The sequence below is a fragment of the Streptomyces sp. AMJ-169 genome (assembly GCF_055597585.1).
The window spans coordinates 335,681-391,202 of sequence record NZ_JBVLTJ010000009.1; the positions used below are offsets into that span (position 1 = coordinate 335,681).

At 72.5% G+C, this 55,522-nt stretch carries 54 protein-coding genes and 1 pseudogene (2 of these 55 cut by a window edge); 25 read left to right on the forward strand and 30 right to left on the reverse strand.

The genetic code is table 11. From position 1 onward, the window contains the following. From ACYUD3_RS23815 to ACYUD3_RS23860, 10 genes are all read right to left on the reverse strand, one after another. A protein-coding gene (locus tag ACYUD3_RS23815) for a thiolase family protein (RefSeq protein WP_470973089.1) crosses the window boundary here: on the reverse strand, window positions 1–1,012 show its 5' portion. Its footprint begins 122 nt before the window's first position; the window shows 1,012 of its 1,134 coding nt (coding positions 1–1,012); it begins with the start codon at window positions 1,010–1,012; the stop codon falls past the left edge of the window. Beyond that, window positions 1,009–1,809 carry an enoyl-CoA hydratase/isomerase family protein gene (locus tag ACYUD3_RS23820; protein WP_470973091.1) on the reverse strand — a complete coding sequence of 267 codons (801 nt, stop codon included), beginning with the start codon at window positions 1,807–1,809 and terminating at the stop codon, window positions 1,009–1,011. The genes ACYUD3_RS23815 and ACYUD3_RS23820 overlap by 4 nt, the downstream gene beginning before the upstream one ends. Next, window positions 1,806–2,978: a CaiB/BaiF CoA transferase family protein gene (locus tag ACYUD3_RS23825; RefSeq protein ID WP_470973093.1), complete on the reverse strand. Its 1,173-nt coding sequence runs from the start codon at window positions 2,976–2,978 to the stop codon at window positions 1,806–1,808. The genes ACYUD3_RS23820 and ACYUD3_RS23825 overlap by 4 nt, the downstream gene beginning before the upstream one ends. Window position 2,979: 1 nt before the next feature. Further along, the gene (locus tag ACYUD3_RS23830; RefSeq protein WP_470973095.1) at window positions 2,980–4,485 is read right to left on the reverse strand and encodes an AMP-binding protein; all 1,506 of its coding nucleotides are present in this window, start codon (window positions 4,483–4,485) and stop codon (window positions 2,980–2,982) included. A gap of 3 nt (window positions 4,486–4,488) precedes the next feature. Further along, entirely contained in the window at window positions 4,489–5,634 is a 1,146-nt protein-coding gene (locus tag ACYUD3_RS23835) for an acyl-CoA dehydrogenase family protein (protein ID WP_470973097.1), read from the reverse strand. After that, entirely contained in the window at window positions 5,631–6,545 is a 915-nt protein-coding gene (locus tag ACYUD3_RS23840; protein WP_470973099.1) for an acyl-CoA dehydrogenase family protein, read from the reverse strand. The genes ACYUD3_RS23835 and ACYUD3_RS23840 overlap by 4 nt, the downstream gene beginning before the upstream one ends. A gap of 2 nt (window positions 6,546–6,547) precedes the next feature. Further along, window positions 6,548–7,321 (reverse strand): enoyl-CoA hydratase/isomerase family protein, encoded by a 774-nt coding sequence (locus tag ACYUD3_RS23845; RefSeq protein ID WP_470973101.1) that lies wholly within the window; start codon window positions 7,319–7,321, stop codon window positions 6,548–6,550. A gap of 157 nt (window positions 7,322–7,478) precedes the next feature. After that, the gene (locus ACYUD3_RS23850; protein WP_470973103.1) at window positions 7,479–8,276 is read right to left on the reverse strand and encodes a FadR/GntR family transcriptional regulator; all 798 of its coding nucleotides are present in this window, start codon (window positions 8,274–8,276) and stop codon (window positions 7,479–7,481) included. Window positions 8,277–8,300: 24 nt separating this feature from the next. After that, complete coding sequence (locus ACYUD3_RS23855; RefSeq protein ID WP_470973104.1) at window positions 8,301–9,056, reverse strand: SDR family NAD(P)-dependent oxidoreductase; 756 nt, start codon at window positions 9,054–9,056, stop codon at window positions 8,301–8,303. Window positions 9,057–9,084: 28 nt separating this feature from the next. Then, the gene (locus ACYUD3_RS23860; RefSeq protein ID WP_470973106.1) at window positions 9,085–10,251 is read right to left on the reverse strand and encodes an acyl-CoA dehydrogenase family protein; all 1,167 of its coding nucleotides are present in this window, start codon (window positions 10,249–10,251) and stop codon (window positions 9,085–9,087) included. 141 nt (window positions 10,252–10,392) lie between these two features. Here ACYUD3_RS23860 and ACYUD3_RS23865 point away from each other — a divergent pair, with 141 nt between their 5' ends. The 6 genes from ACYUD3_RS23865 (at window position 10,393) to ACYUD3_RS23890 (ending at window position 16,207) form a co-directional block, all read left to right on the forward strand. After that, complete coding sequence (locus ACYUD3_RS23865; RefSeq protein WP_470973108.1) at window positions 10,393–11,247, forward strand: acyl-CoA dehydrogenase family protein; 855 nt, start codon at window positions 10,393–10,395, stop codon at window positions 11,245–11,247. An 18-nt stretch (window positions 11,248–11,265) separates the two neighbouring features. Further along, complete coding sequence (locus ACYUD3_RS23870) at window positions 11,266–12,432, forward strand: acyl-CoA dehydrogenase family protein (RefSeq protein ID WP_470973109.1); 1,167 nt, start codon at window positions 11,266–11,268, stop codon at window positions 12,430–12,432. 5 nt (window positions 12,433–12,437) lie between these two features. Continuing rightward, a complete protein-coding gene (locus ACYUD3_RS23875) occupies window positions 12,438–13,232 on the forward strand; it encodes an enoyl-CoA hydratase (RefSeq protein ID WP_470973111.1) in 795 nt (264 codons plus the stop codon). A gap of 52 nt (window positions 13,233–13,284) precedes the next feature. Beyond that, entirely contained in the window at window positions 13,285–13,728 is a 444-nt protein-coding gene (locus tag ACYUD3_RS23880) for an RrF2 family transcriptional regulator (protein ID WP_470973113.1), read from the forward strand. Between the two features lie 70 nt (window positions 13,729–13,798). Further along, complete coding sequence (locus ACYUD3_RS23885) at window positions 13,799–14,989, forward strand: globin domain-containing protein (protein WP_470973114.1); 1,191 nt, start codon at window positions 13,799–13,801, stop codon at window positions 14,987–14,989. A gap of 297 nt (window positions 14,990–15,286) precedes the next feature. Further along, the gene (locus tag ACYUD3_RS23890) at window positions 15,287–16,207 is read left to right on the forward strand and encodes a phosphotransferase (RefSeq protein ID WP_470973116.1); all 921 of its coding nucleotides are present in this window, start codon (window positions 15,287–15,289) and stop codon (window positions 16,205–16,207) included. A gap of 145 nt (window positions 16,208–16,352) precedes the next feature. Here the strand turns inward: ACYUD3_RS23890 and ACYUD3_RS23895 are convergent, their stop codons facing one another. The 3 genes from ACYUD3_RS23895 to ACYUD3_RS23905 are packed head-to-tail and all read right to left on the reverse strand — an operon-like array spanning window position 16,353 to window position 18,926. Then, window positions 16,353–17,516, reverse strand: a complete 1,164-nt coding sequence (locus ACYUD3_RS23895) for an NAD(P)/FAD-dependent oxidoreductase (RefSeq protein WP_470973118.1) — start codon at window positions 17,514–17,516, stop codon at window positions 16,353–16,355. Then, window positions 17,513–17,710, reverse strand: coding sequence for a ferredoxin (locus ACYUD3_RS23900; RefSeq protein ID WP_470973120.1), 198 nt, complete (start codon window positions 17,708–17,710; stop codon window positions 17,513–17,515). The genes ACYUD3_RS23895 and ACYUD3_RS23900 overlap by 4 nt, the downstream gene beginning before the upstream one ends. Window positions 17,711–17,738: 28 nt before the next feature. Further along, window positions 17,739–18,926: a cytochrome P450 gene (locus ACYUD3_RS23905; protein ID WP_470973122.1), complete on the reverse strand. Its 1,188-nt coding sequence runs from the start codon at window positions 18,924–18,926 to the stop codon at window positions 17,739–17,741. Window positions 18,927–19,130: 204 nt separating this feature from the next. On the opposite strand from ACYUD3_RS23905, the gene ACYUD3_RS23910 reads away from it, so the two are divergent. The 5 genes from ACYUD3_RS23910 (at window position 19,131) to lysA (ending at window position 26,312) form a co-directional block, all read left to right on the forward strand. Next, a complete protein-coding gene (locus tag ACYUD3_RS23910) occupies window positions 19,131–19,997 on the forward strand; it encodes a TetR/AcrR family transcriptional regulator (protein ID WP_470973124.1) in 867 nt (288 codons plus the stop codon). 58 nt (window positions 19,998–20,055) lie between these two features. After that, the gene (locus ACYUD3_RS23915) at window positions 20,056–21,900 is read left to right on the forward strand and encodes an APC family permease (RefSeq protein ID WP_470973126.1); all 1,845 of its coding nucleotides are present in this window, start codon (window positions 20,056–20,058) and stop codon (window positions 21,898–21,900) included. Between the two features lie 27 nt (window positions 21,901–21,927). Then, window positions 21,928–24,453 (forward strand): ATP-binding protein, encoded by a 2,526-nt coding sequence (locus ACYUD3_RS23920; RefSeq protein WP_470973128.1) that lies wholly within the window; start codon window positions 21,928–21,930, stop codon window positions 24,451–24,453. A gap of 214 nt (window positions 24,454–24,667) precedes the next feature. Then, complete coding sequence (locus ACYUD3_RS23925) at window positions 24,668–24,973, forward strand: SAV_915 family protein (RefSeq protein WP_470973130.1); 306 nt, start codon at window positions 24,668–24,670, stop codon at window positions 24,971–24,973. A 13-nt stretch (window positions 24,974–24,986) separates the two neighbouring features. Continuing rightward, complete coding sequence (gene lysA / locus ACYUD3_RS23930) at window positions 24,987–26,312, forward strand: diaminopimelate decarboxylase (protein WP_470973132.1); 1,326 nt, start codon at window positions 24,987–24,989, stop codon at window positions 26,310–26,312. Window positions 26,313–26,422: 110 nt separating this feature from the next. Here lysA and ACYUD3_RS23935 read toward each other — a convergent pair whose 3' ends face one another. The 6 genes from ACYUD3_RS23935 to ACYUD3_RS23960 all read right to left on the reverse strand — a co-directional run bounded on the left by ACYUD3_RS23935 (window position 26,423) and on the right by ACYUD3_RS23960 (window position 32,164). Beyond that, window positions 26,423–27,124, reverse strand: a complete 702-nt coding sequence (locus ACYUD3_RS23935) for a GntR family transcriptional regulator (protein ID WP_470973135.1) — start codon at window positions 27,122–27,124, stop codon at window positions 26,423–26,425. A gap of 54 nt (window positions 27,125–27,178) precedes the next feature. Next, entirely contained in the window at window positions 27,179–28,180 is a 1,002-nt protein-coding gene (locus tag ACYUD3_RS23940) for a proline racemase family protein (protein WP_470973137.1), read from the reverse strand. A 2-nt stretch (window positions 28,181–28,182) separates the two neighbouring features. After that, window positions 28,183–29,091, reverse strand: coding sequence for a dihydrodipicolinate synthase family protein (locus tag ACYUD3_RS23945; protein WP_470973140.1), 909 nt, complete (start codon window positions 29,089–29,091; stop codon window positions 28,183–28,185). A gap of 124 nt (window positions 29,092–29,215) precedes the next feature. Then, a complete protein-coding gene (locus ACYUD3_RS23950) occupies window positions 29,216–30,631 on the reverse strand; it encodes an FAD-dependent oxidoreductase (protein WP_470973143.1) in 1,416 nt (471 codons plus the stop codon). After that, a complete protein-coding gene (locus ACYUD3_RS23955; RefSeq protein ID WP_470973272.1) occupies window positions 30,612–30,965 on the reverse strand; it encodes a (2Fe-2S)-binding protein in 354 nt (117 codons plus the stop codon). Before ACYUD3_RS23955 ends, ACYUD3_RS23950 begins: the two co-directional genes overlap by 20 nt. A 41-nt stretch (window positions 30,966–31,006) precedes the next feature. Next, on the reverse strand, window positions 31,007–32,164 hold the full coding sequence (locus ACYUD3_RS23960; protein ID WP_470973145.1) for an NAD(P)/FAD-dependent oxidoreductase: 1,158 nt from the start codon (window positions 32,162–32,164) through the stop codon (window positions 31,007–31,009). Window positions 32,165–32,626: 462 nt separating this feature from the next. On the opposite strand from ACYUD3_RS23960, the gene ACYUD3_RS23965 reads away from it, so the two are divergent. From ACYUD3_RS23965 to ACYUD3_RS23980, 4 genes and pseudogenes are all read left to right on the forward strand, one after another. After that, window positions 32,627–33,289, forward strand: a complete 663-nt coding sequence (locus ACYUD3_RS23965; RefSeq protein WP_470973148.1) for a S1 family peptidase — start codon at window positions 32,627–32,629, stop codon at window positions 33,287–33,289. A gap of 108 nt (window positions 33,290–33,397) precedes the next feature. After that, window positions 33,398–33,592 (forward strand): annotated as a pseudogene (locus ACYUD3_RS23970) (TetR family transcriptional regulator); the annotation flags it as partial. Window positions 33,593–33,824: 232 nt separating this feature from the next. Beyond that, complete coding sequence (locus tag ACYUD3_RS23975; RefSeq protein WP_470973278.1) at window positions 33,825–34,280, forward strand: hypothetical protein; 456 nt, start codon at window positions 33,825–33,827, stop codon at window positions 34,278–34,280. Further along, on the forward strand, window positions 34,277–34,399 hold the full coding sequence (locus ACYUD3_RS23980) for a hypothetical protein (protein WP_470973281.1): 123 nt from the start codon (window positions 34,277–34,279) through the stop codon (window positions 34,397–34,399). Before ACYUD3_RS23975 ends, ACYUD3_RS23980 begins: the two co-directional genes overlap by 4 nt. A gap of 430 nt (window positions 34,400–34,829) precedes the next feature. On the opposite strand, the gene ACYUD3_RS23985 is transcribed toward ACYUD3_RS23980, so the two are convergent. Then, window positions 34,830–35,582, reverse strand: coding sequence for an SDR family NAD(P)-dependent oxidoreductase (locus ACYUD3_RS23985; protein WP_470973151.1), 753 nt, complete (start codon window positions 35,580–35,582; stop codon window positions 34,830–34,832). A 249-nt stretch (window positions 35,583–35,831) separates the two neighbouring features. Between ACYUD3_RS23985 and ACYUD3_RS23990 the strand changes: the two genes are divergently transcribed. After that, entirely contained in the window at window positions 35,832–36,551 is a 720-nt protein-coding gene (locus tag ACYUD3_RS23990; RefSeq protein WP_470973154.1) for a helix-turn-helix transcriptional regulator, read from the forward strand. Between the two features lie 53 nt (window positions 36,552–36,604). Here ACYUD3_RS23990 and ACYUD3_RS23995 read toward each other — a convergent pair whose 3' ends face one another. Then, window positions 36,605–37,213, reverse strand: coding sequence for a helix-turn-helix transcriptional regulator (locus tag ACYUD3_RS23995; RefSeq protein ID WP_470973156.1), 609 nt, complete (start codon window positions 37,211–37,213; stop codon window positions 36,605–36,607). Window positions 37,214–37,315: 102 nt separating this feature from the next. Between ACYUD3_RS23995 and ACYUD3_RS24000 the strand changes: the two genes are divergently transcribed. Together ACYUD3_RS24000 and ACYUD3_RS24005 are read left to right on the forward strand one after the other, a co-directional pair. Then, window positions 37,316–37,678 (forward strand): hypothetical protein, encoded by a 363-nt coding sequence (locus ACYUD3_RS24000; RefSeq protein WP_470973159.1) that lies wholly within the window; start codon window positions 37,316–37,318, stop codon window positions 37,676–37,678. Between the two features lie 235 nt (window positions 37,679–37,913). After that, entirely contained in the window at window positions 37,914–38,597 is a 684-nt protein-coding gene (locus tag ACYUD3_RS24005; RefSeq protein WP_470973162.1) for a response regulator transcription factor, read from the forward strand. Between the two features lie 170 nt (window positions 38,598–38,767). On the opposite strand, the gene ACYUD3_RS24010 is transcribed toward ACYUD3_RS24005, so the two are convergent. From ACYUD3_RS24010 to ACYUD3_RS24040, 7 genes are all read right to left on the reverse strand, one after another. Further along, window positions 38,768–39,130 carry a hypothetical protein gene (locus tag ACYUD3_RS24010; RefSeq protein ID WP_470973165.1) on the reverse strand — a complete coding sequence of 121 codons (363 nt, stop codon included), beginning with the start codon at window positions 39,128–39,130 and terminating at the stop codon, window positions 38,768–38,770. 53 nt (window positions 39,131–39,183) lie between these two features. Continuing rightward, a complete protein-coding gene (locus tag ACYUD3_RS24015) occupies window positions 39,184–40,047 on the reverse strand; it encodes a glycine betaine ABC transporter substrate-binding protein (RefSeq protein WP_470973167.1) in 864 nt (287 codons plus the stop codon). A 21-nt stretch (window positions 40,048–40,068) separates the two neighbouring features. Beyond that, window positions 40,069–40,716 (reverse strand): hypothetical protein, encoded by a 648-nt coding sequence (locus ACYUD3_RS24020; RefSeq protein ID WP_470973170.1) that lies wholly within the window; start codon window positions 40,714–40,716, stop codon window positions 40,069–40,071. Between the two features lie 188 nt (window positions 40,717–40,904). Next, the gene (locus ACYUD3_RS24025; RefSeq protein WP_470973173.1) at window positions 40,905–44,606 is read right to left on the reverse strand and encodes an nSTAND1 domain-containing NTPase; all 3,702 of its coding nucleotides are present in this window, start codon (window positions 44,604–44,606) and stop codon (window positions 40,905–40,907) included. A 194-nt stretch (window positions 44,607–44,800) separates the two neighbouring features. Next, window positions 44,801–45,172: a BlaI/MecI/CopY family transcriptional regulator gene (locus tag ACYUD3_RS24030; RefSeq protein WP_470973175.1), complete on the reverse strand. Its 372-nt coding sequence runs from the start codon at window positions 45,170–45,172 to the stop codon at window positions 44,801–44,803. A 9-nt stretch (window positions 45,173–45,181) separates the two neighbouring features. Continuing rightward, window positions 45,182–46,339, reverse strand: coding sequence for an AbrB family transcriptional regulator (locus tag ACYUD3_RS24035; protein WP_470973178.1), 1,158 nt, complete (start codon window positions 46,337–46,339; stop codon window positions 45,182–45,184). Window positions 46,340–46,403: 64 nt separating this feature from the next. Continuing rightward, window positions 46,404–47,795, reverse strand: coding sequence for a cryptochrome/photolyase family protein (locus ACYUD3_RS24040; RefSeq protein ID WP_470973181.1), 1,392 nt, complete (start codon window positions 47,793–47,795; stop codon window positions 46,404–46,406). Window positions 47,796–47,919: 124 nt separating this feature from the next. On the opposite strand from ACYUD3_RS24040, the gene ACYUD3_RS24045 reads away from it, so the two are divergent. The 3 genes from ACYUD3_RS24045 (at window position 47,920) to ACYUD3_RS24055 (ending at window position 51,054) form a co-directional block, all read left to right on the forward strand. Continuing rightward, entirely contained in the window at window positions 47,920–49,404 is a 1,485-nt protein-coding gene (locus tag ACYUD3_RS24045; RefSeq protein WP_470973183.1) for an MFS transporter, read from the forward strand. Window positions 49,405–49,540: 136 nt separating this feature from the next. Next, entirely contained in the window at window positions 49,541–49,702 is a 162-nt protein-coding gene (locus ACYUD3_RS24050; RefSeq protein WP_470973185.1) for a hypothetical protein, read from the forward strand. Between the two features lie 95 nt (window positions 49,703–49,797). Beyond that, window positions 49,798–51,054 carry a cation:proton antiporter domain-containing protein gene (locus tag ACYUD3_RS24055; protein WP_470973187.1) on the forward strand — a complete coding sequence of 419 codons (1,257 nt, stop codon included), beginning with the start codon at window positions 49,798–49,800 and terminating at the stop codon, window positions 51,052–51,054. Between the two features lie 16 nt (window positions 51,055–51,070). Here the strand turns inward: ACYUD3_RS24055 and ACYUD3_RS24060 are convergent, their stop codons facing one another. Further along, window positions 51,071–51,202 (reverse strand): hypothetical protein, encoded by a 132-nt coding sequence (locus tag ACYUD3_RS24060; protein WP_470973190.1) that lies wholly within the window; start codon window positions 51,200–51,202, stop codon window positions 51,071–51,073. Between the two features lie 268 nt (window positions 51,203–51,470). Between ACYUD3_RS24060 and ACYUD3_RS24065 the strand changes: the two genes are divergently transcribed. From ACYUD3_RS24065 to ACYUD3_RS24075, 3 genes are read left to right on the forward strand one after another with little or no spacing between them, the layout of a single operon-like run. Beyond that, window positions 51,471–52,637 carry an NAD(P)/FAD-dependent oxidoreductase gene (locus ACYUD3_RS24065; RefSeq protein ID WP_470973193.1) on the forward strand — a complete coding sequence of 389 codons (1,167 nt, stop codon included), beginning with the start codon at window positions 51,471–51,473 and terminating at the stop codon, window positions 52,635–52,637. A gap of 49 nt (window positions 52,638–52,686) precedes the next feature. Next, a complete protein-coding gene (locus tag ACYUD3_RS24070; protein WP_470973196.1) occupies window positions 52,687–53,901 on the forward strand; it encodes a cytochrome P450 in 1,215 nt (404 codons plus the stop codon). 55 nt (window positions 53,902–53,956) lie between these two features. Then, window positions 53,957–54,151, forward strand: coding sequence for a ferredoxin (locus ACYUD3_RS24075; RefSeq protein WP_470973198.1), 195 nt, complete (start codon window positions 53,957–53,959; stop codon window positions 54,149–54,151). 53 nt (window positions 54,152–54,204) lie between these two features. On the opposite strand, the gene ACYUD3_RS24080 is transcribed toward ACYUD3_RS24075, so the two are convergent. Then, window positions 54,205–55,110 carry a LysR family transcriptional regulator gene (locus ACYUD3_RS24080; RefSeq protein WP_470973201.1) on the reverse strand — a complete coding sequence of 302 codons (906 nt, stop codon included), beginning with the start codon at window positions 55,108–55,110 and terminating at the stop codon, window positions 54,205–54,207. Window positions 55,111–55,206: 96 nt separating this feature from the next. On the opposite strand from ACYUD3_RS24080, the gene ACYUD3_RS24085 reads away from it, so the two are divergent. Further along, window positions 55,207–55,522 carry the start of a YeiH family protein gene (locus ACYUD3_RS24085; protein WP_470973204.1) on the forward strand. It continues 686 nt past the right edge of the window, so the window shows 316 of its 1,002 coding nt (coding positions 1–316); it begins with the start codon at window positions 55,207–55,209; its stop codon lies off the right edge, out of view.

A 55,522-nucleotide genomic window follows, 5' to 3' on the forward strand; every position in this document is an offset into this window, starting at 1 on the left:
CCGAGGCGCCCAGCGGATGGCCGAGGGCGATGGCGCCGCCCAGCGGATTGACCAGCGCCGGGTCGGCTCCGGTCTCCGCCAGCCACGCCAACGGCACTGGTGCGAAAGCCTCGTTGACCTCGAAGACCCCTACGTCGGACAGGGCGACGCCCGCCTTCCGCAGCACCTTCTCCGTCGCCGGGATCGGTCCCGTCAGCATCAGCACCGGATCGGAGCCGGTGACCGCGCCCGCCCGGTGCCGCACCAGCGGCGCGAGCCCCAACTCCCTTGCTTTCTCAGGGGTGGTGACCAGCAGCGCCGACGCCCCGTCCGAGATCTGCGAGGAGTTGCCCGCGTGGATCACCCCGCCCTCCTGGAACGCCGGCCTGAGCCGCGCGAGCGTCGCGGTATCGGTGCCGCGCCGTGCGCCCTCGTCGGCGGTGACCCCGGCCACCGGCACGAGCTGCCCGCCGAAGGCCCCCGCGTCCTGCGCGGCCGCCGCCCGCTCGTGGGAGAGGGCGGCGAAAGCATCCAACTCGCCCCTGCCGAAACCCCACTTGCGCGCGATCAGCTCGGCGGAGAGCCCCTGGTTGAAGGAGAACTCCCCGTACCGCGCCAGGACTTGCGGCCCGTACGGCGCCCCGCCCGCCTTGGCCGCGCCCAGCGGGACCCGGCTCATCGTCTCCACCCCGCCCGCGACGACCAGGTCGTACTGCCCCGAACGGACCGACTGGACGGCGAACTCCAGCGCCTGCTGGCCCGATCCGCAGGCCCGGCCGACCGTCGTGCCGGGCACGCTCTCCGGCCAGCCCGCCGCGAGCACCGCGTACCGGCCGATGTTGCCCGACTGGTCGCCGACCTGGGCGACACAGCCCCAGATGACGTCGTCCACGGCGGCCGGGTCGATGCCGGTGCGCTCCACGAGGGCGGTGAGGACGGCGGCGGAGAGGTCGACGGGGTGGACGGCGGCGAGCCCGCCGCCCCGTTTGCCGACGGGGGTGCGCAGGGCGGCGACGACGGCTTCGCGGGTCATGGGTTCTCCTTCTCGCTGGACGTCGGGCCCGCCCACCGCCCCGTGAAGTGCGCCGGACGCCCCTCCAAGAACGCGGCGAACGCCTCCGGAGCGTCTGTGGAGGCGAAGTTGACGGCCTGGGCGCGCGCCTCGTGCGCGAGCGATTCACGCAGGGTGCCGCCGGACTCGTGGAGCAGCGCCTTCGTCTGGGCCAGCGCGACGGGCGGCCCGGCGGCCAGCCGCGCGGTGACGTCGGCCGTGAAGGCGTCCACCTTCTCCGCGTCCACCACCCACGTCACCAGCCCCAGCTCCCGCGCCTGCGCCGCGTCGACCGTCTCCGCCAACAGGGCCAGCCGCTTGGCCTGTTGGAGCCCGACGAGCCGCGGCAGCAGCCAGGACCCGCCGAGGTCGAGGGAGAGCCCGCGGCGCGCGAAGATCTGCGCGAACGTCGCCTCAGGGGTCGCGACGACCAAGTCGCAGCCCAGCGCGAGGTTCCAGCCCGCGCCGACGGCAACTCCCGTGACCTTGGCGACCGTTGGCACGGGCAGCTCATGCAGCAGCAGGGCCACGTCGGTCAACGTCCGCATCCGGTACAGGGGATGCTCCGCACTCACGCCCCGCGAGAGGTCGGCGCCGGAGCAGAACGCGCCGCCCGCACCCGTGAGGACCAGCGCCCGCACCGACCGGTCACCGCCCGCGTCGGCCAGCGCCCGCCGCAACTCCCCCCACAACTGCGGGTCGAGGGCGTTGCGGCGGTGCGGCCGGTTGAGCGTGAGGGTGCGCACGCCGTCCGCGTCGTCGATCAGCAACGAGGTCACCGGACGACTCCCCGGTCCCGGAGATCCGCGATCTCCCGTTCCCCGTAACCGAGTTCGGCGAGCACGGCGTCCGTGTGCGCGCCGAGCGCGGGCACCGGGCCCATCGGCGGGTCGTAGCCGGCGAGCACCGGGGGCGGCAGCAGCGCGGGCACCGGTCCGGCCGGGGTGCCGACCTCGCGCCAGCGGTCGCGGGCGGCGAGGTGCGGGTGACCGAGGACGTCCCGGGCCGTGTTGTAACAGGAGTTGCCGATGCCGGCCGCGTCGGCGCGGGCCTGGACGTCCGCCAGCTCGTGCCGGGCGCACCAGCCGGCGATCGCCGCGTCCAGCGGCTCGCGGTGCGCGACACGGCCCGCGTTGGTACGGAAGCGCGCGTCGTCCGCGAGGTCCGGCCGGTCGATCAACTCCCTTGCCAGGCGCTGCCATTCACGGTCGTTGGTGGTGCCGAGGACGACGGTCCGCCCGTCGGCGGTGCGGTAGGCGCCGTACGGCGCGACGGCCGGGGAACTCATGCCGAGCGGCTGCTGTTCGACCCCGGAGTGGCGGGTGTACGTCAGCGGGTAGCCCATCAGTTCGGTCATCGCGTCGAAGAGGCTGACCTGGACGGGCGCGCGGGTGCCGGCGTACAGCTGGGCCAGGATCGACAGGGCCGCGTACAGGCCGCTGGTCAAGTCCGCTACGGGCGGGCCGGGTTTGGCGGGGGAGCCCGGGGTGCCGGTCACCGAGCAGACGCCGGACTCGGCCTGGACGAGGAGGTCGTAGGCGCGCTTGTGGGAGAGGGGCCCGCCGGGACCGTAGCCGTCGATCTCGGCGGCGATCAGATGCGGGTGCCTCTTCGCCAACTCAGCCGGAGAGAAGCCCAGTTGAGTGGTGGCGCCGGGGGTGAGATTCGAGACCAGGGCGTCCGACTTCGCCAGGAGGCGGTGCAACACCTCTTTGCCCTCGGGGGACTTGAGGTCCAGGGCCACCGACTCCTTGCCCCGGTTGGCCCAGACGAAGTGGGCGGCGAGGCCGTTGACGACGTCGTCGTAGTGGCGGGCGAAGTCGCCGCCGCGCGGGTGCTCCACCTTGATCACGCGGGCGCCGAAGTCGCCGAGCGTACGGGTGCACATGGGGGCGGAGACGGCCTGTTCGAGGGCGACGACCGTGACGCCGGTCAGCGGGCCGTCCATGTCAGGCCGTCCCGAAGCGGGCGCGCAGTTCGTGCTTGAGCACCTTCTGGCTCGCGTTGCGCGGGAGTTGGGCAACCACGCGGACATGGCGGGGCACCTTGTAGTTGGCCATGTGCGCGCGGGCCCACGCGACGACCTCCCGCTCGGTGACGCGGGCGCCGGGTCTCGGTACGACGTAGGCGCAGCCGACCTCGCCGAGCCGGGTGTCGGGGACGCCGATGACCGCGACCTGGGCCAAGTCACCGTGTTCCAGCAGCAGTTGCTCGATCTCGGCGGGGTAGGCGTTGAAGCCGCCGACGATGTACATCTCCTTCGCGCGGTCCACGACCGACAGGTTGCCCGCCGTGTCGAAGCGCCCGATGTCGCCGGTGCGCAGCCAGCCGTCGGCGGTGACGGCCTGCGCGGTCGCCTCGGGGTCGTTCCAGTAGCCGCGGGTGACGGTGTAGCCGCGGACCAGTATCTCCCCGCTGTCCGGGGCCAGTTGGACCTCGACGCCGGGGATCGGGCGGCCGGTGGTGCGGGCGGCGGTGTCCTCGCTGTCACCGGGACGGGTGGAGGTGACCAGGGCGCTCGCCTCGGTGAGACCGTAGGCGCTCAGGACGGTGTCGAAGGAGAGGTCCTTCTTCATCGCGTGGATCAGCGACTCGGGGATCATGGTCCCGCCCGTCATCGACACCCGCAGCGACGACAGGTCGCGGCGGGCCCGGTCCGGGTGGTTCAGGAGGTCGTGGAAGACGGTCGGCGGACCCAGCAGGATGCTCACCCGCTCCTGCTCGATGGCCTCCAACGCCCTTGCCGCGTCGAAGACTTGCACGGGGAGCACGGTCACCCCGCGCAGGAAGGACGCCAGCCAGCCCGCCTTGTAGCCGAAGCAGTGGAAGAACGGCGGGACGACCAGAAAGCGGTCGCCGGCGGTGAAGCCGTACTCCGCGCCCATCCAGCCGTAGGCCCGTAGCGACTGCCCGTGGGTGAGGATCACCCCCTTGGGCCGGCCGGTGGTGCCGGAGGTGAACATCAGGTCGGCGATGTCATCAGGGGTGAGCCGGCCGATCGCGGCGTGGGCCTCCGCAGCACTCAAGTCACCGCCCCCGCCCAGGAATTCGGCGACCGGAACGCGCGCACAGCCGTCGAGTGCGCCCAGCTCGGCGAGGTAGTCCCGGCCCAGGAACGGCGCCGCCAGCACGACCTTCGCCCCCGAAGCCTTCAGCACATACGCCAACTCGCCCGCCTTGAAACGGGTGTTGAGCGGTACGACAATCCCTCCCGCGCCCTGGACGCCGAGCGCGGCGAGGATCCACTCCGCCGAGTTCGGCGCGCACAGCCCGACCCGGTCACCGGGCCCGACACCCAGCGCCAGCGCCGCCCGCACGGCACCGAGCATCCGGTCAGCCAACTCCCGGTAGCTCAGCCGGAGTTCACCGTCGACGAGGGCGATCGCGGAACCGTACCTAGCCCCGGCGGCTCGGACCGCGTCGGGGATGCTGCGGGGTTCGACGTCGCGATGCACGCTTCAGGCCCCCTTCGGGCTCGGCAGCCGCAGCAGCCGCTTGGCGATGATGTCGCGCTGGATCTGGGACGTCCCGCCGTACACGGACGCCGCCCGCGCGTAGAGATAGTCGGCGAACAACTCCCCTACAGGGCCGCGCACTTCCTCCGGGAACACCTTCAACGCCGTCGTGTACAGCCGCTGTTCGGCCCGGGTCATCAGCAGCTTGTCGACCGACGACTCAGGACCCACCGGACGTCCGGCGAGCCGTTCGGCGGTCCGCCGCCGGGCGTGCGCGACGAGCACCCCGTAGTCCACGACACACCGCCCGACCTCCGACAACAGCCCCTCGGGGAGCGGCCGTTCACGGATCTCGGCCCGGATACGCTCGATCAGCAGCCGGTACCTGGACAGATGCCCGGTGTCGAGGGCGTTGCGCTCGTACGACACCGTCGTCATCGCCAGCGGCCAGCCGTCGCCCTCCGCGCCCACCCGGTCCGCGTCGGTCAACTCGACGTCGTCCAGGAAGAGTTCGCAGAACTCGTCGTCGCCGTTGGCCGCGCGCAGCGGGCGTACGGTGACGCCCGGGCGGTCCAGGGGCAGGGCGAAGGCCGTGATCGAGGTGTGCCGGGGTGCGGGCGGGCCGGTGCGGGCGAGGAGGAGGCAGTAGGCCGAGTACTGGGCGTAACTCGTCCAGAGTTTCTGGCCGTTGACCGTGTAGCGGCCGTCGGTCCCGCGTTCGGCGCGGGTGGTGAGGCCGGCCAGGTCGGAGCCGGCGCCGGGTTCGCTGAAACCCTGGCACCAGACGTCGGCGCCGGACAGCATACGGGGGAGCAGCCGGCGGCGCTGGTCCTCGGTGCCGAACTCCAGCAGGGCGTGGGCGAGATAGCCGATCCGGGGGACACCCGGGGCGCCGCTCGCCCCCAACTCGTCGCTGATCGACACTTGGTGAAGAGGTGTCAGGCCACGTCCGCCGTACTCCTCGGGGACGTCCAGGCCGACCCAGCCGCCCGAGTGGAGCTGCCGGTGCCAGCGGTGCAGGAAGGCCGGGAGGGGTTCGCCCGGGGTGCGTTCGGGGAGGGGGTGGGCGGCCAGCCAGGTACGGAAGTCCGCGCGGAGCCGTTCCAGGTCGGCCGGGTCGCCGTAGTGCAGGGGCGTGTCGTCGGTCATCGGGGCGGCTCCGGGGCGGCCAGGGCGGTCAGGAGGCCGGGGCCCGAGAAGAGGCCCGCGTCGACGAGGACCCGGCGCAGGTGCAGGTGGGCGGGGTGTTCCCAGGTCTGCGCGATACCGCCGAACACCTGCGCCGCCGCCTGCACCGCTTCCACCGCCGACGAGTCGGCCTCGGCCTTGGCCACTCGGGCGGCGGTCAGGGCAGCGGCCGGGGGTTCGTGGTCCAGGCACCAGGCGGCGTAACGGGTGGCGCTGACGCAGGCCTCGGTGAGGACCGTCGCGTCGGCGAGGAGGTGCTGGACGGCCTGGAACGAGCCGATGGGGCGGCCGTATTGGTGGCGGTCGCGGGCGTAGGCGGTGGCCTGCTCGACCAAGGCGCGGGCCGTGGCGGTGAGTTCGCTCGCCATGATGACCAAGGTGTATGCCTGCCAACGCTGTTGGGCTTCGGGTGAGAGCTTGCCGATGGGGTCTCCGGGGCCGCTGATCTCGTGCGCCGTGCGCAGGAGGTCGGCCGTCCGGGTCGCCGGGCCCAACTCGTGCCGGGTGACCGTCCCTTGGGGGTCGACGTACAGGGCGCTGTCGGCGCCGTCGCAGTCCCAGGCCAGGGACTCCGTGACGGCCACGGTCGGGCGGCCCTCGCCCAAATGGCCGGTCAGGCTCAGGAGTTGGGGAGCGAGGAGAGTCGTCCCGAGGAAGGACGTCGTCAGCAGGGCGCGGGCGTGTTCCTCGGCGAGGAGGGCGCGTTCCTGGACGGTGGCCGCCTGGTGCAGCTCGGCCAAGCCCAGGGAATCCAGGGACAGTTGGGCCTTCTCCCGGGACTCGGGGGTGATCTCGTCGGGCGAGGTCACCGCGTGGCGGGCGGCGAAGGTCCGGAGCAGCTCGCGGACCAGCGTGAACTCCTCGGGCCGCACGCTCAGTTCTCCTTGCGGGCGAGCCGGTCGAGGGCGCGGACGTGGTCGGGGCTGGTCATCGTGGCGCGTTCGGCGTGCAGCGCCGCCTCCATCGCGCCCCGGGAGACCTGCTCGACCAGCACCGCGAGCGCCGCCTTCGTGGCGCGCAGGGCCTCGGGCGGCTGGGCGGCGAGCCGGCGGGCCAGCGCGAGGGCTTCGGGGAGCAGCTCCGGCGCGAGCAATACCCGGTTCGCCAGGCCGAGTTGAACCGCCGTCGCGGCCGGGACGCGGTCGCCGGTGAAGAGGTACTCCTTGACCCGCAGCAGACTCGTCAGCAGCGGCCAGAGGGTGACCCCGCCGTCGCCCGCGACCAGCCCGACCGAGATGTGCGGGTCCGCCAGGTAGGCGTGCTCGGCCATGAGGACCAGGTCGCAGCCCAGGGCCAGGCTGCAACCCAGGCCCACGGCAGGGCCGTTGACGGCCGCGATCACCGGCAGCGGGAAGCGGATCAGCTCCGTCTGGATCGTCCGGTCGAGCCGGATCGACCGCTCCCGCAGCTCCGGGTCGGCGGGGTGGCGGCGCAGATGGTCCAGGTCGCCGCCCGCGCTGAACGCCCGCCCCGCCCCGGTCAGGACGACGGCCCGCGCCCCGCCGTCCGCCGCCAGCTCGCGCCACACCTCCGACAGACGCTGATGCAGCTCCGCCGAGACGCTGTTGAGCCGGTCGGGGCGGTTCAGGGTGACGATGCGTACGTCGCCGTCGGCGTCCACGGTCAGGACGGGGCTCACGTCGGTCATGGGGCGATGATAGGAAAGGTCAGACCGGATGTGTCAATGGCGTTGCGCGGATTAGAGAATGGAATTCTCGCACCGGCGCTGGGCAGCCGGCAACCGGCAACGGCGAGCGGTGTCCGGCAACGGCAAGCGGTGTCCGGCAACAGCGAGCAGCCACCCCCTACAGCGAATGCCGCCCGTCCACCCCCGCCACCGCCCGCGCGAACCCGCACACATGCCGCCTCATCCGCCGCCGCGCCGCCTCCTCGTCCCCCTCCCGGATCGCCTCCGTGATCCGAGAGTGCGCGCGAACCGTCACCGCACGGACATCGGCGTCCAGGAACGACTCAAGATCGGTCGCCGCATGGATCGCCTCCGACAGCGCGCTCATGAACCCGATGAGCAGTTCGTTCCCGCCGGCCCGCGCGACGGCGTTGTGCCAGCGGACGTTGGCCCGCAAAAACCGCTGGATGCCCGCCCCGTCCGCCCCGGCATCGACCAACTCCCGCCCCGCCGCGTCCAGTTCGGCGAGGTCGGCGTCCGTCCGGTGGACGGCGGCCAGCGCCGCGCACGCCGGTTCGATCGCCTCGCGCGTCTCGTGGAGCGCGTCGAGCCGGATGCGCTGCCCCCGGATGACGAGCTGGACGGTGCCCGCGACCGCCTCCCGCCCGGGCCGCCGTACGAAGGCGCCGCCGCCGCGGCCGGGCCGGATCTCCACCAGCCGCTCGACCTCCAGGATGCGCAGCGCCTCGCGCACGGTCGCCCGGCTCAGCCTTGTCTGCTCGACCAGTTGGCGTTCCGGCGGCAGCGCGGTGCCCTCTTCGAACTCCCCGGAGAGGATGCGCTCACGGACCTCCGCCGCGAGGACGTCGGACGCCTTGGGGACGGTGAGCGTCCCGAACGTCGGGACGGACACGGGGGGTTCGGCGCTCGGCACAGGCTCGGCCCTCTCGTCGTACGGCTGGTTCGGCCGGGCCATTGAACACAGCGGGGCGGGGTGCTGTCACATGACCAACCCGCCGTCCACCGGCAGGACTTGGCCGGTCACGAACGATGCCGCGTCCGAGGCGAGGAACACGAACGCCCCTGCTATTTCCTCCGGTTGGGCCCAGCGGCCGAGCGGGATGCGGGCCAGCATGCGGTCGGCGAAGCGCGGGTCGGTGCGGATGGTCTCGGTCATCGGGGTCGCGGCGAGCGGGGCGAGGGCGTTGACGAGGATGCGGCGGCCGGCCAGTTCGCGGGCCAGGGACTTGGTGAGGCCGACGATCCCGGCTTTCGCGATCGAGTAGTTGACCTGCCCGAGCGTGCCGGTCAGCCCCGCCGAGGAGGTGACATTGACGATCCGGCCCGTGCCGTCCGTCGGCAGGAACGGCAGCGCGGCCCGGGCACAGCGGAACGCGCCGAGGACATGGACGTCGACCAGGCGGCGTACGGAGTCCTCGGAGAGTTTCTCGAACATCGCCGGGTCGGTGACCCCGGCGTTGTTGACCAGGATGTGCAGCCGGCCACCGGACAGGGCCGCCGCGCGGGCCACCGCCGCCTCCGCCGCCGCGCGGTCCTGGACGTCGAGTGCTGCCCAACCGGCCTTGTGGCCCGCCGAGTTGAGACGGTCGGCGACGGCGGCGGCCCGTTCGGGGTCGACGTCGGTGACGAGGACCGCCGCCCCGGCGTGCGCGAGCGCCTCGGCGACGGCCGCGCCGATGCCGCCCCCGGCGCCGGTCACGAGGGCGGCGCGGCCGGTGAGTTCGAACAGGGACATCAGCAACTCCTTTGTCTGCAAGGGGAGTTCAGTAACTCCTCGGCAGCCCCAGCACATGCTCGCCGAGGAAGCTGAGGACCATCTCCTGGCTGACCGGCGCGATCCGCGTCAGCCGGGCCTCGCGGAAGTAGCGGGCGACGTCGTACTCCTCGGCGTAGCCCATGCCGCCGTGGGTCTGGAGCGCGCGGTCGGCCGCGGTCCACCCGGCGTCCGCGCACAGGTACTTGGCGGTGTTGGCCTCGCGCGCGCAGGGCCGGCCGTGGTCGTACAGCCACGTCGCCTTGCGCAGGACGAGTTCGGCGGCGTCGAGGCGGGCGAGGGAGTCGGCGAGCGGGAACTGGAGGCCCTGGTTCATGCCGATCGGGCGGCCGAAGACCTCGCGTTCACGGCCGTAGCGCACCGCCTTGGCGAGGGCGATCCGGCCGATGCCGAGCGCTTCGGCGGCGATCAGCATGCGCTCGGGGTTGAGGCCGTCGAGGAGGTGGCGGAAGCCCTGGCCCTCCTCGCCGACGCGGTCCTCGACGGGGACGCGGAGGTCGTCGATGAACAGTTCGTTCGACGTCACGGCGTTGCGGCCCATCTTCGCGATCGGACGGATCTCGATCCGACTCCGGTCGAGATCGGTCAGAAACAGCGTCATTCCGTCCGTCCGCTTCTCGACCTCGTCGCGCCGCGCGGTGCGGGTGAGCAGAAGGATCTTCTCCGACTCGACGGCCTTGGAGATCCACACCTTCCGCCCGCTGACGACGTAATGGCCGCCCTCGCGCCGCGCGTACGTCGTGATCCGCGTCGTGTCGAGCCCCGCGCCCGGCTCGGTCACCCCGAAGCAGACGTGCAGATCACCGCTCGCGATCCGGGGCAGCGTACGGCGTTTCAGCTGGTCGGAGCCGTGTACGACGACCGGGTGCATCCCGAAGACCGACATGTGGACCGAGCTTGCCGCGTTCATGCCGCCGCCCGAGCGGGCCACCTCCTCGAGCAGGAGGGTCGCCTCGGTGATGCCGAGGCCGTGGCCGCCGTACTCGGCCGGGACGGTGATCCCGAGCCAGCCGCCGGCCGCGAGGGCGGCGTAGAACTCGGTCGGGAACGTGTGCTCGCGGTCGTGCACGCGCCAATAGCTGTCGTCGAAAGGGCGCAGCAGACCGGCGACCGCCTTGCGGATCGTCTGCTGGTCCTCGGTGAGTTCGAAGTCCACGGCGGGCCTCTCTGCCGGTGGCCGACGGGGTGAGCACCACTAAAGGTCGGACCGAAAGCGGCGGTCAAGGTGTCGGAGACTCTTACTTGCCAAGAATGAGAATGCTATTCTCGCCTGTCATCGGCAGAGCGGAGGCCTGACGTGGAGTTCGAACTCGACGACGAGCAACGGCTGTTGCGCCGCACCGCCCGCGAGACGGTCGCCAAGCTGCGGGACCGCCCGGCGGGCGACCAGTGGGCGACGTACCGGAGACTCGGCTGGCTCGACGTACCCCCGCTCGAACTCGCCCTCATCCTGGAGGAGTTGGCCTACGCCGCCGACCCCACCCCCTTCCTCGCCACCACCACCTGGTTCGCCCCGCTCACCGGCCGCCTCCCCCATGGCAGCGGTACGGCAGTCTTCGACGGCACCGGGCGCCACGTCCTCGACGCCGACCGGGCCGACGAGATCGCGCTGCTGACCTCGGACGGCGTACGCGTCGTCCCCGGGGCGCGGCTCGCCGCCGAACGCGTCCCCGTCATCGACCCCCGCCTGCACGTGGCCCACGTCGAGGCACCCCAACTCGTGTCAGGCGTACCCGACTTGGCGCTCACCGGACTCGCCGCCACCATCGTCGGCGCCTGCCGGAAAGTCCTCGATCTGGTTCTGGAGCATGTGAAGAACCGCCGCCAGTTCGGCCGGCCCCTCGGCTCCTTCCAGGCCGTCCAGCACAAGGCCGCCGACATGTACGTCGCCCTCGAACGCGCCCGCGCCCTCACCCACTTCGCCGCCCTCACGATCGCCGAGGACGACGAACGCCGCACCGGCGCCGCGCACATGGCGAAGGCGGCGGCCGGCGAGTGCCAGCAGGTGTGCTTCCGCGGCGGCCTCCAGCTCTTCGGCGCGATGGGCTTCACCTGGGAGAACGAACTCCAACTCCACCTGAAACGCGCCCAGTCGTGCGATCTGCTGCTCGGCACCGCGGCCGTGCACCGCAGGGCACTGCTGGCCTCATGAGAGAAGGGCGCTGGCTTCATGAAACTCGCCGACGACCCCCAAGTCACCGAATTCCGCGTCCGCTTCACGGCTTTCCTCGACGCCCGCCTCCCCGCCGAGGCCGAGGCGCGGACCCGCTCCCGCTCCAGTGCCGACGTCCCCGCGTGGTCCCGCCGCTGGCAGCGCACCCTCTTCGACCACGGCTGGCTGCTCCCGGGCCAGCCGCCGCAGTACGGCGGACAGCACGCGACCCTGCCCCAACAGCTCGCGCACCTTGAGGAGTTGGCGCACCGAGGGATCTACCTCAGCTTCAACCCCCAGGGCCTCGGCATCGTCGCCGCCAGCCTCCTCACCCACGGCACCGAGGAACAGAGACGCCGCTGGGCGATCCCCCTCCTGCGCGCCGAGATCACCGCCGCGCTCGGCATGAGCGAACCGGAAGCGGGCTCCGACCTCGCCTCCCTGCGCACCCGCGCCGCCCTCAGGGACGGCCACTTCGTGGTGAACGGCCAGAAGATCTGGACCTCCGGCGCCCATGACGCCGACGTCCTGCTCGCCTTCGTCCGCACCGACCCCGACGCCCCCAAACACCGGGGCATCAGCGCCCTGTTGATCCCGACGGCCACCGAGGGCGTCGTCCGCAGGCCCTTCGGGTCGATCGTGGGCGAGGGGGATCTGGACTTCAACGAGGTGTTCTTCACGGACGTCCGGGTGCCCCGGGAGAATCTGGTCGGGCCGCTCCACGAGGGGTGGAAGGTCGCCAACAACTCCCTTGGCCACGAACGGACGTTGCTCTGGCTGTCGTACGCCGAGCGGCTCGAGGAACTGGTGCGGGACGCGGCCGGGGTGGGGGCGGGGCAGGAGTGGTACGCGACGCTGCTCATGGACCGCACCGCGCTCAGACTGCTCGGGTACCGCCAACTAGGGCCCGACCGGAGCCCGTTCGAGGTCTCCGTGCTCAAACTCCTCGGCTCCGAGGCCGTCCAGAGCGCCTCGCTGCACGCGCTGGAGGCGCACGGCGCCGAGGCACTGCCGCACCCGGCCCGGACCGGGCCGTACCAGCACATGAACAACGAGGCGTTCAGCGCGAGTTGGTTCGAGCGGTACGCCCGCAGCTTCGCCGGGACCATCGCCGGCGGGACCAGTGAGATCCAGCGCACCATCATCGCCGAACGCATTCTCGGCCTGCCGCGACAGGGGACGTGAGCCGCATGGACCAGATCCTGTACGAATCCGGCGCCGACGGGGTCGCCGTCGTCACCCTCAACCGCCCCGAGGCCGCCAACGCGCAGACGATGGCCCTCCTCGACGACCTCGACGCCGCCCTCACCCGCGCGGCCCGCGACGAGCGGGCCAAAGTGGTGGTGCTGCGCGCCAACGGGCGGCATTTCTCGGCCGGTCACGACCTCAAGGACCGCTGGCCGGGGCCCGGTGAGATCACTCTGGAGTGGATCTACGACGCCGAGACGCGCCGCTATCTGGAGTACGCGCTGAAGTGGCGCAACCTGCCGAAGCCGACGATCGCCGCCGTGCAGGGCAAGTGCATCGCCGCCGGGCTGATGCTGTGCTGGCCGTGCGATCTGATCGTCGCCGCCGACAACGCCGAATTCTCCGACCCCGTCGTGCACATGGGCATCGGCGGGGTCGAATACCACGGCCACACCTGGGAGTTGGGGGCGCGCAAGGCGAAGGAGATCCTGTTCACCGGCCGGCCGCTGACCGCCGCCGAGGCGGAGCGGGCGGGGATGGTCAACAAAGTCGTGCCGCTCGCCGAACTCGACTGCGAGGCAAGGAAGTTGGCGGCCCGGATCACGCGTATGCCGGCGTTCGGGCTGCGGCAGGCCAAGCGGGCCGTGAACCAGACGCAGGACGTGCAGGGGTTCTACGCCGCACTCCAGGCCGTGTTCGACATCCACCAGACCGGGCACGGGAACGCGCTGAGTGTGGACGGGTACCCCGTGCTGACCCGGCTGGAGGGGATGAAGGAACGGCTCAAAGAGGGCTGATGGGCGAGCCTTGAAATAGGTATATGGCATGCGTGTTTGGTAACGTCGTGGCGTGCGGTTGACGAAGTTCACTGACCTGGCCCTGCGCGCCGTCATGCGACTGGCGGTCGAGGAGGACGGCTCCTCCCTGACCTCCCGCGAGGTGGCGGACACCATGGGCGTGCCCTACAGCCACATGGCGAAGGCGATCACCCGGCTCCAGCACCTCGGCGTGGTCGAGGCCCGGCGGGGGCGCAGCGGGGGGCTCGCGCTCACCGGCCTCGGCCGGCGGGCCTCCGTGGGATGGCTGGTGCGCGAGCTGGAAGGCGGCGCCGAGGTCGTGACCTGCGACGGCGATCAGCCGTGTCCGCTGCGGGCGGCCTGCCGGCTGCGGCGGGCGCTGCGGGACGCGCAGGAGGCGTTCTTCGCGACGCTCGATCCGCTGGTCGTCGAGGATCTGGTGGGGTCGCCGACGGGGCCAGTGTTGATCGGATTGTCGGTCCAGCGGCCTGCCTGAACCATGGCTGCCTCGTACGGGTTCTGCATGCCCGATAATTGGAATCTAGAAAGAGAATTTGGAGCCCCCTGTGCTCTCTGAACACTCCGCCCCGGTCGTCCGCCGGACGCTCCCCGCCGTCGGCGCGGCGCTCGACAAGATCGCCGGACTCTTCTACGACAAGCTCTTCGCCGCCCAACCCGCCCTGTTACGTGACCTGTTCAACCGGGGCAACCAGGCCAACGGCGAACAGAAGACGGCTCTCGCCGGTTCGATCGTCGCGTTCGCCGCCATGCTCGTCGATCCCCCCGACGCCGGCGCCGATTCCGGCGGAGCCGCTATCCGCACCGACGCGATGCTCTCCCGCATCGCCCACAAACACGCCTCCCTCGGCATCACCGCCGACCAGTACGACGTCGTCCACCAGCACCTTTTCGCCGCGATAGCCGAAGTCCTGGGCGACGCGGTCACCCCCGAGGTCGCCGCCGCGTGGGACGAGGTGTACTGGCTCATGGCCGACACGCTCATCACGGCCGAGGCCCGGCTGACCCGGGAATCCGGCGGCCCGCGCGCGATGACGATCACGGAACGCCGCGAGGAGACCCCGGACACCGTCTCCCTCACCCTCCGCCCCGCCGACGGCACTCCCGCACCGGCGCCCCGCCCCGGGCAGTACGTCAGTGTCCAGGTCCAACTCCCGGACGGCGCACGGCAGATACGCCAGTACAGCCTCTCCTCGACGGGCCCCGACTGGCGTATCACCGTCAAGCGTGTCCATGACGTCGTACGACCGGACGGCGAGGTCTCCACCTGGCTGCACCGCAACGCGAAGGCCGGCGACACCCTCATGGTCTCCGCGCCCTTCGGCGACCTGACGCTCCCGGCCGGGGACGGCCCGCTGCTGCTGGCGTCGGCGGGGATCGGTACGACGCCGATGCTGGCGATGCTCGGGGAGCTGGCGGCGGAGGGGGCACGGCGCCGGGTGATCGTCGCGCACGCGGACCGGAGTCCGGCCGCGCATGCTCATCGGGACGAACTCCTGCGACTGGTGGGGGAGTTGGAGAACGCCGAACTCCACCTCTGGTACCGGGAGTTGGGCGGCGCCGATGCGCGGGCCGGGCGGATGGATCTGACCGGCGTCGCGCTGCCGACGGACGTCACGGCGTGCCTCTGCGGTCCGCCGCCGTTCATGAGGGCCGTGCGGGAAGGGTTGTTGAGGCGGGGGGTGGCGGCGGGGGCGGTGCGGTATGAGGTGTTCAGCCCGGATCACTGGCTGGCGTGAGGCGGGTGCCCCTCAGGAGCGGCCCGCCCTCGGAGTCGTCGGCCTCGGTGTGGCCGTCCCTCGTATGGTCGGCCTCCGTGTGGTCGGCGCCCCCCTCCTCGACCCGCTATAGTTGATCACACGCCGCACACCGAACTTCGGTGATACGGCGACGCGTTGGTGGTCCAAGGAAAGATGCCCCGCTTCCTGCGGGGAGATGCAGGTGCAAGGCCTGCCCGGCGCTCCGATCGAAGGACGGCCCCCCTCGGCAAGAGGGGGGCCGTCCTTTTCGTTCCCCTCCGGCTAGCCTCGCTCCCTATGACGCACACCGAGATCGAAGTCACCGCCGAGCTGGTCAGGGAGCTGGTGCGGGAACAGCACCCTGAATACGCGCATCTGGACGTGGAGTTCGGGGCCAAGGGGTGGGACAACCAACTGTGGCGGCTGGGCGGTGAGTTCGCCGTGCGGCTGCCCTGGGTCGCGCAGGGCGGCGACGGGCAACTGCTCGCCGAACACACCTGGGTGCCCGCGCTGGCGCCGCTGCTGCCGCTGCCCGTTCCCGTGCCGCAGTGTCTCGGTGAGCCTTCGGAACGCTTTCCCCGGCCCTGGACCGTCACCACGTGGGTCGAGGGAACCCCCTGCGACCTCGCGCCCGTCACCGGGTCCGGCTCCGGCGAGTTGCTGGGCGCTTTCCTCAAGGCGCTGCACCATGCCGCCCCCGCCACCGCGCCCGCAGGGCTTTTCGGGCGCGGCGGGCCTTTGGCGGCCTGTGACCCCGGGGTTCGGCAACAGATCGCCTCCGCCGCCGAGTTGGGGCTGATCGACGACCTTGACGCAGTGCTCGCGGTCTGGGCGGACGCCGTCGCCGCACCCTCCTGGGACGGTCCCGCCGTGTGGCTGCACGCCGACCTCCACCCCGCCAACGTCCTTACGGAGAACGGGACTTTGTGCGGGGTGGTCGACTTCGGGGCACTCTGCTCGGGGGACCCGGCGTGCGATCTGGCCGCCGTGTGGCTGCTGTTGCCGGACGAGGGTGAGGTGGCGCGGTGCTATGACGCGTACGGCGGCGTCCCGGACCCCGCCACCCTGCGTCGGGCGCGGGGGTGGGCGGTGATCCGGGCCGTCGTCGGGATGCTCATCGGGGACGCGGGGGACCATGGCCGGCCCGGCGGCAAATCCACTTGGGGGCCGCCTGCCCGGGCCTCGTTGGAGCGGCTGCTGGCGACCGCCCGCTGCTGAAGCGACACGGGCGGGCCGCCGCGCCCGTGCGAGCGCGGCGGCCCGCGAAGGCCAACCAGGCGAGATTCGAGGCCAACTGGCGCCGGACCGAGGTCACTTGGACCTGCCCCGCGCCCTCACGCCCCGTACCTTCACACCCGCACCCTCACACCCCCACCCCCACCGCCTCCCCCCAAGGCGTCCGCGTAGCGATCGCCCGCTGCCAAGGCCGGACACTCTTCGGCGGCATCCCCACCGACACCACCCCCACCAGCCGGTCCCCCTTCCGGTACAGCGCGGTGAACTTCCGTTCCTCCAGGCTCCCTTCGACCACCCGCACCTCCTCGTGCCCGCGCAGATACCCGTACGCCCGGATCTTCATGTCGTACTGGTCGGACCAGAAGTACGGGACGGGGGCGAACATCCGGGCGGCGCCGAGGAGGTTGCGGGCGGCGGCCATGCCCTGTTCGGCGGCGTTGGTGCGGTGTTCGATCCGCATCGTGGTGCCGAAGAGGGGGTTGTGCCAGCGGGCGACGTCGCCGGCGGCGTACACGCCGGGTGCGGCGGCGCAGAACTCGTCGCAGACCACGCCGTCTTCGATGCGCAGCCCGCTGTTCTCCAGCCACCGGGTGTTGGGCTGCGAGCCGACGGCGACCAGGACCGCGTCGGCCTTCACCGGGGTGCCGCCGGCCAGGAGGACGCCGGCGGGGGTGATCGCGCCGACCGTCGTGCCGGTGCGCAGGTCGACGCCGTGGTCGCGGTGGGCCTGGGCCAGGACGTTGCCGACCTCCTCGCCCACCGCGTGGGCGAGCGGCACCGGGGCCGGTTCCAGCAGGATGACTTCGGTGCCCTGGGCCACGGCGACGGCGGCTGCCTCCGCGCCGAGGAAACCGGCGCCGACGACGATCAGCTTTTTGCCGGGGCCGAGTTGGGACTTGAGAGCGAGCGCGTCGTCGAGGGTGCGCAGAGTGTGGCCCTTGATGCCCCGGAGGTGGCGCGGGCGGACGCCGGTGGCGATGATCAGGCCGTCGTAGGGGAGGGACAGGTCGTCGTCCAGGTGGAGCATCCGGCCCGCGAGGTCGAGACCCACCGCCGTTCTGCCGTAGTACGTCTCCAGGCCGAGGGCGTCGAGGTCGGCGGCCGGGCGCAGGGGGAGGCGGTCGGGGTCCCAGAGGCCGGAGAGGATCTCCTTGGACAGGGGTGGGCGGTCGTAGGGGGCCCGGCGCTCGTTGCCGATCAGGGTGATCGGGCCCGTGTGGCCCTCGCGGCGCAGGGTCTCCGCCGCGGCGAGGCCGGCCGCCGAGGCGCCGACGATGACGGCGCGGTTCACTCGCCGGCCAGGTGGATCGCCGCCGCGGGGCACACGATCGCCGATTCCCGTACGGCGTCGTGGAGTTCGGGCGGCGGGCTCTGGTCGAGGAGGACGACCAGGCCGTCCTCCTCGCGCTGGTCGAAGACCTCCGGGGCCAGCATGGCGCACTGGCCGGAAGCCACGCATTTGGGGACGTCTACTTCTACCTGCATGATCGAAGACTCCTGTGGGGGTGATGGGTCACCAGGTGACGGGGAGTTCGCGGACGCCGTAGACGACAGTGTCCTGCTTGAAGGCGATTTCTTCCACGGGTACCGCGATCTTCAAGTCAGGGAGCCTGCGGAAGAGTTCGGGCAGGGCGAGCTGGAGTTCGGCGCGGGCCAGCGGCTGGCCGAGGCACTGGTGGACGCCGTAGCCGAACGCCAAGTGGCGGCGGGCTTCGGCCCGTTCGAGGTCCAGGTCGTCCGGCGCGGTGAAGAACTCCGGGTCGCGGTTGGCGACATGGAGGGGGACGATCACCCCTTCGCCGGCCCGGATCTCCACGCCGCCGACCGTCACGTCCGCCGTGGCCGTACGCCGCAGACCGGTGTGCACGATGCTGAGGTAGCGCAGCAACTCCTCGACCGCGACCGGGGCTTGGGCGCCGAAGAGGCGGGGGATCTGGCCGGGGTGGCGCAGCAGGGTGACCGTGCTGAGCGCGATCATGTTGGCGGTCGTCTCGTGCCCGGCGATCAGCAGGAGGGTGCCGAGATCGGCGGCGTCCTGGTCGGTGATCCGGCCCTCGTCGGCCTGCGCGGCGAGCCGGGTGAACATGTCGTCGCCGGGGGTGCGGCGCTTGGCCCGCACCAATTCGAGCAGGAACGCGGTGAGTTCGGCGCGGGCCCGGTCGGTCTCGGCGGCGCCGACGCTGAGGTCGACCAGGGTCATCGACTTCTCCTGGAAGAAGTCGTGCTCCTCGTACGGCACGCCCAGCAGTTCGCAGATCACCAGGGAGGGCAGCGGCAGCGCGAAGTGCTCCACGAGGTCCGCCGGGGCGGGCAACTCCTGGAGCGCGGTGAGGAGTTCGTCGGTCAGGCGGGCGATGCCGGGGCGCAGCGCCTCGATGCGTTTGACCATGAACTCCCGGGTGATGGTGCGCCGCATCATCGTGTGCACATCGCCGTCGTGGTCGATGAAGAAGCCGCGCGAGGGCTGCGTGCGACCCGGCCAGATGCCGGGGGCGCCGGGGCGGGAGGGGTCCGAGCTGAACGCCGGGCTGCCCAGCACCGTACGGGCGTCCTCCCAGCGGGTCACCAGCCAGGGGCTGAGCTGCCCCTCCCAGAGGCTGACGCGGGTGACGGGGCTGTCCTCGCGTAACCGGGCGTAGAGGGGCGGCGGGTCGAGGGGGGCGTGCGCGGGGCGGTCCAGGGTGTACGAGGGCAGGGACATGCTGCTCCTTCTCGTCGGAGGCGGAGGGCGCATCGGGGTACCCGGCGCCATCGGGATCCGCCTAACACCGTTAGGCGGTCGGCCTGTTGGGAGGCTAACACCGTTAGGTGATCGAGAGGGGGCCACCCGGCCCGCCCGCCGGGATCTGACCGAAAATGGGTGAGCGACGGGACGCGCGGCCGGGCGCGTCGGAGAGGGGACACAGTGGCGCGACGGACCACCAACGCCTGGGGCGAGGGCCGCAGGCTGCGCGAGGAGATCCTCGCCGCCGCCACCCGTATCCTGGAGGACACCGGCCGCGAGAACGCCCTGTCCCTGCGCGGGGTCGCCCGCGAGGTCGGCATCGCGGCGCCCAGCATCTACCTGCACTTCAAGGACAAGACCGACCTCCTGCGGACCGTCCTCGACGCCGCCTACCGGGGCCTGGTCGCCGCCATGGACGGCGCGGGCGAGGCGGCCGGCGCCGCCGACCCCTGGCAGCGCATCCGCGCGACCGTCCTCGCCTACCGCCGCTACGCCGTCGACCAGCCCCTGCGCTACCGGCTCATGTTCGGCCTGGAGTACGAGCCCGCGCGCGCCCCCGTCGCCGACCACCCCCTCGTACGGGTCCGCGCCGCCTGGACCGGCGCCGTCGGCGACTACCTCGCCGCCACCGGCCGCACCCGCGAGGACGCCGAGATCCTGGGCACCCACCTCTGGACGGCTCTGCACGGCCAGCTCGTCCTGTGGCGCAGCCTGCCGCGCGCGAACGCGGCCGGCGAGTCGGTCCTGGCCGAACTCGAACAGTCCCTGCTGCACCGGCTGCTGGAACCCGGCGCGCCGCATCCCGGGCTGCGGCTCGACAAGACGGCCCCCGAGCTGGGGCTCGGAGCAACGGCCCCTGGGCTGGGGCTCGGCAAGGACCACCCTGCCGCCCCCGAGCCGGGGCTCGGCACAACCGCCCCCGAGCTGAGGGCCGGCGCAACCCCCGCCGCACCCCCACCCCCGTCAAGATCCCGTCAAAGTCCCCCCGATCGGCGCGAAGAACCCGCAAGGAAGTCCCGGCGGCCCCCCGAGGCACCCGCACCCTGAGGGCACCCGTGCACACGTCACCCCGGTGCGCGGCCGGAGTGACGAAGGAGCACGTGCCATGTCCGTCCTGACCACCCTGCCGGAAGTCCCCGCCGGCGAGGAGCCGCCCGACCCCGGCGAACGGCACCGGCTGACCGCCGTCACCGGCCTCGCCGCGCTCTCCCTGGACGCCATGGCCTCGGTCGCGTACGGCCCCGAGGCGATCGTCCTCGTCCTCGCCGCCGCCGGCGCGCACGGGCTGGGCTTCACCATGCCGGTCACGCTCGCCATCGCCGCGCTGCTGGCGGTGCTCGTCGCGTCGTACCGGCAGGTCATCGCGGCCTTTCCGGACGGCGGCGGGTCCTACGCCGTCGCCAAGGCGCACCTCGGGGCGCGCACCAGCCTTGCCGCCGCCGCCTCGCTGGTCCTCGACTACGTCCTGAACGTGGCCGTCGCCGTCACGGCCGGGGTCGCCGCGCTCACCTCGGCGTTCCCCTCGCTGTACCCCGAGCGGCTGTGGCTGTGCCTGGCCGTGCTCGTGCTGATCACCGGGGTGAACCTGCGCGGGATCGTGGAGTCCGCGAAGGCGTTCGTCGTGCCGACCGCCGTGTTCGTCGGGTCGATCTTCGTGCTGATCGTTGTCGGGCTCTTCCGGGACGCCCCCGTGAGCACGGCCGCTGCCCAGGGGCACGCCTCCGTGGTCGCCGGCAACGCCACCAGTGTCGGCGCGCTGCTCCTGCTGAAGGCGTTCGCCTCCGGGTGCGCCGCGCTGACCGGCGTCGAGGCCATCGCCAACGCCGTGCCCTCCTTCCGCGTCCCGCGCGTGCGGCGCGCCCAGCGCGCGGAGGTCGCCCTGGGCGCCGTCCTCGGGCTGATGCTCATCGGGCTGTCCGTGCTCATCGGGCGGTTCCATCTCCAGCCGGTCGCGGGCGTCACCGTCCTCGCCCAGCTCGCGGACGCCGCGCTGGGGCACAACTGGGCTTTCTACGTCATCCAGTTCGCGACGATGATCCTGCTGGCGCTCTCCGCGAACACCTCCTTCGGCGGGCTGCCGGTGCTGCTGAAGCTCCTCGCGCGGGACAACTACGCGCCGCACGTCTTCGCGCTCAAGGCCGACCGGCAGGTCCACCGGCACGGCGTCCTCGCCCTCGCCGCCGTCTCCGCGGGCCTGCTGGTCTTCTCCGGCGGCGACACCAACACCCTCGTCCCGCTCTTCGCGATCGGCGTGTTCGTCGGCTTCACCGTCGCCCAGGTCGGCATGGTCCGGCACTGGAGGCTGGAGCGCGGCCCCGGATGGCACGGGAAGGCGCTGCTCAACGGGTTCGGGGCGGTGCTCACCGGGGTCGCGGCCGTCGTCGTCACCGTCAGCAAGTTCGAGGAGGGCGCCTGGCTGATCGTCGTCGCGCTGCCGATCCTGGTCGCCGCCTTCGAGGCCGTGCACCGCGCGTACGGCCGGATCGGTGAGCGGCTCGGGCTCGGCCGCACTCCTGAACATCCGCACCGGGAACGGTCGTTGGTTCTCGTCCCCGTCTCCACCCTGTCCCGGCTGACCTCCGAGGCGCTCACGGCCGCCGGTTCGCTGGGCGACGAGGTCCGCGCGGTCACCGTCTGCCACCCCGACCCCGAGGACCGCGCCGCCCTGCACGCCCTGGAGCGGGCCTGGGCCGACTGGGACCCCGGCGTCCCGCTGGTCACGCTCACCTGGGAGCGCCGTTCCCTGGGCCGGCCGATCGCCGCGTACGTCCGCGACTGCGCCGCCGCCGAACCGGGCACCCAGGTCACCGTCCTGATACCGGAGACCGAACCCGAACACCTCTGGCAGCAGCTGCTCCAGAACCAGCGCGGAGCCGTCGTCGCCCACGCCGTACGACGCGAGACCGGCGCCGTGATCTGCCGGCTGCGTTTCCGCATCCCCCGCCCCTGACCAGCCCGTTCTCCCCAGAGGGACGCCATGGCACGCGGCAAGCTCCGCATCTACCTCGGCGCCGCGCCCGGCGTCGGCAAGACCTACCACATGCTCTCCGAGGCCCACCGCCGCATCGAGCGCGGCACCGACTGCGTGGTCGCCTTCGTGGAGCACCACCACCGGCCGCGCACCGAGGTGATGCTGCACGGCCTGGAGCAGATCGAGCGGCGCTCCCTCACGCACCGGGGCGCCGTCTTCGGCGAGATGGACATCGACGCCGTCCTCGCCCGCCGCCCGCGTGTCGCCCTCGTCGACGAACTCGCGCACAGCAACGTCCCCGGCTCGCGCAACGCCAAACGCTGGCAGGACGTCGAGGAACTGCTGGCGGCCGGCATCGACGTCGTCTCCACCGTCAACATCCAGCACCTCGAATCCCTCGGCGACATCGTCGAGTCCATCACCGGGGTGCGCCAGCGCGAGACCGTCCCCGACGAGGTCGTCCGGCGCGCCGACCAGATCGAGCTGGTCGACATGTCCCCCGAGGCGCTGCGCCGCCGTATGGCGCACGGCAACATCTACCGGCCCGACAAGGTCGACGCGGCCCTCGCCAACTACTTCCGTCCCGGGAACCTCACCGCCCTGCGGGAGCTGGCCCTGCTGTGGGTGGCCGACCGCGTCGACGCCTACCTCACCGAGTACCGCAGCGCACACGAGGTGTCCACGATCTGGGGTTCGCGCGAACGCATCGTCGTGGGCCTCACCGGGGGCCCCGAAGGCCGCACCCTCGTACGCCGCGCCGCGCGGCTCGCCGAGAAGGGCGCCGGGGGTGAAGTCCTCGCCGTGTACATCTCCCGCAGCGACGGCCTCACCGGCGCCTCGCCCCGCGAACTCGCCCTCCAGCGCACGCTGGTCGAGGACCTGGGCGGCACCTTCCACCATGTCGTCGGCGACGACGTCCCCGCCGCGCTCCTCGACTTCGCGCGCGGGGTCAACGCCACGCAGATAGTGCTCGGCGTCTCCCGGCGGCGCAGCTGGAGCCACGTCCTCGGGCCCGGCGTCGGCGCCACCGTCGCCCGCGACTCGGGACCCGACCTCGACGTCCACCTCATCACCCACGGCGAGGCCGGCAAGGGACGCGGACTGCCCGCCGCGCGCGGGGCCCGCCTCGGCCGCTCCCGGGCCCTCGCCGGCTGGGCGACCGGCGTGCTCGGGCCCGCGCTGCTGACGCTGCTGCTCACCCAGGAGGCGTTCGACGTCGGCCTCGCCAACGACATGCTGCTGTACCTCACCCTGACGGTCGCGGCGGCCCTGATCGGCGGCCTCTACCCGGCGCTCGCCTCCTCGGTCGTCGGCTCGCTGCTGCTGAACTGGTACTTCACCCCGCCCGTGCACGCCCTGACGATCGCCGACCCCAGGAACATCGTCGCCATCGCCATATTCGTCGGCGTCGCGGTGTCGGTCGCCTCCGTCGTCGACCTCGCCGCGCGGCGCACCCACCTGGCGGCCCGGCTGCGCGCCGAGTCGGAGATCCTGTCGTTCCTCGCGGGCAACGTCCTGCGCGGCGAGACCGGCCTCGAAGCGCTCCTCGAACGGGTCCGCGAGACCTTCGGGATGGAGTCGGCGGCCCTCCTGGAGCGCTCCGGCGAGAACGAGCCCTGGACGTGCGCCGGCAGCGCGGGACCCCGGCCCGCGGGCATCCCCGAGGACGCCGACGTCGACGTACCCGTCGGCGACCACATGGCGCTCTCCCTGCGCGGGCGCGTGCTGCCCGCCGCCGACCGGCGCGTCCTCGCCGCGTTCGCCGCGCAGGCCGCCGTCGCCCTCGACCGCCAGCGGCTGCGCCGGGAGGCCGGCCGGGCGAAGGAACTCGCCGAGGGCGACCGCATCCGTACGGCGCTCCTGGCCGCCGTCAGTCATGACCTGCGCACCCCGCTCGCCGGCATCAAGGCGGCGGTGACGTCGCTGCGCTCGGACGACGTCGAGTGGTCGGCGCAGGACCAGGCGGAGCTGCTGGAGGCGATCGAGGAGGGCGCCGACCGCCTCGGCAACCTGGTCGGCAACCTGCTGGACATGTCCCGCCTCCAGACCGGCACGGTCACCCCGGTGCTGCGCGAGACCGACCTCGACGAAGTCGTCCCCATGGCGCTCGGCGGCGTCCCCGAGGACAGCGTCGACCTCGACATCCCGGAGACGCTGCCCATGGTCCACGTCGACCGGGGGCTGCTGGAGCGGGCCGTCGCCAACGTCGTCGAGAACGCCGTCAAGCACAGCCCCGCGCGCGCGAAGGTCCTCGTCTCCGCCAGCGCCCTGGGCGACCGCGTGGAGCTGCGCGTCGTCGACCGCGGCCCCGGCGTCCCCGACGACGCCAAGTCCCGCATCTTCGAGCCCTTCCAGCGCTACGGCGACGCCCCGCGCGGAGTGGGCGTCGGCCTCGGCCTCGCCGTCGCGCGCGGGTTCGCCGAGGCCGTCGGCGGGACGCTGCGCGCGGAGGACACGCCGGGCGGCGGACTGACGATGGTCCTGGCGCTGCCCGCGGCCGCGGCGCGAAAACAGACGAATCTTCATATTTAGTCACCTCCCCTCGGAAACTCGCTCTTTGCGGAGATAACGACCCCGCCCGCACATGAGTTCCCGTCAGCGCCGCGTCAAGGTCACCCCAAACATCGTCAGCGTCACGTCAGGGCGGGTCCGCGCCCCCCGGGGAACGGGCATACCGTCAGGAGCGAGCCCCGGAGCGCCTCCCCGCGACCGGGGCCACCAGACCACCTCTCCTGGAGGCAGCGACATGACCGAAGTCCTGTACGGCGACGACTCCGAGCCCTCCGATCGGTTCCCGGCCGGACCCCTGTACGTCCCGGTCCGGCCGGGCCCGTCCGGGTGTGCGGCCCGGCTCTTCCGCACCTCGCTCGGCGCCCGCACGGCCGTCGGCTTCACCTCCGTGGGACGGCTCACCGCCACCCTCGGCAGCGGGCAGGCCTGGATGGAGCTGGCCGAGCCCGCGCTGCGCGAGCTGACCGAGCCGCTCGGCGTCACCGTCGTCACGGTCGACCCGCAGACCACGGTCAACTCCGACGTCTCCGCGCTGCGTTGAGGGAGGAGCCCCGATGACCACGGTCCACGAACCCGTCACGTCCGGCGAGTTGGCCATATGGCCCGCCTCCACGACCGAGCCCGTGTCCGGCGACCTCTCCGTGGGCGGCGTTCAACTCGCCGACCTCGCCGAGCGGTTCGGCACCCCCGTCTACGTCCTCGACGAGGCCGAGGTCCGCGACCGCTGCCGCACCTACCGCGACGCCTTCCCCGCCGCCGAAGTCCTGTACGCGGCCAAGGCGTTCCTGTGCCGGGCGATGGCCCACTGGGTCGAGGAGGAAGGGCTCGGGCTCGACGTCTGCTCCGCCGGCGAACTCGAACTCGCCGTCACCACAGGCTTTCCGGCGGACCGCATCGTCCTGCACGGCAACGCTAAGTCGCCCCGCGACCTGGAGGCGGCGCTGCGCCTCGGCGTCGGCCGCATCGTCATCGACAGCCCCTCCGAGATCGCCCGGCTCGCCGCCGCCGTCGGCCCCGGCGGCCACCAGAGAGTCATGGTCCGCGTCGTGCCCGGCATCAGCGCGGGCGGCCACGAGAAGATCCGCACCGGCACCGACGACCAGAAGTTCGGCCTCTCCATCGCCGACGGCCACGCCCAGCACGCCATCGCCCGCATCCTCGACCAGCCCCAGCTGCAACTCACCGGCCTGCACTGCCACTTGGGCTCCCAGATCACCAGCGTCAAGCCGTACCTCGTCGCCGTACGCCGCATGGTCGGGCTCATGGCCAGGCTGCGCGAGCAGCACGGGCTGCTGCTGCCCGAACTCGACCTCGGCGGCGGGCACGGCATCGCCTACCACCCCGGCGACCCGGCCCTCGACCTGACCGCCCTGGCCCGCAAGGTCCGCGCCGAACTCACCGACGCGTGCGCCGCCGCGGGCCTGCCCGTGCCCCGCCTGCTCGTCGAACCCGGCCGCGCCATAGCGGGCCCGGCCGGCATCGCCCTCTACCGGGTCCTCGCGGTCAAACGGACCGGTACGACCACCTTCGCCGCCGTCGACGGCGGCATGAGCGACAACCCGCGCCCGGCCCTGTACGGCGTCCGCTACGCGCCCCGCCTGGCCGGCCGGCACAGCACGGCCGCCCTCGCCCGCACGACCGTCGTGGGCCGGCACTGCGAGGCGGGCGACATCCTCGCGGCGGACGCCGAACTCCCCGCCGACCTGCGCCCCGGGGACCTCCTCGCCGTGCCCGTCGCGGGCGCCTACCACCTGTCGATGGCCTCCGGGTACAACCTGGTCGGCCGGCCGCCCGTGGCCGCGGTGCGGGACGGGATCGCGCGGCTGCTGGTGCGGCGGGAGTCGCTGGAGGACATCCGGAGCCGGGACGTCGGGCTGTGAGCGGGAACTTCGGGCCGTGAGCCGGGACTTCGGGCGGTAGCCCGTGTGACTCCCGGGCGGGCCGGCCTGCCGACGCCCACACCGGCCGTCCCGCCCGGGCCAACTCGCCTCTATCGGGGCGGTGTTGGAGTGTCCTCAGCCGCGGCGTGCTCTCCGCTCCAAATCCCGCGCACATGCCCGATATGACGTCGCATCAGCTCCTCCGCCCCCGCCGCGTCCCCCGCCTCGATCAGATCGAGCAACTCCGTGTGCTCGTGCGAGGAGTCGAACAGCGCGCCCCCGGCCGGGAGTTGCCGCAGACCATAGATGCGGGAGCTGGTCCGCAGCGCCCGCACGGTCTCCAACAGCCGTGGATTGTCGGCGAGTTCGAGCAGCGCAAGATGGAACTGCATGTCGATGGTGACGTGCGCGATGAAGTCCCGCCGGGCGGCGGCCTTCTCGATCCCGGCCGCGAGGGGCCGCAGCCGCTTGAGCGCCTTCGCGGGCACTCCCCGCTCGGTGATCCGCCGCACGGTCGGCGGCTCGATCAGCGCCCGCAGCTCCGTGACGTCGTCCAACTCCTTCGCGGACAGCACCGTGACGCGGAAACCTTTGTTGCGTACGACCTCGACGAGCCCCTCCTTCGCGAGGTCCAGCAGCGCCTCGCGCACCGGCGTGGGGGAGACCTCGAACCGCTCGGCGAGGCTCGGCGCCGAATAGACGACGCCGGGCTTCATCTCGCCGGAGATCACCGCCCCGTGCAGGGTCTCGGCGATCTCCTCACGGAGGTTGCGGCGGCCACGGAACGAGGGCAGCCGGACGTCCGCGCTCATCTCAGGTCCTTCTCTCACAGCTGGGGCAACTCTCTTGGAACTCAAGGGACTTACTCACAGCTCGAAGCCCTCGGGGAACGGGTCGTCGGGGTCGTACAGGTACTGCGCGGTCCCCGTGATCCACGCGCGCCCTGTTACCGTCGGGACCACCGCCGGTACGCCCGCCACCTCGGTCTCGGCCACCAACTCCCCGGTGAAATGGGTGCCGATGAAGGACTCGTTGCGGAACTCCGTGTGCAGCGGCAGGAGTCCGCGCGCGTGGAACTGGGCCATGCGGGCGCTCGTGCCGGTGCCGCAGGGGGAGCGGTCGAACATGCCGGGGTGGATGGCCATCGCGTGCCGCGAGTGCGCCGGGGTGGAGCCGGGGGCCGCCAGATAGACGTGGTGGACGCCGCCGATCTCGGGGTTCCCGGGGTGCACCGGCCGGTCCTGCTCGTTGACGGCCGCCATGATCGCCAGGCCCGCGTCCATGAGCCGGTTCTTGTGCGCGCGGTCGAACGGCAGCCCCAGATCGTCGAGTTGGACGATGGCGTAGAAGTTGCCGCCGAACGCCATGTCGTAGGGAACCTCGCCCCAGCCCGGCACCTTGGCCGTCCGGTCCAGGGCCAGCGCGAACGACGGGACGTTGCGCAAGGTCACCGACCTGGCCGAGCCGTCCTCGACGCGGACCTGGACGACGACCAGCCCCGCCGGGGTGTCGAGCCGGATCGTCGTGACCGGCTCCTCGACCGTCACCATCCCCGTCTCCACCAGCACCGTCGCCACGCCGATCGTGCCGTGCCCGCACATCGGCAGACACCCCGACGTCTCGATGTACAGCACCCCGAAGTCGGCGTCCGGACGGGTCGGCGGCTGGAGGATCGCCCCGCTCATCGCCGCGTGCCCGCGCGGCTCGTTCATGAGGAACTTGCGTACGTGGTCGAGGTGTTGGACGAAGTGACGGCGGCGGTCGAACATCGTCGCCCCCGGGATCACCCCGACCCCGCCCGTGATCACCCGGGTCGGCATGCCCTCGGTGTGCGAGTCGACGGCGTGGAAGACACGGCTGCTGCGCATCGTCAGACGAGCCCTTCCGCGACGGCCTTCTCCGTCGCCGTACGCACCAACAGCGCCTGTTCCTCGGTGAGTTCGACGCGCGGCGGACGGCAGGGGCCGCCGTAGCGGCCGACCAGGTCCATGCTGAGCTTGATGGCCTGGACGAACTCGGTGCGCGAGTCCCAGCGCAGCAGCGGATGCAGCAGCCGGTACAGCGGCAGCGCGGTCTTCAGGTCGCCCGCCGAGGCCGAGCGCCACAACTCGGCGCAGGCGCGCGGCAATGCGTTGGGGTAGCCGGAGACCCAGCCCGGCGAACCGGCGATCGCCAGCTCCAGCGAGACGTCGTCGCTGCCGGCCAAGATGTCGAGCCCCGGGGCGAGTTCACTGATCTGGTAGTAGCGGCGGACGTCCCCCGAGAACTCCTTGACGCCGACGATCAGTTCCTCCTCGTACAGCTCCGCCAGCAGCTCCGGGACGAGGTCGACCTTCGTGTCGTACGGGTTGTTGTACGCCACCACCGGCAGCCCCGCGCGGGCCACTTCGCGGTAGTGGGCGACGACCGCGCGGCGGTCGGCCCGGTAGGAGTTCGGCGGCAGCAGCATCACGGCCGCCGCGCCCGCCTCGGCGGCCTGTTCGGCCCAGCGCAGGGACTCGCCGGAGCCGTAGGCGGCGACGCCCGGCATCACGGAGAAACCCTCCGGGGCGGCGGCCACGGCCGTCGTCACCACGCGGGCGCGCTCCTCGGGGGTCAGGTTCTGGTACTCGCCGAGCGAGCCGTTCGGGGTGACGCCGTCGCAGCCGTTCGCCGCGAGCCAGGTGACGTGCTCGGCGTAGCCGTCGAAGTCGACGGCCAGGGTGGTGTCTTCGGCCGTCGGGCGCAGGGGGAGGGCGGTGGCGACGAGCACGCCGTGCCAGGGCTTGGGCTGGGTCATGGGCACCTCCGGTGGGGGCAGCGATGGGGGCAGTGGTGAGGGGGCAGTGGTGAGGGGGCAGTGGTGAGGGGGACAGTGATATATCACACTACATAGGGGGGAGTTGGCTGTCATGGGTGTGCGGTCATGGGTCAACTGGGCTTCCCTTACCCCCCGTTGCCAGTGCCCCCAAGGTCAGCGGCTGGGCCACCGGCCGTGCGGACAGCCCGCGCAGCCCGTCGGCGGTCGGCGTGCCGCTCACGAGGCACGCGGTCGCGTACCCGCACACCCGCCCCTGGCACAGCCCCATCCCGGGCCGTACCGCGAGCTTCACCGCGAGCGGCTCACTCGCCCCCAACTCGCGGACGGCCGACCGGACTTCACCGACGCTGACCTCCTCACACCGGCACACGACGGTGTCGTCCCGCAGCCACCCCTGCCAGCCGTCCGGCACCGGGTACGCCGCGTGCAGCGCCGCCGCGAACGCCCGCTGGACGCCCCTTCGGCGCAGCAGCCGCGCGAGCCGCCGCCGCTCCGGTACGGCCCCCGTGGTCACCAACGCCGCGTGCAGACCGGCGAGTTCACCTTCTACGGCGGACAGCTGGGCGCCTCCGACACCGCACGCCTCCCCGGCGACGTACACGCCGGCCGCCGTCGACCGCTGCCGGGTGTCCACGCGCGCGACGAGGCTGCCGTCCGCGTCCAGCCGTGTCTCGCAGCCGAGTTGGAGGGGGAGTTCGGTCTGCGGGGTGAACCCGTAGCCGACGGCCACCGTGTCGCACGCGATCTCGCGCGTGCTGCCGGGGACGATCCGCCAGCGCGCGTCGAGCCGGGCCACGGTGACCCCGGTGACGCCGTCCGTGCCGTGCGCGGCGACGACCGCCGTACGCGTCCGGTACGGCACCCGATGCGTGCGGAGAGTCCTCAAGTAGCCCGCGCCCTCGGTGAGTTTGGGCAGGTTGCGGGCGGTCGTGAGGGGGTGGCGGGCGAAGGCGGTGGGCCGGCCCGCCTCGAAGACGCCCACGACGTCGGCGCCGGCGTCGGCCAGGCCCGCGGCGACCGGGAGGAGGAAGGGGCCCGTGCCGGCGACGGCGACGCGTTGTCCGGCGAGCACGCCCTGGCCTTTGAGGAGGGCCTGGGCAGCGCCGGCCGTGTAGACGCCGGGAAGTGTCCAGCCGGGGAAGGGGAGTTGGCGGTCGTAGGCGCCGGTCGCGACGATCACTGTGCGGCTGTGGAAGGTGCGGGGGTGGTCGTCGGTGGTGGTGTGGGTGGTGAAGCCTGAGGGGGTGCGTTCCACGTGCCAGATGGAGTGGGCGGGGTGGTGGTCGAGTAGTTGATGAGCCGTCAATTCAGCTCGTAGCTCTGTGAATTGGGCCCAGTCGTGGTGCAGGGTGCCGTCGGCTCCTGGGCGGTGGCGCCAGTACTGGCCGCCGGGGCGGGGCGCTGCGTCGATCAGGGCTGTCCGGGCGCCCTGGGAGGCGGCGGCCACGGCGGCGGAGAGGCCGGCCGGGCCCGCGCCGAGCACCGCGACGTCGTAGCGCTCAGCAGGCGAGGTCGTCATGGCCGGCTCCTTCCTGGGTGACGACCACGTCGTCGGGGTGGGCCTCCGTCAGGCAAGCGCGTTGGTTGGGGCGGCCGTTGACGGTGATGAGGCAGTCGAAGCAGACGCCGATGCCGCAGAAGACGCCGCGGGGGCGGGCCTCCACGCGGGTGGTGCGCCAGGAGCGGCGGCCGGAGGCGATGAGGGCGGCGGCGAGGGTCTGGCCGGGGGAGGCGGGGATGGGGGTGTTGTCGAAGGTGAAGGTGAACTGGGCTTCTTCGGGTGGGGAGTTGGGGGTTCCGGGTGGGGGTGTCCCGGCGTTCGGCTGGGTCGTACGGGCTCCGGGCGGGGGCATGCGGGCTTCGCCGGGCGGGGGTGTGCGGGCCTCGGGTGGGGTCATGCGGGCGTCTCCTCGAAGCGGTCCGGGCGGAATGCCGTCAGGGCCGGGGCGGGGTGGCCGGTGGTGAGGTGCCGGGCCAGGAGGTGGCCGGTCGCGGCGGACAGGCCGATGCCGGCGCCCTCGTGGCCGCAGGCGTGCAGCAGGCCGGGGGCGCGCGAGTCGGGGCCGATGACGGGGAGGTGGTCGGGGCAGTACGGGCGGAAGCCGACGTAGCTCCGCAGCAGGGACACGTCCGCGAGGAACGGGAACACGCCGATCGCCTGGGCGGCGAGTCTGCGCAGCACCGGCAGGGACAACCGCCGGTCGAAGCCGACGCGTTCGCGGCTCGCGCCGATCAGGACGGTCCCCGCGCGGGTGCCCTCGACGACCACCGAGGTCTCCAGGCCCGCGTCGCTGCTGGCGACGTTCGCGACGTACTCCGCCGTGTACACCTTGTGCCGCACCACGCGCGGGAGCGGTTCGGTGACCAGGACGAAGCCGCGCCGGGGGAGGACGGGTACGCGCGCGCCCGCGAGGGCGGCGAGTTGCCCGGCCCAGGTGCCGGCGGCGTTGATAACCCACCGCGCGTGGAGCGTCCCGGCCGTCGTCCGCACCCCGGTGACCGCACCGCACGGGTCGCGCACGAACCCGGTGACCTCCGTTCCGGTGCGTACGACGGCCCCCGACTCCCGTGCCCTGCGCAGTAGTTGGGCGGCGGCCAGCATCGGCTGGACCTGGGCGTCCTGGGGGTAGTAGGCGCCGCCGACCGCCTCCCGGGTGACGTTGGGCTCCAGTTCGAAGAGTTCGCCGGCGCTGATGTCGACCGCCTCGACCCCGGCCGCGCGCTGCCCTTCGGTGAGCCCGCGCAGCCCCTCGGCGGTCTGCGGGGACCCCGCTACGACGACGCCGCCCTTCGGCTCGTACTCGATGTCCAGCTCCGCGCCGAGCTCCCGCCACAGCCGGGCCGACAGCAGGGCCAGCTCCAGTTCGGGGCCCGGCTCCTTGTCGGAGACCAGGATGTTGCCCTCGCCGGCACTCGTCGAGCCGCTGCCGATCGACCCTCTCTCGACGACGGTCACGCGCAGGCCGGCGGCGGTGCAGTAGTAGGCGCAGGCCGCGCCGACGACGCCGGCGCCGATGATCACGACGTCCGGGTGGGGGACCGTGAGAGTCATTTCGGCATCGTGTCATATAGCACTGGTGGGGGTGAGGTGGGCGGGGGAGGGCTGCGGATGCGGGTGTTATGCGGGTGTTATGCGGGTGTTATGCGGGCCTTGTGTGGGGGGCGGGGCGGTCGGGGCGGTCGAGGTGGCTGGTCGGGGCCGGCTGGGCGGCTGCGGTGGCCGAGGCGGCTGGTCGGGGTCGGCTGGGGTGGCGGAGGTGGCTGGTCGGGTCGGTTGGGGTGGCGGAGGTGGCTGGGCCGGCCGAGGCGGTTGGGGTGGCTGGGGTGGCTGGCCGAAAGGACGAGCTGTGGCCCTCTGCCCGGCGGGTACTCCGGCCGAACGGCCGAGGTGGCGGGGGCGGTTGCTCCGCGAAGGTTGATCCAGCAAGCCCGCACCGGACAACCGCACCGGACAACCGACTCGCACACACCCCGTCCGCGCACCCCCGTCCGCACACCCCGTCAAGGAGCCCTCATGCGACACCAGCAACGCCTCGCCCTCGCCGCCGGAGTCGGCCTCGCCGTGAGCTTCGCCCTCCCCGCCGTCTCCGCGGAAGCGATCAGCGGAGGCAGGGCGGTGACCTCCGCGCCGTGGGTCGTACAGATCTACAACAACGGCCACTACGCCTGCACGGGCACGATGCTGAGTGACCGTTGGGTCCTCACCGCGAACCACTGTTACCAGGACAACCCCGGCAACAAGATGTCCGTGCGCGTGGGCTCCACCCGCGTCGGTCACGGCACGCAGGTTGCCGTGACGAAGGTCGAACACCTTGATACGGACGACCCGAACGACGTCGCCCTCTTCCGCCTCGCCAAGCCGGTCAGGGCACAGCACGTGAAGCTGGCGCACACCGACCCGGTGAAGGGGGCGGTCGTGAAGATCTACGGGTACGGCAGCGTCGGGCCCCAGCCCAAGAACCTGCGCAGCGCCCTCAACCGCGTGACCGCCGTCGATCACGACGAGCTGATCGGGCGGGCCGTCCGGGTCAAGAAGATCACCGGCGAATCCGAGCCCGGCGACTCCGGCGGCCCCGCGTTCTACAAGGGCAGGCAGGTCGGCGTCAGCTTCGGCCCGGAGGAGTACAGCAGTGTCGCCGCGCATCGGGAGTGGATCAGGAAAGTGACCGGAGTGTGAGCCCCCAGGGCCCCGGCGGTCTCGTTCCGTCCCGTTACCGTTGTGAGACGAAGTGCCATACTGGGCACCCAAAGTCACCATTGCATCAACGACGGGCCAGGTCAGAGTATGGGAGCACAGGCTGATGGCGCGGCGACACGTGCGCGCACGAGGGACATCGCACGGGCCGCCGTACGTGCGGAACTCGCGCCCGTCGCGCTGGAGTTGTTCCTGGACAAAGGGTTCGACAAGGTGACCGTCGATGATCTGGCGGCGGCGACCGGGGTGTCGCGGAGCACGTTCCTGCGGTACTTCGGGACGAAGGAGGACGTCGCCCTCAGCACCTTCGAGGCGAATGGGCGACAGGTCGCGGATGTGGTGCGGGGGCGTCCCGCCGGGGAGGACGACTGGACGGCGCTGCGGCGCGGCCTCGATGTGATCACCCCGATGTACCGCGAGGATCCGCGCCGGGCACTGGCCCTGACCCGGCTGGTGATGGGCACTCCGGCGCTCTGTGCGCGGCAGTTGGAGCAGCATCGGGACTGGCAGCCGCTTCTTGTACAGGCGCTGGTCGATCGGGCGGGTGGGGGTGACCGAGTTGCTGGAGCTGCTGGAGCCGACCGAGCCGTTGGGGCTGCTGGGGCTGCTGGAGCCGACCGAGCTGTCGGAACCGCCGGAGCTGGTCGAGCTGCTGGAGGTGCTGGAGTCGCCGGAGCTGGTCGAGCCGTTGGGACTGCTGGGGCTGCCGGAGCTGCTGGAACCGTTGGAGTTGCTGGATCTGCCGGATCTGCCGAAGCCGTTGGAGTTGCCGGAGCCGCCGGAGCCGGTCGAGCTGCTGGAGATGCCGGAACCGACCGAGCCGCCGGGACTGCTGGAGCTGTCGGAATCGCCGGAGCTGGTCGAGCCGCTGGAGTTGCCGGGGCCGATCGAGTTGCTGGAGTTGCCGGAACCGACCGAGCTGCCGAGGCCGATGGAGTCGTCGCCCCGCCCGCGCCGCTCCCCCTCGCGGTGAAGGCCGCTGCCGCTCTCGACTGCCTTGCCGTCGCCCTCGATCACTGGACCGCCTCCGACGGGGACCGGGACCTGGTCGAGCTGATCGACGAGGCGTTCGCGGTCCTCAGCCCCCGCTAGCCCCGGGCCCCTTCGACCTCCGCCGACCCGGCCCTCGGCCTTCACCAGCCGACCTGCAAGCTCGGCCGACCCGACCCGACCCGACCCGACCCGACCTGACCCGACCTGACTCGGCCAGGCCCGGCCAGCAAGCCCAGCCGCCCCGGCCTGCAAGCCCAGCCGGCCTCGCAAGCTCCCCGACTCGACTAGACCGAGCCCGACTCGACCCGCAAGCTCTGCCACCTCGGCCCGCAAGCTCCGCCGATCAGACTCTGCCTGACCCGACCAGGCCCGACCCACAAGCCCAGCCGGCCCCACAAGCTCCCCCGACTCCACCCGGCCGACCCGGCCCGACCCGCGAGCCCAACCCGACCCGACCCGCGAGCCCAGCCGACCCGACCCCTCACCCCCGCTGCCCCAGCCCCCACCCCCCCGCCGGAACTCACCCCCTTCAGGCCAACCCCGCCCCGCCGTCGACGTTCAGGAAAGCCCCGTACGCGAAGCCGGCGTCGTCGCTCGCGAGGAAGGCGACTGCCTCCGCGATCTCGCGCGGGGACCCGAACCGCCGGGCGGGCACCCCTTCCAGGGCGGCTGCCGCGCGCGGATCGCTCGCGGCGGCCTCCTGGTGCTCCTCGGGCACCACCGGACCCGGTACGACCGAGTTGAAGCGGACGCCGGAGGGGCCGTACTGCTTCGCCCATGCCTTGGTGAGGTTGTCCAGGGCGGCCTTGGAGGAGGAGTAGGCGGCGCGGTCGGGGGAGGGCTTGTCGGCGACGAAGGAGCTGACGTTCACCACCGTGCCCCGGCCCCGCTCGGCCATCTCCGGGACCAGCGCGGCGACGAGGAAGAATGGCGCCTTGACGTTGACGCCGTACACCGCGTCGAAGGTCTCCTCCGTCGTCTCGTCGGTGTGACCGGAGGGGAACAGCCCCGCGTTGTTGACCAGGATGTCGATCCGCCCGGTGACGGCCCGAGCTTCCTGCGCCAACTGCCGGGCGCCGTCGGCTGAGGTCAGGTCGGCCCGTACGAAGTCGGCCTTGCCGCCGGTCGCCCTGATCCCGGCCACGACCTCCTCGCCGCGCTCGGCGTCCCGTCCGGAGACGACGACATGCGCGCCCCGGCCGGCCAGCAGCTCGGCGATGGCCCGGCCGATACCGGTGGTCGACCCGGTGACCAGCGCGGTCTCTTCATGCAAAGAGGACATTCCGCAACTCCTACACAGCTCTGAGAAGGGGACACCGCTCGGCCGGCGCCGAGGGTGAAACTCAGTATCACTATAGGCATGCAATCCCAATCATGCGAATGAGGGTCGATAGAGGGACCTTGGCTCCTGAGCTGGTCCTACAGCGTGACCTGCACCGCCCGGGGTTGTTTACTCCGGCGAACGGGGGGTGATGGACAACTCCCGAACAGCCAGCGTGGGTTCACCATCCCCAACCCCCACACCCCCCACATGCCTGATTGCTTCAACCCCCCGTACGACCCCACCCACTTCACCGGCCTCACCACCACCGTCCTCACCCCCCACCGAACCCTCCCCAGCCTCCTCCCCGGCCTCCTCCACGACATCTCCGCGCGCGTCGTCACTGACCCCGACCGCGTCCCTCCCGACACCGACGTCCTCCTCCTGTACGGCACCGGACTCGCCCCCCACCTGCGTAGACTCTCCGCGCGCCCCGGCGGACCGCCCCCGGCCGTCGTCCTCGCGCCCCGCCTCGACTGGCCGGACGTCACCCTCGCCCTGGAGAGCCGCGCCCGCGGCTACCTCCTGGAAGGCCGCTACGCCGCCCTCCTCCCGCACGCCCTGCTCTGCGCCGTCCACGGTGGTTGCGTCCTCGACCCGGCGATCGCCGCCCGCCAGATCCGCAGCGCCGCCGAGGCCCGGGCGCGCGCCCGCGACCGGTACGGTCTGACCCGCGCCGAACACCGGCTCATGGAACTCCTCTGCGCGGGGCGACCGGTACGCGAAGTGGCCGCCGAGCTGTGGCTGACACCGAAGACGGTCCGCAACCAACTCAGCCGGATCTACCGCAAGATGGACGTCGGCTCCCGCTCCCAGGCGATCCTCCGCTGGCTCGACCAGAGCGGGGGCGACCAGAGCGGGGGCGAGGCAGCCGACCAGCTCACGGACAGAGCAGCCGACCAGCTCACGGACGGGGGCGAGGCCAACTGACCCGAGGGGTCGGCAGGGCGCAGCCCCCAGCGCCCAGCGGGCCCCGCGTCAGCTCACACCCCCACCCGCCGCCACCGCAGCAACGCCTGCGCCCGCGAGTTCACCCCCAACTTCTCGTACACCCGCGTCAGATAGTTCCGCACCGTCTTCTCCGTCAGCGCCAGCGCCCCCGCGACCTCCCGCACGCTGTACCCGCGCGCCAGCAGCTCCATCACCTCGTGCTCACGCCGCGTCAGCCGGCCCGGGGCGGCGGGGGCGGCGGTGGCGGTGGCGCGGCGGGGGACCGTCGTGTCCAGTTGCTCCGCCGCGATCAGCGGGTCGAGGACGCAGCCGCCGAGGACCGCGTAGCGCAGGGCCTCGGCGAGGAGGAAGCCGTAGCGGCCCTCCAGGAGGTAGCCGGCCGCGCCGTGGTCGAAGGCCAGGCAGGCGTCGTCGTGGTCGAGGCGGGGCGCGAGGAAGACGGCGGGCGGTATGCCGTCCCGCGTCCGCCGCAGCCGGGCCAGCTCCGGGGCCAGGCCGGGGCCGTGGAAGAGGATCACATCGCCGAGGGGGCCGGTGGCGGCCGGCTCGCGGACCGGGCGCAGCCGGACGCCGGCGGGTACGTCGGGGGCCGGGCCGCCGCCGCTGATCAGGGTGACCGTGAGCGATTTGTTCGTGATCATCCGTCAAGTGTGCACCGATGACGTTTGCCTCTATTGGAGGAAGATCACGTCCGGAGAAGGTGGGACCTGTCCCACTGTTCCACCTTATGGAAGAGCATCACGATGAACATGCGTACGCGTGCCCGTCACGTCGCGGCGGCGACCGTCGTCGCCGCGGCCTCGGCCGTCGCCCTCGCGGCTTCGCCCGCCTCGGCCGCCACGATCACCCAGATCAACGTCAGCGTCTCGGCGATCCCCAGCGGCGCCAACTGTGTGTACATCAGCGACGAGCCGCCGAGCGGCTCCGGCCGCCAGGGCGGCCCCTACAGCTTCAACGCCGGCGGCAGCTTCGAGATCAGCTCCTTCAGCGTCTCCAGCGGCGACACCGTCCGCTTCGAGTGGCACCGGAACAACTGCGGGCCCAACTCCATCATCCGCGTGAACAGCTACACCGCACCGAACACCAACACCTGGAACATCACCTGATCGTTCCGGGCGCGTGAGCCCCAGGGGGTGACCGGTGGGAGAGCCGGTCACCCCCTGGCCTGCTCCCGGACCCGCCGAAAGGGGCATCACTCCCCGTGAGCAGGAGAGCACTGTCGGGCGGAAATGTGACGCGGGAGTTGTCTGAAGTGACCCGGCGGTGTGCGTAGACAAAGGTTCTTCTTGTCAGGCTCGGCGCATGGGGAACTATGAACCATGTGTACCTGACCACCTGCACGTGCTGGTCAGCCAGGAATCGACCACCCTGTCCGAGACGCTCGTGACGGCGCTGCGCTTCCTCGGCTTCGACGCGCACTCCGTGGCCACGGGAGCCGAGACGATGGGCGAGGTGTGCCGGCGCGCACCCGACGTCGTGCTGCTCGACACCGCCCTGCCCGACGGGAGCGGGGTCGAGGTGTGCCGGCAGCTGAGGGCGGCCGGGATCGACGTACCGATCATGTTCCTCAGTGCGCGGACGGACGTCATGGACAAGTGCCACGCGCTGGCCATGGGCGGTGACGACTACGTGACCGTCCCCTTCGACGTCTCCGAGGTGAGCGCGCGGCTGCGGGCGCTGGTGCGGCGGTGCCGGCGCGGCGGCGGGCGGGTTCCGTTCGCGGAGGAGCGGCGGCTGCGCGCGGGCGGGGTCGAGATGGACGAGGACACCCGGGAGGTGTGGGCGCACGGGCATCCCGTCGCGCTCTCCGCGACCGAGTTCGAGCTGCTGCGGCTGCTCCTGCGCAACGCCGGGAAGGTCGTGTCCAAGGGGGAGATCCTCGACACGGTGTGGAACTACGGGTTCCAGGGGGAGTCGGGGGTCGTGGAGACGTACGTGTACACCCTGCGGCGGAAGCTGGACGACTCCGGGCGGTGTCTGATCCGTACGGTCCGGGGGGCGGGGTATCTGGTGCATGCCGCCTGACCCTTGGAGCAGAGGCCGCCCGGTACGCGGAAGGTCCGCAGGTCCTTTGAAGGAACCTGCGGACCTTCCGCATGGGGGCTTCGAAAAGCGCTGGGCCGGCTTCGGCCTCAGAAACGTCGGCTTCGGCCTCAGAAACGTCGGCTCCGGCCTCAGAGACGCCGGCTTCGGCCTCAGCCGATGACCAGCGTGACCGTCCCGCCGTCGTTGGTGCCGTTGGCCGGCAGGACCCGCTGCTCCCAGCGCCAGCCGGTGCTCGGCTTGCGGTGGTGGAACTCGACCGAGCGGCCGAGGGTCCACCAGTAGTCGCTCGCGGTGGTGCAGCCGTGCGGCGCGACGTCCCAGAAGCGGGAGCCGCCCCAGTCGCCGTGCTGGTTCTCGCCGACGAGGTAGAACCGCACCGGCTCATTGGACTGGCTGCACACCTGGATCTGGCCGTACTTGTCGCCGGCCAGGGCCGTACCGGGCGTCGCCAGGACGCCGAGGGCGGCGGCGCCGGCGAGGGCGGCCACGGTGACCTTCTTACGGAGTTTCATGGGGTACCTGATTTCTGAGTGGGGGAGAAAGGAGAGGGACTCGGGGCCCTTTTTCAGGGCCGTATCCCTTTGGCGTGCAGCCAGGCTCCGGCCGCTTTCGAAGGGCTCTCGCCGGAGTTCACCGCCGCCGCCAGACCCGCCAGCTCCCCGGTCGTCAGCACACCGTTGAGCCGGGCCAGTGCCGCCCGCCCGGCAGGGCGCGCACAGGGCGCGCTGATCAGCGGGAAGACGTGCTCCGGCGGGGCCGCGCCCGCGGGATCGGCGAGCACGACCCGGCCCTCGCGGGCGATCTCCGGGTCCGTGCCGCGCAGGAGCTGCACGTCCGCCGCGTCCGACGTGCCGTCCGGGGTGAGCGTGACGCCGTACGCCCGGCGCAGCGCGGTGGCCGAGGGGGCGTCGGGGTCGCGGGCCGCCGCGCCGCCGACGGTCAGGGCGGCGCCCGCCCGGCCGAGGTCGGCGATACCGCGCAGGCCGTGGCGGCGGGCGGCCGGGCCGCTGACGGTGACAGCGACCCCGCGCTGGGCCGCCGCCGGCGGGAGGGCGTCCACGCCGACGGGCAGGGCCATGCTGAGCGTGGTGTCCATGTCACCGGGCTGGACCTGGGCCGGCGGCAGCGCGCCCAGGGTGGTGCTCTCGTACGCCGGGGCGAGGTCGAGCCGGCCCGCGGCGACGGCGCGGACGGTGTCGGGGGCGGACGCGTACCGGGTGGCCGACATCCGCACCCCTTCCCCGGCCGCCGTGAGGAGGTCTCCGTAGAGCGCCGCCACGGCCCGGCTCTCCGGCGAGGCGTCGGTGCCGATCACGGTCGTACCGGCGCAGTCCGAGTGATCGTCGGGTCTGTCGGTGCCGCCGGCCGCGCAGGCGGTGAGGACGGCGAGCGAGCAGACGGCGAGGGCGGCGGCGCGCACAAGGGTCACGGGGACGGCTCCTTCAGCGGGTCAGCCGCAGTGCTGGCGCTTCTCGTCCGCCGTCATCGGCGCGCTCTTGAGGTTGACGTAGCCGGCCCTCGGGTGCGAGGTGTCGAAGCCGGACTCCTCGTAGTTGTTGATGTACCAGTCGAAGTGGCCGTAGTAGCGGTTCTTGAACTGGATCTCGTACCAGCCGAGGACCTTCTGCTTCGGGGTGCCGCGCTCGATCCAGCCCTTGTCGCCGGGCTCCAGGTGCTTCGTGAACGACTCGCTGTCGGTGTGGCTGCGCTCCCAGGAGTGGCCGTAGCTGGCCTGGAAGCTGACCTCGTAGACCTCCGCGAAACCGGCGGTGGCGGTGATCGCGACGCCGATGGAGTCGCTGGAGCCGGTCGTGTCCTCGCCACCGACGCCGAACTCGCCCTCGCCGTTGCCGCAGTTGTAGGTGGGGGAGCCGACCAGGTGGTTCGGGCCGACGTAGTCCGTGAGCTTCTGCGGGTGGAACTTGCAGTAGCTGCTGGTGGTGTTGCAGGCCTGGAGCAGCTGCGGAATGCTCGGCTTGTCCTCGGCGGACGCCGTCGGGGCCATCAGCAGGCCGGTGCCCATGGCGAGAGCGGTGACCGCTCCGGTGGCGGCGGCGAATCGCTTGACGCGACCAGAATTGCGACGTGCCATAACCATGGCCCTTTCCCTTTCAGCGGGGAATCCGGGGTGAATTCCCTTTCGCTGGACTCAATTACACAGGCGCCGCCGCGCCAGGAAATCAACGTGGGATAAGGAAAAGGCTCAGGGTTTTCTGTGGGTAACATGAGAGCTTTCTGAGGGTTCCTTGTGGATCTGAAACGTGGATCTGAACGTGGATCTGAACCTCAGCAGATCTTCCGGTACGGCACCCCCGGCACGTACACCCGCCACTGCGCCGGACTCAGCCCCGTCCCCCCGGTCCGCGCGCACACCCGCGCCGCGACCCGGTCCGGCTTTATGTCGTAGGTCTGGAGCGGGACATGGTCGCCGGCCGCGTACAGCGTCGTGTCGTCGGGGCCGAACGCGAGGGATCTGATCGCGTCGCCGGACGTCGGCAGGGGGCCGCCGAGGGGCTGCTGGGTCGCGGTGTCCCACAGCTGGAGGGTGCCGGCGTCGCCGCCGACGGCGAGGGTGGTGCCGTCCGGGCTGAAGGCGAGGGCGCTGACCAGCTCGGTGAGCTCGCCGAAGGGGGCCGGGAACAGGTTGCGCAGCACCCCGGCGCGCTGCCGGGCCGCCCCGTCCCACAGGCTCACCCGCCCGCTGTGGTCGCCGGCCGCGAGCCGGGAGCCGTCCGGGGCGAAGGCGAGGACGTCCGTGCCGGAGCCCTGGGCGAGGTCGGGGTTGGCGAGCCGCCCCGAGGGCAGGGCGACCGCGCGGTCGTCGCTCAGCAGCAGCCGCCCGTCGGGGCGCAGCGCGAGGCGGATGCCGTCGGCCGCCGGTATCCCGGTGCGGCGCCCGCGCGCGGTGTCCCACGCCTCGGTGCTCAGCACCCCGAGGGACGGCGAGCGCACCGCGTACAGGGTGCGCGCGCCCGCGTCGACGGCCAGGTCGAGGAGGCCGCCGGCCGCTCCCGTCAGGTCCAGCGTGGTCCGCGCCCGGCCCGCGGCCGTGTCCCACAGGGTGACGTACTGGGTGACACCGCCCTGGCCGGGCGCGGCTGTGCCGTAGGCGAGGGCGGAGCCGTCGGGGCTGAACGCCAGCAGCGGCTGCGTGCCGGTGAGCGGGGCGGGCGACGTCGGCGGGCGCGGGGGCGGCAGGGCGGCGGTGACCTTGCCGTCGCGGGTGGCGCGCAGCTGGAAGCGGTAGCCGGAGCGGGCGCGTTCGGCGGTGGCGAGGGTGGCGCCGTCCGCGCTGAGCCAGGCCCCGTCCAGCGGGCGCGCGGCCCAGGCAGGGGTGGCCGCCGCCGACAGGTCGAGGGTGTGGACGGTGCCGCCCTCGAGGTAGCGCAGCAGGGGGCGGGCGGAGTCCCAGGTGATCCGGTCGTACAGGTACTGGTTGTTGAGGGGGTGGCGGAAGACCGGGGACGTGGGGTCGGACAGCCGCCACACCTTGATCTCGTCGGGGTCGGTCACCGCGACGAAGGCGCCGTCCGCGCTCAGCGCCGCGTCGGACGTGCCGGGCGCCGTCGCCAGGTCGGCGAGCTGCCGGCCCGACGCGGTGTCCCACACCCGCAGATCCGTCGCCGACAGGACCGCGAACCGGCCGCGGCCGAGGGTGAGCTGGGCGTGGGTGTCACCGCAGACCCCGGACGCCTTCTCCCAGCCGCCGGGCAGCGGCCGGCCCCGCGCGGCGTCGTACAGGCGCGGCCCCTTCCCGGCGGGGCACACGGCGACCAGCCGGCCGTCGGCGCCGGCCACCGGGCTCACCGTGGTGGACGACGGGGTGGCGAACCGGATCCGGCCGTCGCCCGCCGAACGCACCCGTACGACGCCGTCGCCGACGTCGTTCTCCACCAGGACCCCGCCCCCGCCGGGCACGTCCACCGTCGTGCCGGTCGGCGCCGGCCCGCCCGTCCACCTCTTGGCCGCCGTGTCCCACAGCCGGGTGGTGCCGTCGGGGCGCTGGACGACGAGGAGCCGGCCCTCGGGGGAGACGGACACGACGTACCCGTCGGGGAAGGTGCCCGCGCCCCGCGCGCGGTCGCTCGCCACGTCCCAGGCGCGCCAGGTCAGTCCGCTCACGCTGACCAGCGTGCGGCCGGAGTCGGTGAGGAAACGCGAGGGGCGGTCGCCGGGCGCCGGGTCGGTGAAGGTGTCCGTCTCCGGCTGCGCCAGCGAGCCCAGCAGGGCCCGGCGGGTCTCCGGCAGCGGGGACAGCCGCCAGGCGGCGACCCCGAGGAGCTGCGCGGTGCGAGGGTCGGTCGTGCGCAGCGCGTCGGCGACGTCCGCGAGCCGGCGGGCCGCGTCGTCCGTGTCCCGGTTCAGGTTGTCCCGGTGCTGCTGCCAGGCGGCGAGCCCCGTGATCAGGGCCACCGCCATCACCGCCGACAGCGTTGTCATGAGGACCCGGGCCCGGCGCGTCACCCGCGCCGCGTCCTTGGCCTCCGCCTCCCGCGCCGCCACCCCGGCGGCCAGGAAGTACCGCTCGGTCACGGTCAGCGCCGGGTCGTCCCTGTAGTGGGGGAACAGCTCCTCGGCGCGCGCCAGCCGGGTGCCCCGGTACAGGGCGCCCGGGTCGTGGTCGTGCTCCAGCCACAGCCGGGCCGCCTCCGTCAGCGCCCGGTGGTGGCGCAGCCGCGCGCGGTCCTCGTCGATCCACGCGTGCAGCCGGGGCCAGCTCGTGATCAGCGACTCGTGCGCCAGATGCAGCCCGTCCTCGTCGCCGGTCAGCAGCCGGGCCCGGGTCAGCGCCTCCACGACCGCCGACACGTGCGTGCAGCTCCACTCCTGGAGTTCCGTGTTGCCCAGCGGGCGCCGGGTGTCCGGGGCGCCCTGGCCCGGCTCGACCATCCGCAGCAGCAACTGCCGCGCGGCGCGCTTCTGCTGGTCCGACAGCTCCCCGTACACCGCCTCCGCGCTCGCCGCGATCGCGCCGCGCACCCCGCCGGCCGACTCGTACGCGGCCAGGCTCAGCATCCGGCCGCGCCGCCGCCGCCAGGTCTCCAGCAGGGCGTGCGACAGCATCGGCAGCCCGCCCGGCTCGTCCAGGACCTCCTCGACGATCCGCGCGGTCAGCTCCCGCTCCACCGTCAGCCCCGCTGCCTGCGCCGGCTTCACCACCACGTCCCGCAGCTCGTCCGCGCTCATCGGCCCCACCAGCAGCCCCGCGCCCCCCAGCGCGGCGGCCAGCCCGGAGTGCTCGGCGCAGCGGGCGTAGAAGTCGGCGCGTACGACGATCAGCACGCGCAGCCGGCTCTCCGGGTCCTGGGCCGCCAGCAGCAGGTCGATGAAACGGGACCGCTCCGCCTTGTCCCGGCAGCGGGTGAAGACCTCCTCGAACTGGTCGACCACCACCCAGCTGTCCGGCTCGTCCGGCGCGGGCGCCAGCAGCTTGCCGTAGGTCTCCGCGGGCCGGGCCCCCGGGGTCAGCACCCGCAGCACGGCCGGCCGCTCGCGGCGCTCGATCTGCTCGCGCAGCCGGGGCACCAGACCGGCTCGCAGCAGCGACGACTTCCCGCTGCCCGACGCCCCGAACAGCACCGCGAACCGCTGCTCGCACACCAGCGTGCGCAGCGCCTCGATCAGCCGGTCCCGCCCGAAGAACACGTCCTGGTCGGCCGGTTCGAACCGCGCGAGCCCCCGGTACGGCGGCGGCGCGTCCTCGTCGGTCCTGGGCGCCCCCGCGACCTCGGCCTCCGCCTCCTTCCAGCGTGTCTCCCACTCCCCGAGGTCCCCGTCGCACGCGCGCACATACCCCTGGAGCACCTCGAGCGACGGCAGCCGCTTGCCGGCCGCCGCCTGGGCCAGCGACGCCGCCGAGAAGTGCGCCCGCTCCGCCATCGCCCGGTACGTCGGCCGGCCGGCCGCCTCCCGCAGCTCCCGCAGTCCGTGCGCGAGCCGCTCCACCGGACCGGCCGCCGGATCGACCGGCCGCTCGGGACGCCCCATGAATCCACCGTCTCTTTCTCGCCCCGGTGCCGCGCCGGGGCGCCGTACACCGTGGTGAGCAAGATATGTTCCGGGCTGGTGCGAAGTCATGTGATCTTCGGGAAATGTGGCTTTCCTGACGTCCGGGAACTGGGGGCGCGGCGACGGCGTCAGGGCCTGCCGCTCCAGGAGGAGGCTCAGGGGGCGCCCTCCCCTCAGGGGGCACCCTCCCCCAGCAGCTCCCGCAACGCCCGCTCCTCGTCCGCGCTGAGGCCGGTGACGAAGTGCTGGAGCGCGGCGATCGGGTCGGGGCCCCGGTCCAGCGCCAGGTGCATGGCGTCGGCGGTCGACTCGGCGGCGCCCCGCACCGGGCGGTAGGAGCCCCGGCGCCCGTCGGCGTCCCGGATCACCAGGCCCTTGTCGTACAGCCGCTTCAGGATGGTGTGCACGGTGTTGTACGCGAGGTCGTCGGTCAGCATGAGCTGGATCTCCGCCGGGGACAGCGGGGCCTCGGTGCCCCAGAGAGCGGCGAGGACTTCGCTCTCCAGGGAACCGGCGGGCCTGCGCGAGGAGGGTGTGTCCGGCATGGGGGGTCCTCATCGGGTCACGGGTTCTTCGGGGACGGATTCTTCGGGGACGGGTCTGTCGGGGACGGGTTTCCCGGGAACGGGTTTCTCGCAGGCGCGGGCGACGAGCCGGATCAGCAGGGGGGCGACCAGGACCATCGTGAACAGCCGCAGGCTCTGCACCCCGGAGATCAGGGGGACGTCGGCATGGGTGGCGACGGCGGTGGCGAGCACGGCGTTGATGCCGCCCGGAGTCGTGGCGAGATAGGCGTCGGCCAGCGGGATGCGCGCAGTCACCGCGAGCAGCCAGGCCAGCCCCGCGCAGGCCGCGCTGACGGCGAGGGTGAGCAGTAGCGCGAGGGGGAGCAGCCGCCGTACGCGGGCGAGGGCGGGGCGGGTGAAGCGCAGGCCGATGTCCAGGCCGACGGCCGTGAAGAGCGCGGCGCGCAGTGAGCCGGTGGGGGCGAATCCGCCGGCCGCGCCGCTGACGGTGAGGGCGCCGCTGAGCAGCATCGGGCCGAGCAGGGCGGGGCTGGGCAGCCGGACGCGGGTCCCGAGCCAGAGCCCGGCGCCGGCGACGGTGACGAGAAGGAGGAGCCCGAGGGACTGGTCGGGTCCGTCGACGAGGAGCCACTGCGGATGGGCGGCGGCGCCCCCGGAGCGGGCGGTGGCGAACCACTGCACGAGGAGCGGGGCCGTCGCCGCGACCAGGGCGACGCGCAGGTACTGGAGGAACGCCACCAGCCGGGGATCGGCGTCCAGTTCCTCCGCCGCGGCCACGACGGCCGCCGAACCGCCCGCGACCATCCCGAGCGTCGCGCTGGCGTGGTCGACCCGCCCCACCCGGGTGAGCACGGCGGCCCCGGCGAGCCCGAGCAGCACCGTCGCCCCCGTGACCCCCGTCAGCGCCAGCGCCCGCCCCGACGCCTGCTGGAGGGCGTGGGCGTCGAGGCAGCCGCCCATGAGCACCCCCAGCGCGGCCTGCGTGCACCGGTTCACCCGCGCCGGCAGCTTCCCGCCCCTGAACCCGGCCCCCGCGACCACCAGCCCCGCCAGCAGCGGCCCCAGCAGATGCGCGGCGGGCAGCACCGGCTCGGCCGCCTCCCCCGCCACACAGGCGAGGAGAACGACGAGGGTCCAGAGGGGCCAGATACGGGGAAGCCGGGGCAAGAGTGGTGAAAGGGTCACGTGAGCGACACTACAGCACGTAGTGTTGCGTGCACAGAGAGTGTCACTCGAAAGGATGGTCGACTCACCCCACCCCCCGCCCCCGCTTGAACCGCGCCAGCCCCTCCGACAGCTCCACGATCGGATCCGGATACTCCCCGATCTCCGCCCGCCCCAGCCCCAGCCGCCACGGCTCATGCACCAACGGCCCCTGTACGGACGCCAGTTCAGGCACCCACCGGCGCACGTACACCCCGTCGGGGTCGTACCGCTTCGCCTGGGTCACCGGATTGAGCACCCGGTTGGGGCGCGAGTCCGTCCCCGTCCCCGCCATCCACTGCCAGTTGAGCTGGTTGTTCGCCACGTCCCCGTCGACCAGCCACTGGAGGAAGTGCGCCGCCCCGACGCGCCAGTCGACGTACAGCGTCTTCGTCAGGAAGCTCGCGGTCAGCAGGCGGGCGCGGCCCGGGAGCCAGCCCTCGTGCCGGAGTTGGCGCATCGCGGCGTCGATGACGGGGTAGCCGGTGCGGCCGTCCCGCCACGCCTCGACGTCCTCCCGCGCGTCCGCGTCCGAGCGCCAACGGTCGTGTTTCGTACGGTAGTCGGCGCTCGCGGCGGCCGGGCGGGCGGCGAGGACCTGGCGGTGGAAGTCACGCCACGCCAGCTGCCGCACGAACGCCTCAGTCCCGCGCGCCCGGTGGATCACCTCGACCGGGGAGAGGGTGCCGAAGTGCAGATGCGGGGAGAGCCGGGAGGTCACGTCGGCGGCGAGATCGTCGTGCCCCTCCTCATACGCGGCGGCCCCGGCCCCGGCGCCCCCACCTCCCGTCCCCCCAGCCCCCCGCAGCCACCCCGCCAACCGAGCCCGCCCCGCCGTCTCACCCCCGGCCGTCAGCCCCGGCGACACCACCCCCGAGACCACCGGCAGCCGCTCCGAGCCGACCCCCTCCGGGACCCGTACGACCCGCGGCGCGGGCAGCGGCGTACGCAACGGCCGCAGCGCCCACCGGCGGTAGTACGGCGTGAACACGGCGAAGTGATCGGACCCGGAGCCCGTCGGGAGCAGTGTCCCCGGGGCGACGGCCGCGTTCACCGTGTCGTGCACCCGCAGCTCCACCCCCTGCGCCGCCAGCGCCCGCCGCAGCCCCTCCTCCCTGCGCCGCGCGAGCCGGCTGACGTCGGCCGCCAGGTGCACCTCGCCCGCGCCCGCCTCGGCGGCCACCCGGCACACCTGGCCGACGACGTCCCCGGTGCGTACGACCAGCCGTCCGCCCCGCGCCCGCAGCCCGGCGTCGAGGTCGCGCAGGCAGTCGGCGAGGAACGCCAGCCGGTTGGGCGCGGCGAAGCCGGCGGCATCCACGGCCGGGTCCCGCACGAACAGCGGGACGACCTCGCGGGCGCCGTCCAGCGCGGCCCGCAGCGGCGGATGGTCGTGCAGCCGCAGGTCGGAGGTGAACAGGACGACCGAGACGTTCATGGGGTGCGCTCCGGGAGGCCGGGGAAGAGTGGTCCGCCCCTACGTTTCCGCCTCGCGGGCCCCATCGGGCGCAACCCGGCACATTCCGCTTGCGCGCCGCCTCCCCGTGCGGTGACGTGGGCCCGTGAAGAACAGCGCGGAGAACGGGCGGACGCTCACCACCGACATCCCCGCCCGGCTGGACCGCCTCCCCTGGTCGCGCTGGCACTGGACGGTCGTCGTCGGCCTGGGCACCGTATGGATCCTCGACGGACTGGAGGTCACGGTCGTCGGGAACATCGCGGGCCGGCTCGCCGAGCCGGGCAGCGGGCTCGCGATCTCCTCGGGGCAGATCACCGGTCTGGGCGCCGCGCTGTACGTCGCCGGGGCCTGTGCGGGTGCCTTGTTCTGGGGGCGGCTGACGGACACGTTCGGCCGCAAGAAGCTTTTCATGGTCACTCTCGCGGTGTATCTCGCGGCCACCGCGTTGACGGCCGTCTCCTGGGAGGCGTGGTGGTTCCTCCTGTTCCGCTTCCTCACCGGGTTCGGCATCGGCGGTGAGTACGCGGCCATCAACTCCGCGATCGACGAACTGATCCCGGCCGACTACCGGGGCCGCGTCGACCTGATCATCAACGGCAGTTTCTGGCTGGGCGCGGTCGGCGGCTCGCTCCTGTCGATCGTCGCGCTCAATACCGATTACCTTCCGGAGGACGTCGGCTGGCGCCTCACCTTCGCCCTGGGCGCCGTACTCGCCCTCGTCATCCTCCTCGTCCGCCGGCACGTCCCCGAGAGCCCCCGCTGGCTGCTGATCCACGGGCGCGAGCGCGAGGCGGAGGAGATCGTCGCCGGGATCGAGCGGAGCGTCGAGGCGGAGAAGGGCGTACGGCTGCCGCCGCCCGCCGGTGAGCTGGTGATCCGGCAGCGCGGCGCGGTGACGTTCGCCGAGATCGCGCACACCGTCTTCGGCCGCTACCGCAGACGGGCCGTCCTCGGCTTCTCCCTCTTCGTCGGCCAGGCGTTCCTCTACAACGCGATCACCTTCGGTTTCGGCGCGATCCTGACCACGTTCTACGACGTCCCCACCGACCGTACGGGCTACTACTTCGCCGTCATCGCGGTCGGGAACTTCTGCGGGCCCCTGCTGCTGGGGCGGCTGTTCGACACCGTCGGCCGGCGGATCATGATCTCCTCGACCTACCTCCTGTCCGGCGTCCTCCTCTTCGGCACGGCCTGGCTCTTCGGCCGGGGCTCCCTGGACGCGGCCGGCCTCACCGCCTGCTGGTGCGCGGTGCTGTTCTTCGCGTCGGCGGGCGCCTCCAGCGCCTATCTCACCGTCTCCGAGATCTTCCCGATGGAGACGCGGGCCATGTCCATCGCCTTCTTCTACGCCCTCGGCACGGCGGCCGGCGGCATCAGCGGGCCGCTGCTGTTCGCCGACCTCACGAACACCGGCCGCACCGGTGACACCGTCCTCGCCTTCTCGATCGGCGCGATCCTGATGTGCGCGGCGGGTCTGGTCGCGGCGGTGCTGGCGGTCGCCGCGGAGCGCCGGTCGCTGGAGGACATCGCGCGTCCGCTGACGGCGGTGCCGGCCGAGGAGACGGCGGTGTCCGCTGAAGGGACCTGAGGGGCGGCTCGGCCGGAGTCCTCCTCCGGTCCCTCCCGCGGTCCCTCTCCCGGTTGACCCGACCCCGCCGACCGGCGGGGGCGGACCGGACATCCGCCGGATGGGCGCGGGCCCGCCGGACAGGGAGGCTGGAGTCATGGAACAGCGCATACAGCGGCCGAACCGCAAGAAGGGCTGGCGGGAAGGGGTCTTCCTGACCGTCGCGGCAGGATTCGTCGTCCTGGCGGTGATCCGGCCCGACCTGTACGGGGGGCTGGTGCAGCACTTCGCGGCGACGGTGTCGCACTGGGTCCACTAGGCTCAGCGAAAGTCTGATTTGCCTATTTAGACCCCGTTTTCCGCCCCCTTTGCCGTCTCGTTTTGTCACCACCCCGCACGAACCGAAAGCCCCAAGTGATCCCCACAGTCCTGGCCGCCGCGGTGATGGCGCTCCTGCGCTCCCTCGCCGCGCTGCGCCTCCAACGCTGGCAGCTCGGCGCCCCGGCGACCATGGTGCTGGCCGGGATCCTGGTCGGGTTCGGGGTCGAGAACTCCTTCGTGGTCATCCTCAACACCGAGGTCGCCCAGCACGTCGCCGAGATCATCCTCGCGTTCCTGCTCTTCGTGGACGCGACGGAGGTGCGCGGCGGGCGGCTCTGGGGGACCTCGCCGCGGCTGGTCGGCCGGGTGCTGCTGGTGGCGATGCCGCTGAGTCTCGGTGCGGCGATGCTGCTCGGGAAGCTGGCGTTCCCCGGGCTGTCCTGGGCGCTGATGCTGGTGATCGCCTGTGTCGTCGTACCCATCGACTTCGCGCCGAGCGAGGGGGTGGTGCGTGATCCGCGGCTGTCGGTGCGGGTGCGCAGTGTGCTGAACGTGGAGAGCGGCTACAACGACGGCATCGTGTCCCCGCTGTTCCTCTTCGCGCTCATCCTCGCGGGGGGCAGCAGTTCGGCCGTCTCGGATCCGGCGGACGCGCTGACGACGGCCGCGGGGCAGGCGGTGAAGGCGATCCTGATGGGGCTGGTCGTGGGGTCCCTGATCGCGTGGCTGCTGCACCGGGCGGCGGGGGCGGGCTGGACGACGGCCCAGTCGCGGCGGGTCGCGGTCCTCCTCACGCCGCTCATCGCCTACACGGCCGGGGTGGAGGCCGGGGGGAACGGGTTCGTCGCCTCCTTCGTCTGCGGTATCGCGTTCCGGTACGTCTATCGGGTGCTCGCCGCGCGGCGGACGCGGGACTCGCGGGGCGCCGATGACTCCGCTGCCCGGTCGCAGGAGGTGAGCCTCCTTGAGGACGTCACCGGTCTCATGACCATGAGCATGTGGTTCGTGGTCGGTATCGCGGCCGTGGTGATCTTCTCGATCGGCGTGACCTGGCAGTCGGTCCTGTTCGCCCTGGCGGCCCTGACGATCGTCCGTGTCCTCCCCGTCCTGCTCTCCCTCCTGGGCTCCCCCCTCCCCTTCCGCGACCGCCTCCTCCTGGGCCTCCTGGGCCCCCGCGGCACCACCACCATCGTCTTCGGCCTCATCGCCTACAACAGCCTGCCGGACGGGGTACGGGCGGACACGGTGCTGGAGACGACGGTGCTGTGTGTGCTGGGGAGTGTGCTGTTGCATGGGATGGGGTCGGAGGGGGTTATCAAGAGGATGGGGGGAGGGGCGGGGCGCCGGTGAGGTGGGCGACTTCGGTTCAGGGTGCCGGCTTCGCCGGGGTGAACAGGAGGCTCAGGCCCTGCCAGAGGGGCATGACCCGGATGGGGGTGGGGGAGTGGCGGGGGGTGGTGCGGGGCTTGGGGGCGGGGGTGGTGGTCGTGTGCGGCATGGCTTGCTCCTGTCCGGAGGGGACTCCGAGACCGTCTCGGAAGTTCGTGGAACAACCATCCCGCCGTGGCGCCTGCCGGACGAGGGTGCTGTCCCCTCAGGTGTGAGTGGAGTCCGCTCCACCATGCGAGGGGGGCTCCATCTTGGACGCCCCGCTTCCGCCCGACCCGCACTTGCCGATCTCCACCGAACCCACAAAAAGATTACTTGACTCAAGTAAATTGAATATGATTGCGTGAGTGAAGTAATTGAGGCATCGGGGAGACACAGTGAAACGCATCCTCATCGTCGGCGCCTCCGCCGCCGGGCTCGCGGCGGCGGAGACTCTTCGCAGGGAGGGGTACGACGGCACGCTGACCCTCGTCGGAGACGAACCGCACACCCCGTACGACCGTCCGCCGCTGTCCAAGCAGGTGCTCGCGGGGGAGTGGGAGCCGGAGCGGGTGGCGCTGCGCGGCGCCGCCGATCTGGAAGGACTCGGCGTCGAGCTGCGGCTGGGCTCGGCGGCGACCGGGCTCGAACTCGAGCCCCGCACCGTGGAGTTGGCGGACGGCTCGCAACTCCCGTACGACGGGCTGGTCATCGCGACCGGCGTACGGGCGCGCCGGCTGCCGGGGGAGGGCGCGCACGTGATGCGCACCCTCGGCGACGCCCTGACCCTGCGCGACCGGCTCGCGCCAGGACGCCGGCTCGTGGTGGTCGGCGCCGGCTTCCTCGGCGCCGAAGTCGCCTCCGTGGCCCGCAAGTTGGGCGCAGAAGTCACACTGCTGGAGCCCGCCGCCGTCCCGCTGGCCCACGCGGTCGGCACGGACGTCGGCCGCGTCCTCGCGCAGGCCCACGTCGACCAGGGCGTCGACCTGCGCTGCGGCGTCATGGTGAGCGAGGTGACCGAGGACGGCGTACAACTCGCCGACGGCGAACGGATCGACGCCGACGAAGTGCTCGTCGCCGTCGGCTCGCAGCCCAACGTCGAGTGGCTGGCCGGCAGCGGCCTGACCGTTCAAGACGGCCTGGTCTGCGACGAGTTCTGCGCCGCCGCACCCGGCGTGTACGCCGCCGGCGACGTCGCCCGCTGGCACAACCCCCTCTTCGGCACCTCCATGCGGATCGAACACCGCACCAACGCCGCCGAACAGGGCATGGCCGCCGCCCGCAACCTCCTGAACCCCGAGGCGCGCAAGCCCTTCGCGCCGGTGCCGTACTTCTGGTCCGACCAGTACGACATGAAGGTCCAGGCCTACGGCTATCTGCGCGGCCACGACGAAGTCGCCGTCGTAGAAGGCGACTTGGACCAGCGGCGATTCGTCGCCGCGTACCGCACCGGTGACCGCGTCAGCGGCGCCCTCGCGGTCGGTATGCCGCCCAAGGCGATACGGCAGTGGCGGCAGGCCATCGCCGTCGGGGCGAGCTGGCGGGATGCCGTCAGCGCCGGTTGATCCGCCCCCCTCTCTCCTATTCCCCCACTGATCCAAGGAGACCCCCCACATGACCAGCGACAACGTACTCGACTACCCCTTCGACCAGCCCAGCGCGCTCGACGTGCCCGCTGAGTGGGCCGAAGCCCGCGCGAAGTGTCCGGTGGCGCACATCCGGATGCCCAGCGGCGACGTCGCCGGTCTCGTCACCGGCTACGACGAGGCCCGCACCCTGCTCTCCGACCCCCGCTTCAACCGGCGCCTGGACAAACAGGGCGCCGCCCGTACCTCGACCACCGAGGACGGCGGGATGTTCAACCGCGAGAACAAGGCCCTCTCCGGGATGATGGGCGACGGGCACCGGCGCTACCGGCGGCTGCTCAGCTCGGCGTTCACCGTGAAGAAGATGGAGGCCTGGCGCCCCCGCATCCAGCGGATGACCGACGACCTGCTCGACGCGATGCTCGCCAAGGGCGGCCCCGTCGACCTGCGCGCCGAGTTCGCGCTCACCCTCCCCGTCCAGGTCATCTGCGCCCTCCTCGGCGCCCCGGCCGAGGACCAGGACCGCTTCGCGCACTGGTCCGAGGTGTACATGACGACGACGAAGTACACCCAGGCCGAAGTCGACGAAGCCCGCCGGGAGTTCGAGACGTACGCCTCCGCGCTGATCGAGGAGAAGCGCGCCAACCCCGGGGAGGACCTGCTCAGCGAGCTGACGCAGATCTCCGACAGCGAGGACGGCCGGCTCAGCCACGAGGAGCTCATCACCAGCGTCGTCGGCATCCTCGTCGCCGGGCACGAGACCACCTCCAACATGATCGCCAAGATGACCGCGATGCTGCTGGCGGACCGGCAGCTCTACGAGGCGATCCTGGAGGAGCCGGCGCTCGTGCCGGGCGCGGTCGAGGAGGCCCTGCGCATGGACCCCGTCGGGGGGCTCGGCATCCCGCGGTTCATCTCCGAGGACATCGAGGTCGGCGGCGAGCCCGTGGCCGCCGGCACGACCCTGTTCGTCAACCTCAGCGCCGCCGACCGCGACGAGCGCAAGTTCCCCGACCCCGACCGCTTCGACCCGCGCCGCGCCAACGCCCAGCAGCACCTCGCGTTCAGCGCGGGGCCGCGGTTCTGCGTCGGGCAGACGCTCGCCCGGGTGGAGCTCCAGGTCGTGCTCGACACGTTCGTCCGGCGGCTGCCGGAACTGCGGCTGCGGGACGCGGCGGACGGCCTGCGGATCCGTACCGGCGTCGTGGCCACCGGGCTCGAGGAGCTGTGGGTCACGTGGTGACCGGCGCCGGCCGGCCGTAGCGATCATCGGAACGTCACAGAAACAGGGAACCCCCATGAAAATCACCATCGACGAAGAGCTGTGCTGTGCGAGCGGGCTGTGCACCATCAAGGCCGGCGAGGTCTTCGACCAGCGGGACGAGGACGGGATCGCCATCCTGCTGACCGAGGTGCCTGAGCCGGACCAGTACGACGACGTGCGGGAGGCCGCGGCCGTCTGCCCCGCAGCGGCGATCCACCTCGCCGACTGAGCCGAGCGCACGCCGCGATGATGTGAACCCCGGGTCATCGGCCCGGGGTTCCCTCATGCCGCCCCACCCCTCCTCGACACCCCCAGCAACTCCCCCGCCGGCCCCGACAACCCCTTCCCCGGCTCCCACACCGCCCGCAGCACCCGATGCAGCCGCACCCCCTCCACCTCGACCGCCACCAGCCGCCGGTCCGCGAGATCGGTCCGCACCGCGAGCTCGCTGAGCACCGCGGGCCCGGTCCCGGCGAGGACCGCGTTGCGTACGGCCGTCGCCGAGCCCAGTTCGAGCAGCGGGCGGGGCGCGCCCGTACCGGCCCGGCGCAGCGCCTGGTCCAGGGTCTCGCGGGTGCCCGAACCCCGCTCGCGCAGGACCAGCGGGGCGGCCGACAGCTCGGCGGGGGTCAGCGGGCGGCGCCGGCGCGTCCAGGGGTGGCCGGGGGCGACGACCACCAGGAGGCGGTCGTCGGCGACCCGGCGGGCGGTGAGACCGGGCGGCGCCTGCGGGGACTCGATGAAACCGAGGTCCGCCGCGCCCTCGCGCAGCAGCTCCGGGACCCGCTCGCTGTTGGTCACCTGAAGCCCCACGTACAGCTCGGGCCGCAGCCGCCGTAGCTCGCCCAGCCAGCCCGGCATCAGGTACTCGGCCACCGTCATGCTCGCCGCCACCCGCAGCTCGGCGTCCCGCTCGGTGCGCAGCGCCCGCGCGCCGGTCAGCAGGCCCTCCAGCTCCTGGAGCACCTGCTGCGCCCAGCCCGCGACGGCCTGGCCCGCGTCGGTCAGCCGCGAACCGCGCCGCGTCCGCTCCACCAGCACCAGACCGAGCCGGCGCTCCAGCGTCGACAGCCGCTTGCTCGCCGACGGCTGCGCGATCCCGAGCCGCTGCGCCGCCGCGCCGAGACTCCCGGTCTCCCCGACGAGGACGAGCAGACGCAACGACTCCGGATCCGGCAACTCACTCATAGCCCCAGGGTATGGCGTCGGTCATTCCCTACAGCTATGACGTGCGCGCCGATCGACGGCTACCGGAGCGCAGGTCGGCAGCCGACGATCAGGGACATGACCGTCATCCCCCGCCCCGCCACGGCCCCGCCCGCCTCAGGACTGGCTCCCGGGCTGCTCACCGCTGCCCTCGGCACGGCTGTCGCGTTCGCCGTCACCACGCTCCTGCCCGCCGTGAGCGCCCTGACGGCGGCGGTCGTCCTCGGGGTCGCCGTCGGCGGTCTGCTCCCCGAGCGGACCCGGGCCGGTATGCGGTGGGTGAGCAGGAAGTCCCTGCGGCTCGGCGTCGTCCTGCTCGGTCTGCAACTCGGGCTCGGCCAGGTCCTCGGGCTCGGCGCGGGCATGGTGGCGGCGGTCGTGGTCACCGTCCTGG

Bases quoted from the DNA above. Each gene is read 5' to 3' on its own strand.
- ACYUD3_RS23845 (WP_470973101.1), bottom strand. From the start codon at position 7,321: ATGACCGACGTGAGCCCCGTCCTGACCGTGGACGCCGACGGCGACGTA.
- ACYUD3_RS23875 (WP_470973111.1), top strand. From the start codon at position 12,438: ATGGACCAGATCCTGTACGAATCCGGCGCCGACGGGGTCGCCGTCGTC.
- ACYUD3_RS23945 (WP_470973140.1), bottom strand. From the start codon at position 29,091: ATGACCCAGCCCAAGCCCTGGCACGGCGTGCTCGTCGCCACCGCCCTC.
- ACYUD3_RS23950 (WP_470973143.1), bottom strand. From the start codon at position 30,631: ATGACGACCTCGCCTGCTGAGCGCTACGACGTCGCGGTGCTCGGCGCG.
- ACYUD3_RS23835 (WP_470973097.1), bottom strand. From the start codon at position 5,634: ATGACCGACGACACGCCCCTGCACTACGGCGACCCGGCCGACCTGGAA.
- ACYUD3_RS23905 (WP_470973122.1), bottom strand. From the start codon at position 18,926: ATGTCCCTGCCCTCGTACACCCTGGACCGCCCCGCGCACGCCCCCCTC.
- ACYUD3_RS24010 (WP_470973165.1), bottom strand. From the start codon at position 39,130: ATGAAACTCCGTAAGAAGGTCACCGTGGCCGCCCTCGCCGGCGCCGCC.
- ACYUD3_RS24070 (WP_470973196.1), top strand. From the start codon at position 52,687: ATGACCAGCGACAACGTACTCGACTACCCCTTCGACCAGCCCAGCGCG.
- ACYUD3_RS23935 (WP_470973135.1), bottom strand. From the start codon at position 27,124: ATGAGCGCGGACGTCCGGCTGCCCTCGTTCCGTGGCCGCCGCAACCTC.
- ACYUD3_RS23900 (WP_470973120.1), bottom strand. From the start codon at position 17,710: ATGCAGGTAGAAGTAGACGTCCCCAAATGCGTGGCTTCCGGCCAGTGC.
- ACYUD3_RS24050 (WP_470973185.1), top strand. From the start codon at position 49,541: ATGGAACAGCGCATACAGCGGCCGAACCGCAAGAAGGGCTGGCGGGAA.
- ACYUD3_RS23855 (WP_470973104.1), bottom strand. From the start codon at position 9,056: ATGTCCCTGTTCGAACTCACCGGCCGCGCCGCCCTCGTGACCGGCGCC.
- ACYUD3_RS24020 (WP_470973170.1), bottom strand. From the start codon at position 40,716: ATGGTTATGGCACGTCGCAATTCTGGTCGCGTCAAGCGATTCGCCGCC.
- ACYUD3_RS24080 (WP_470973201.1), bottom strand. From the start codon at position 55,110: ATGAGTGAGTTGCCGGATCCGGAGTCGTTGCGTCTGCTCGTCCTCGTC.
- ACYUD3_RS23850 (WP_470973103.1), bottom strand. From the start codon at position 8,276: ATGGCCCGGCCGAACCAGCCGTACGACGAGAGGGCCGAGCCTGTGCCG.
- ACYUD3_RS24000 (WP_470973159.1), top strand. From the start codon at position 37,316: ATGAACATGCGTACGCGTGCCCGTCACGTCGCGGCGGCGACCGTCGTC.
- ACYUD3_RS23985 (WP_470973151.1), bottom strand. From the start codon at position 35,582: ATGTCCTCTTTGCATGAAGAGACCGCGCTGGTCACCGGGTCGACCACC.
- ACYUD3_RS23825 (WP_470973093.1), bottom strand. From the start codon at position 2,978: ATGGACGGCCCGCTGACCGGCGTCACGGTCGTCGCCCTCGAACAGGCC.
- ACYUD3_RS24075 (WP_470973198.1), top strand. From the start codon at position 53,957: ATGAAAATCACCATCGACGAAGAGCTGTGCTGTGCGAGCGGGCTGTGC.
- ACYUD3_RS23870 (WP_470973109.1), top strand. From the start codon at position 11,266: ATGAAACTCGCCGACGACCCCCAAGTCACCGAATTCCGCGTCCGCTTC.
- ACYUD3_RS23955 (WP_470973272.1), bottom strand. From the start codon at position 30,965: ATGCCCCCGCCCGGAGCCCGTACGACCCAGCCGAACGCCGGGACACCC.
- lysA (WP_470973132.1), top strand. From the start codon at position 24,987: ATGACCACGGTCCACGAACCCGTCACGTCCGGCGAGTTGGCCATATGG.
- ACYUD3_RS23940 (WP_470973137.1), bottom strand. From the start codon at position 28,180: ATGCGCAGCAGCCGTGTCTTCCACGCCGTCGACTCGCACACCGAGGGC.
- ACYUD3_RS23965 (WP_470973148.1), top strand. From the start codon at position 32,627: ATGCGACACCAGCAACGCCTCGCCCTCGCCGCCGGAGTCGGCCTCGCC.
- ACYUD3_RS23920 (WP_470973128.1), top strand. From the start codon at position 21,928: ATGGCACGCGGCAAGCTCCGCATCTACCTCGGCGCCGCGCCCGGCGTC.
- ACYUD3_RS23990 (WP_470973154.1), top strand. From the start codon at position 35,832: ATGCCTGATTGCTTCAACCCCCCGTACGACCCCACCCACTTCACCGGC.
- ACYUD3_RS24040 (WP_470973181.1), bottom strand. From the start codon at position 47,795: ATGAACGTCTCGGTCGTCCTGTTCACCTCCGACCTGCGGCTGCACGAC.
- ACYUD3_RS24025 (WP_470973173.1), bottom strand. From the start codon at position 44,606: ATGGGGCGTCCCGAGCGGCCGGTCGATCCGGCGGCCGGTCCGGTGGAG.
- ACYUD3_RS23960 (WP_470973145.1), bottom strand. From the start codon at position 32,164: ATGACTCTCACGGTCCCCCACCCGGACGTCGTGATCATCGGCGCCGGC.
- ACYUD3_RS24030 (WP_470973175.1), bottom strand. From the start codon at position 45,172: ATGCCGGACACACCCTCCTCGCGCAGGCCCGCCGGTTCCCTGGAGAGC.
- ACYUD3_RS23890 (WP_470973116.1), top strand. From the start codon at position 15,287: ATGACGCACACCGAGATCGAAGTCACCGCCGAGCTGGTCAGGGAGCTG.
- ACYUD3_RS23925 (WP_470973130.1), top strand. From the start codon at position 24,668: ATGACCGAAGTCCTGTACGGCGACGACTCCGAGCCCTCCGATCGGTTC.
- ACYUD3_RS23995 (WP_470973156.1), bottom strand. From the start codon at position 37,213: ATGATCACGAACAAATCGCTCACGGTCACCCTGATCAGCGGCGGCGGC.
- ACYUD3_RS23915 (WP_470973126.1), top strand. From the start codon at position 20,056: ATGTCCGTCCTGACCACCCTGCCGGAAGTCCCCGCCGGCGAGGAGCCG.
- ACYUD3_RS24060 (WP_470973190.1), bottom strand. From the start codon at position 51,202: ATGCCGCACACGACCACCACCCCCGCCCCCAAGCCCCGCACCACCCCC.